This is a genomic window from Actinokineospora spheciospongiae, from assembly GCF_003182415.1.
Classification (GTDB): domain Bacteria; phylum Actinomycetota; class Actinomycetes; order Mycobacteriales; family Pseudonocardiaceae; genus Actinokineospora; species Actinokineospora spheciospongiae.
Map to the genome: position 1 here is coordinate 112,723 of NZ_QHCP01000011.1, position 57,671 is coordinate 170,393.

The window sequence follows — 57,671 nt, forward strand, 5'->3', positions numbered from 1 at the left end:
GGTGGTGGTCGGCGTGACGGTGATCGCGGGACCGTCGATGTGGTTGAGCTGGGCGGTTTTCGCGGTGACCCTCTTGGTCGTCGTCCTCGTCGCCCGCTTCTCCCGCCGAGCCGCGGTCGCCACCCCCGCCGCCGACGACACCACCCCCGCACTCCACGAAACCACCAGGGAGAAGACATGAGCCGCACCCCGCCGCGCTACGCCCTGTTCCCCGGGGCGGGTTCCTTCGGCGGCGAGTTCGCCCCCCTCACCGACACGCTGGGCCGCCGGGAAACCCGCCTGATCAAGTACCCGGGCCGCTTCGGCAGCAGCTTCGGCGAACACCCCGACACCCTCGACGAGGTGATCGAGTCCGCCACCGACCAGGCCGCGGCGCTGCCCGCCCCGGTCCTGGTCGCCCACAGCTACGGCGCCTACGTCGCCCACGCCGTCGCCTGCAACCTCACCGAGCGGGGAACACCGCCCGCCACGCTGATCGTCACCGGCGCCTCGGCCCCCGAGCTCCTGTCGGTGCCCCCCGTCGCCAGTCCGGCGGAGGTGGCCACCTACCTCGACGACACCGACCCGACCGCGCTGGCCACCGCGCCCTCACCGGATTGGCGGGAGGTGGTCATCGAGACGACGGCCAACGACCTGCGCCTCCTGCGCGGGCTCACGCCGCCCGCGACCGCGCTGACGTGCCCCGTCTCGGCGATCCGGGGCAGCCGGGACGGGTTGACCACCGACGAGTCCATCGCGTTGTGGTCGAACGCCACGAACGGCTCGTTCACCACGCACACGGTGCCCGGCGGGCACTCGGCTCCGTTGCGCTCCACCGAGTTCCCGCCGTGGGTGACCGCCCGCTGCGCCTGAGCGGGAACCCGGCCGTCGCGGGCGGAGATCGCCGCGTCGCCGCCGAGCGGCGGATCGTCGGGCGGGGCCGTCGCTGGTGGCGTCTTTTCGCACCGGGAGGACCTGGTGTTCACCTGCGCTTCGGCGGGAAGATCGACCGCGCGGGTATCACTGGGCACATGACCGTGATGGAGAACGCCCTGGCGACCGCCGTGTTGGTGGTCGACGACGCCGGGTTGGTGCTGATGGTGGACCGCGGCGGGCGGCTGGAGCTGCCGACCGGGGCCGCGCGGACCGGGGAGACCGTCGTCGCGGCGGCGGCGCGGGCGGTGCTGGCGCAGACCGGGGTGGTGGTGGCGGGGGCGTCGCTGGTGGGGTTGGACAGCGCGGGTGAGTTCGCGGTGGTGCTGCGGGCGCGGCCGGTGGACGGGGACCTCGCCGCCGGGGCCGAGTGGGTGGAGCCGGAGCGGCTCGGGGAACTCGCGCTGGCGCCGGGCGTGCGGGAGCGGGTGGAGCGCGGGCTCGACGAAGCCGGACTGCCGTACCTGCGGTAGCGGCGGACGCCACCCCGCTCGCAGGGACGGTTCAACCCGGGCCCGCCTGGAGCGTCACCGGGCGTCAGCGCGGGGGTGTGGCCGCTACGATGCGCAGACCCGGCAGACCACCGAGGTCAACATGTCGGTGCAGTCGGCGTCGACCACCAGCACCGTCGGCTGGCCCACCAAGCGCGGTTTCCTGGACGAGCCCCAGGACACCAGCACTCTGCTCAGCGACTTGCCACAGCCGAACATGGGTGTCTGTCACTGGGCTGCCTGCCGGGAGGTGCTGGACGAGTGACGGTTTTCGCGGACATGTCCGCATACGGTCATGCCGAGCTGACGAGGCCGTGGAAGGCGGCGGTCAACGTCGGCTGGCTCGGGCCCGACGCGGAGATCGGCGGGCCGGTGGACGCGGAGTTCGCCGCAGCCCTGCTGCGGGTGGTGTTCCACCACAAGGTCAACCTGACCCGAGGTCGACACCGCTGCCCGTTCTGCCGGGCGCGGAGCGTGGTCGCGGACCCCGTGCCCGGGTTGCCCGGCGAGCGGTTGCACATGGGCAGCGCCGAGGCGCACTTCGCCGGGCCGGACGGGACGGTGTACGCGGTACCCACTCTGATCGGGCACTACGTGGCCGAGCACGGGTACCGACCACCTCGACGATTCGTGGAGGCCGTCCACTGGGTGGACGCGCGGGACGGGTGATCCCCGAGTGGCCCCGGCCCACCGGCCGGGGCCACTCGGGGATTCGCTGAGAGGTCATCCGCGGTTGGGATTGGCGTTCGCCCATGCGGGTACTTCTGGGCCCATGACGATGATCGGGAGTGGACTCGTCGCGACCGTGCTGGTCGTGGACGGGGCCGGGTCGGTGTTGGTGGTCGCCCGGAACGGGTCGCTCGAACTGCCCTCCGGGGTGGTTCGGGTCGGGGAGGCCGTGGTCGAGGCTGCCGCCCGGGTGGTGGCCGAGCAGACCGGGGTCGCTGTCGGGGACGTGGAGGTGGAGGGGCTCGACGGGGAGGAGGAGTTCTCCGTGCTGTTGCGGGCCAGACCGGCTGGTGGGGATGTGGCCGGTGGGGGTCGCTGGGTCGCGGTCGGCGAACCTGGCGGCGAGGTGGCCGGGGTGCGGGTCCGGCGCTGGGGCGTCTGACTGGCAGTCACCGCAGTGCGCGAGTTCGCGGACGGGCGGCGCCGACGGCTGTCCGCGGCTGGTCAGGGATGCTTGCGTGGGCGGGCCTCGAACCATTCCGCGTGAAGGGCCGGGTGCCGGGCCGTCAGCGCGGGGGCGTGGCCGCGTACTCGAGTTGCAGGACCGGGCGGGTGTCGCCGAAGTCGTGCTCGCGGAAGAGACCGGTCTCGGCGAAGCCCTCCTTCGCGTAGAAGCGGCGGGCCCGGTTGGCGCCCGCCAGGGTCCACAGGCGGACGCGGCGGCAGTCGGCCACCGCGTCCCACACCCCGTCCATCAGGGCGCGGGAGACGCCGGTGCCCCACACGGACGGGTGGGCGTAGCAGGCGCGCAGTTCGGCGTCGGCGGGCTTGTCCGGGTAGGGGCCGAACCAGGCGAAGGCCACGACGCTGTCGCCGCGCTCGGCGACGAGGAGGGTGTCGGCGGCGAACTCGGGGGTGGCCATCCTGGTCGACCAGCGGACCCGGCGCTCGGCGACGAACCTGGCCAGCCACTCCGGTTCGAACAGGTCCCGGTAGGCCTGGTGCCACGCCTCGGCGTGCACCTCGCCCACGGCGGCGGCGTCCTCGGCGGTGGCCTCGCGGACCAGCACCGGCGGGGCCATGTTCACCCGAGGGGTCCCGGCGACCGTCGCTGCATCCGCGAACCCTATCGGTCGGCGGTCCGCCGCGGAACGGATTGGTCCGAGAACGGCTGGTCCCGGGAACCCTGGGCGCGCCGGTGCGTTGTCCAGTGCGAGGGGTTTTCCCGGCACGGGGAGGAAACATGGGCACCGTCCTGCTGGTCATCGTGGTCCTGGCGGTCGTGGCCATCGGCGCGGTGGCCATGCGCAACAGCGGTGCGGCCAAGCAGCGCAGGCTCGACGACGCGAAGGCGGAGGCACGCCGCTGGGTGGAGCGGTTGGGTGGGCAGGTGGTCAACCTGACCGGCACCGACGAGGCGTCCCGGCAGGCGCTCGCCGACGCGTCCGAGCGCTACACCGCGGCCGGGTCGCAGATGGAGCAGGCGACCACGGCCGAGCAGTGCCGACTGGTCACCAAGACGGCGATGGAGGGCCTGTACTACGTGCGGGCCGCGCGCACGGCCATGGGCATCGACCCCGGGCCGGAGCTGCCCGCCGACCCCGAGCAGCGGGCCGCGGGCCGGGTCGAGCAGGACCGGCGGGTGAGCGTGGAGGGCCACGACTACGAGGCCTCCCCGCAGCCGGGGCGCAACACCCCGCACTACTACCCGGGTGGCCGGGTGGCGGGCCGACCGGTGCCGCAGGGCTGGTACAGCGAACCGTGGTGGAAGCCCGCGCTGGTGGCGGGTGCCTGGGGCATGGGTTCGGTGCTGCTGTTCAGCGCCATGTTCTCCGGCATGGCGGGCATCCCCGACGCCCAGGCGTGGGAGTCCGGCTACGACGCGGGCCAGGCCGACGCGGCGGCCGCCGACCAGGGCGACGCGGGCGGCGAGGGCGACTGGGGCGGCAGCGACTCCGGTGGCGACTGGGGCGGCGGCGACATGGGCGGTTTCGACTTCTGAACCCGCGCGCGGCGGACCGGGCACCGATCGGGGGCCCGGTCCGCCCGCTGTCCGGGGTGGACTACTCGGGTTGGCAGGTGGGGCACCAGTAGTTGTTGCGACCCGCCAGCACTTCCCCGCGCACCTCGGTGCCGCAGACCAGGCACGGCAGGCCGGTGCGGCGGTAGACGTAGACCTCGCCGCCGTGGCGGTCCCGGCGGGGCGCCCGGCCCATGGCCCGGGGCAGGTGCTCGTCGCGGACGGTGTCGATGCGGCCGCGGCGGACACCGGTCCGCATCAGGACGACCAGGTCCGCCCACATGTCGTCCCAGCAGGCCCGGTCCAGGGACCTGCCGGGCAGCAGCGGGTGGACGCCGTGCCGGAAGAGGACCTCGGCGCGGTAGATGTTGCCCACACCCGCCAGGACCGACTGGTCCATCAGCAGGACGCCGATCGAGGTGCGCGAGCGCGAGACGCGCGACCACGCCGGGTCCGGGTCGGCGTCGCGGCGCAGCGGGTCGGGACCCAGGCGGGCGTGCAGCGCCTCGACCCCGGCGGCGGTGAGGACCTCGCACCGGGTGGGACCGCGCAGGTCGGTCCAGTGCGTCGGGCCGACCAGCCGCATCCTGACCTGGCCCACGGGCGCGGTCGTGGGGAGTTCGTGCTCGGCGAACGACCCGTAGAGCCCGAGGTGCACGTGCACGACCAGGTCGGTTTCGTACACGTGCAACAGGTGCTTGCCGTGCGCCTCGGCCCGGCGGAGCACCCGGCCGTCCACAAGGGACGCGTCGGCGGCGAACCGGCCCTGCGGGCTGGACACGGCCACCGGGTGCCCGGCGTAGCGCCGCTGGTGCAGCCGGGCGAGGCGGTGGAGCGCGTGCCCCTCCGGCATCAGGCGGGCAGGGCGGGCGGCGTGCCGGTGCGCTCGTACTCGGCCAGCAGCCCGATGCGGCGGGCGTGCCGCTCGTCGGCGGAGAACGGGGTGGCCAGGAACGCCTCGACGATCGCGGTGGCGTCCTCGGTGCTGTGCATCCGCGCGCCGACGCCGATGACCTGGGCGTCGTTGTGCTCGCGGCACAGCCGCGCGGTCTCGGTGCTCCAGGCCAGGGCGGCGCGGCAGCCGGGGACCTTGTTGGCCGCGATCTGCTCGCCGTTGCCGGACCCGCCGATCACCACACCGAGGCTGCCCCCGTCACCGACGACCCGGCGGGCGGTCTCCACGCAGAACGGCGGGTAGTCGTCCTGGGCGTCGTAGGCGTGCGGACCGACGTCGACGACGTCGTGGCCCGCCGCGGCGAGGTGGTTGACGAGGTGGGCCTTGAGTTCGAAGCCCGCGTGGTCCGATCCGAGGTAGACGCGCACGTCGGCGAGTCTGCCATCCCGTCGGGCAACACCGGACAGGAGGGTTGCGGCGGGAGAGTGGGCGCAGTGATGCGGCCGGACCGGTCGGTGGTGCGGCGTGCCGCCGACGATGCGGCGAAGGTGTGATCGCGGCGCTGGGCGGCGAGCCGGACCCGGCAACCGGGCGGCCGACGCGGATCGTGGTGTAGACCGGTGCGGTGACCTGGCTGGAACTCGCCGACGGGGTGTTCGCCCGCCGCCACGCCGACCTCGACCTGACCCTGGGCCTGGTCCTGGGCACCGAGCGCTGCCTGCTGGTCGACACCGGGACCGACGCCGGGCACGGCGCCGAGTTCGCCGAGGCCGTGCGGGAGCTGACCGCGCTGCCGTGGTCGGCGGTGATCACCCACGGGCACTGGGACCACCACCTGGGCACGTCCGCGTTCGGCCCGCTGCCGGTGTGGGCGCACCCGGCGGCCGCGGCGGAGATCGCGCACGGCACGGCCGCGCAGGTGGCCGAGTGGTCGGCGCGGGAGCCGTTCCGGGCGGAGCGGCTGGCCCGGTCACCGGTGGTCGTGCCGGACCGCGAGGTGCTCGACCGGGTGGGGTTGGACCTGGGTGGCCGGGTGGTCGAGCTGCGGCACCTCGGTCCCGGGCACACCCCGGGCGACGTGGTGGTGCGGGTGCCGGACGCGGGGGTGCTGTTCGCCGGTGACCTGGTCGAGCAGGGCGCTCCCCCGGCGGTGGGCCCGGACGCGGACGTGGCGTCCTGGGTGGGGGTGCTGGGCCGCCTCGGAGCCGCCGACGTCGTGGTCCCCGGGCACGGGAACCCGGTCGACCGGGCCTTCGTCGAGGCCCAGCGCGCCGAGCTGGCCGCCCGGCGCTGACCCCGGGCAGCGGGAGGCCCCCGGCGGACCGGGGGCCTCCCTCGGACCTCAGCGCTGGATGGACTTGACCTCGGTGAACTCCTCCAGCCCGAACTTGCCCAGCTCGCGGCCGTTGCCCGACTGCCGGTAGCCGCCGAACGGGGCGGCCGGGTTGTAGGCGCCGCCGTTGATGTCGACCTGGCCGGTGCGCAGCCTGCGGGCCACCCGCAGGGCGCGGTCGTCGTCCCCGGCGAACACGGCGCCCGCGAGGCCGTAGATGGTGGAGTTGGCGATCTCGACCGCCTCGTCCTCGTCGGCGTAGGGCAGGATCGACAGGACCGGGCCGAAGATCTCCTCCTGGGCGATCTTCATGTCCGAGCGCACCCCGGCGAACACCGTCGGCGGGACGAACGCGCCGGTGCCGGGCAGGCCGTCGGTGGTGCCGCCGTGGGCGAGGGTCGCGCCCTCGGCCACCCCGTCGGCGATGTAGCCCAGGACCCGGTCGCGCTGGGCGAGGGAGGCCATCGGGCCGATGCGGGTGGCGGCCTCGGTGGGGTCGCCGACGGTGTACTTGGCCGCGTTGGCGACGGCGAGTTCGACGACCTGGTCGTGCAGGGCGGCCGGGACGACCCACCGGGTCCAGGCCGAGCAGGTCTGGCCGCCGTTGATGAAGGTGTTGCCCAGGCCGATCTTCACGGCCCGCTCCAGGTCGGCGTCGTCGAGGATCACGTTGGCGGACTTGCCGCCCAGCTCCAGCGCGACCCGCTTGACCGTGCCCGCGGCGTTGACCGACACCAGCTTGCCCGCGGCGGTGGACCCGGTGAACGACACCATGTCCACGTCCGGGTGCCCGGAGATGGCGTCGCCGACGACCGGACCGGTGCCGTGCACCAGGTTGACCACGCCGTCGGGGATGCCCGCCTCGGCCAGGACCTCCAGGAAGACGTTGGCGTTGAGCGGGGCGACCTCGCTGGGCTTGAGCACCACCGTGTTGCCCGCGACCAGCGCCGGGGCCACCTTCGCCACGATCTGGTGCAGCGGGTAGTTCCACGGGGTGATGGCGCCGACGACACCGACCGGCTCGCGCACGACCAGCGAGTTGCCGACCTCCTCGGTGAAGTCGTAGCCGCCGTCGAGGACCAGCTTCGCCACCGCGGACGACGTCGCCGCGGGCAGGCTCGCCTGCACCTTCGCCGCGAAGGAGATCGGTGCGCCCATCTCGGCGGTGATGGTCGCGGCCAGCTCGTCGCGGCGGGCCGCGATGCCCTGGGCGACCCGCAGCACGGCCGCGGCGCGCTCCTTCGGGTCGCGCACCGACCAGCCCGCGAACGCGGCGCGGGCGGCGCGCACGGCGGCGTCCACGTCGGCCGGGGTGCCCGCCGGGACCGAGGCGATGACCTCCTCGGTGGCCGGGTTCACCACGTCGATGCGGTCACCGGCCCCCTCGACCAGCGAACCACCGATGACGTGGCCGGTGCGCGCGGTGACCGGAGCAGCCATTGATCCATCCTCCAAGAGTGGTGGGAGCCGTGCCCCAACGATGGCACAGCGGAAACGACCCGACCACGGCATCCCGGGTCACACCCGGTGCGGACGCCGTGGTCGGTCAGCGATCGGTCAACGAACGCGCACGCGGGTGACAGCCACCCGGCGAAAGCGCTCAGTCGAAGTTGAGCCCACCGGTGCGGGTGCGCTTGAGCTCGAAGAAGTCCGGGTAGCCCGCCAGCAGCCGGGCGCCGTCGAAGACCTTGGCGGCCTCTTCCCCGCGCGGGATCGACGACAGGACCGGGCCGAAGAACGCCACGCCGTCGATGTGGATCGTCGGGGTGCCGACGTCCTCGCCGACCGGGTCCATGCCCTCGTGGTGCATCTTGCGCAGGGCCTCGTCGTACTCGTCGGTGTGCGCGGCCGCGGCCAGTTCGGCGGGCAGGCCCACCTCGGCCAGCGCCTCGGCGATGACCGCGTCGGTGTCCTTGTTGCCCTGGTTGTGGATGCGGGTGCCCAGGGCGGTGTAGAGGTCGCGCAGGACCCCCTCGCCGTGCGCCTGGGCCGCGGCCACCGCGACCCGGACCGGCCCCCACGCCTTGTCCAGCATCTCGCGGTACTGCTCCGGCAGGTCCCGACCCTCGTTGAGCACGGACAGGCTCATCACCCGGAAGTTCAGGTCGAGGTCGCGGTGCTGCTCCACCTCCAAGATCCACCGGGACGTGATCCAGGCGAACGGGCAGGCGGGGTCGAAGTAGAAGTCGACCTTGGTCCTGGTCACGGGCGCCTCGGGGGACTGCGCAGCGGTCATCGGCGTGCTCTCCGTACTCGGTTCGGCGTGCGGGACTCGGGGGCGCGACCGCCCCCCGGGCGGTGCAACGCGCGGCGGACCCGAATCCTTCCCGGCCACGGGGAGGGCCCGAGGCGTGATTGGATGCGATTGTCAGTTCCGAGATCGACGAGTCCGCCGAGGTGTATTGAGTGGCCGCGCCCAACCTGACCAGAGACCAAGCACAACGGCGTGCCGCCCTGCTTGAGGTCGAGTCCTACGTCATCGAGCTGGACCTGACCGACGGGATCGGTCAGCCGGGCGAGACGACGTTCTCCTCGCGCAGCACGGTGCGGTTCCGCAGCGGCGATCCGAGCGCGGACACCTTCATCGACCTGATCGCGGCGTCGGTGGAGTCAGCCGAGCTGAACGGCACCGCGCTGCCGGTCGACGACTACCGCGAGGAGGACGGCCTGGTGCTGACCGGTCTCGCCGAGACCAACGAGCTGACCGTGTCGGCCACCTGCTCCTACACCAACACCGGTGAGGGCCTGCACCGGTTCGTCGACCCGGTCGACAAGGGCGTGTACCTGTACACGCAGTTCGAGACGGCCGATGCCAAGCGCATGTTCGCCTGCTTCGACCAGCCCGACCTCAAGGCCACCTACACCGTGCGGGTCATCGCCCCGCGCGGCTGGAAGGTGATCTCCAACGCCGCGACGGCCACCACCACCGACGTCGAGGGCGGCGTGGAGGGGGCGGTCCGGCACGAGTTCGAGACCACCGACCGGATCTCCACCTACCTGGTGGCGCTGGTCGCGGGCCCGTACGCCGAGTGGCGCGACGAGTTCACCGACGCGCACGGCACCATCCCGCTGGGCATCTACTGCCGCGCGTCGCTGGCCGAGCACATGGACGCCGACCGGCTGTTCACCGAGACCAAGCAGGGCTTCGGGTTCTTCCACGAGAACTTCGGCGTGGCGTACCCGTTCGGCAAGTACGACCAGTGCTTCGTGCCGGAGTTCAACGCGGGCGCGATGGAGAACGCGGGCTGCGTGACCTTCCTGGAGGACTACGTCTTCCGCAGCCGGGTCACCCGCTACGCCTACGAGCGGCGCTGCGAGACGGTGCTGCACGAGATGGCGCACATGTGGTTCGGCGACCTGGTCACCATGCGCTGGTGGGACGACCTGTGGCTCAACGAGTCCTTCGCCACCTGGGCCTCGGTGCTGGCGCAGGCCAACGCCACCGAGTACGAGCACGCCTGGACCAGCTTCGCCAACATCGAGAAGTCCTGGGCCTACCGGCAGGACCAGTTGCCCTCGACGCACCCGGTCGCGGCCGACATCCCGGACGTGCAGGCGGTCGAGGTCAACTTCGACGGCATCACCTACGCCAAGGGCGCGAGCGTGCTCAAGCAGCTCGTGGCGTACGTGGGGCTGGAGAACTTCCTGTCCGGGCTCAAGGTGTACTTCGCCAAGCACGCCTGGGCCAACGCGACCCTGTCGGACCTGCTGGGGGCGCTGGAGGAGGCGTCGGGCCGCGACCTGTCGTGGTGGAGCGCCCAGTGGTTGCAGACCACCGGCCTCAACTCGCTGCGCGCCCGGTTCGAGGTGGACGCCGACGGGAAGTTCACCGAGTTCGCCGTGCTCCAGGGCGGGGCCAAGCCGGGCAAGGGCGAGCTGCGCACGCACCGGGTCGCGATCGGCGTCTACGACGACGACGCCGACGGCAACCTGGTCCGCACCCACCGGGTGGAGGTCGACGTCGACGGCGAGCGCACCGAGGTGCCCGCGCTGCTCGGGGTCGGCCGGGGCAAGCTGCTGCTGGTCAACGACGACGACCTGACCTACTGCACGATGCGCCTGGACCCGGTGTCGCTGACCACCCTGATCGACCGCATCGGCGACATCACCGAACCGCTGCCGCGCACCCTGTGCTGGTCGGCGGCCTGGGAGATGACCCGCGAGGCGGAGCTCAAGGCCCGCGACTTCGTCACCCTGGTGGCGCACGGCCTGGCCGCGGAGACCGAGGTCGGCGTGGTGCAGCGGCTGCTGATGCAGGCGCAGACCGCGCTCGGCTCCTACGCCGACCCGGCCTGGGCGCCCACCGGTTGGCAGACCTTCACCGACCGCATCCTGGAGCTGGCGCGGTCCGCGGCCCCGGGTTCGGACCACCAGCTCGCCTTCGCCAACTCGCTGGCCGGGTCGGTCCTGGACGAGGCGAAGCTGACCGTGCTGCGCGGCTGGCTCGACGGCTCCGCGCCACTGGAGGGCCTGGTCGTCGACACCGACCTGCGCTGGCGGCTGCTGCACGCCCTGGTCGCGCACGGCGCGGCGGGCGAGGCGGAGATCGAGGCGGAGCTGCGCCGCGACTCCACCGCCGCGGGCCACCGCCAGGCCGAACGGGCCACCTCGCTGCGCCCCACCGCCGAGGCCAAGGCCGAGGCGTGGCGCCGCGCCACCCGCGACGACGAGCTGCCCAACGCGGTGAACGAGGCCATCATCACCGGCTTCTCCCACCCCGCCCAGCGCGAACTGCTCGCCGGGTACGCCCCGTCCTACTTCGCCGACGTGGCCGACGTGTGGGCGCGGCGCTCCAGCGAGCGCGCCCAGTCGGTGGCCCTGGGCCTGTTCCCGGCGTGGGCGGTCGTGCCGAGCACGGTCGAGGCGGCGGACGAGTGGCTGGCCGGGGAGCACCCGCCCGCGCTGCGCAGGCTGGTGACCGAGGGCCGGGCGGGCATCGTCCGCGCCCTGGCGGCCCGCGAGTTCGACGGCAGCTGACCCCCTGACGGCAGAAGGCCCGGACCCCCACGGGGTCCGGGCCTTCTGCGTGTCGGTGTCGGTGCGCTTCGTGCTCGGTGCCGGTTCGTGCTCGGTGCCGGTTCGTGCTCGGTGCCGGGTCGGGCTCAGTGCCGGGGGGCGTGGCCCGCCTGGTCGGCCAGCATCCGCAGGGCGCTGACCAGGCCGCCGGTGAGGTCGCCCTCCTTGAAGGAGGCCACCATGCTCATGACGGCGAGGTTGCAGCCGCGGTCGGGCAGCCTGCGGGCCGCCTCGGTGCCGGTCACGATCTCCACCTTGCGCTGCCCCGGCGACACCGCGATCAGCGCCGAGTCGGCGGACGCGGCACCGATGCCCGCGTGCAGCTCCTCGGCCTTGTCGCGCGGGTCGGCCCCGAGGTCGCCCAGGTAGACGCTGAAGCCGATGCCGGTCGCCCGCGACGCCAGGGTCAGCGCCTCGTCGAGCCGGGAGAGCTGCACGGCGTTGAACGGCAGGCCGGGGGCGGCGGGCACCTTCTCGCGGGCGACCGAGAGCCGCCCGCTGGCGGTCCTGGCCACCCCGATGCCGTGCTCGGGGTCCTCGACGACCTGGTTGTCGGCGTGGTTCGCGTGGACGAGCTCACCAGCTGCCACGGGCACCTCCCTTGGCCGTGCGCACGAGCGCGGAGTCGGCGCGTTCGGCCGAGTGGACGTCAGCGGAATGGGCACCGGTGGAGTGAGCACCGGAATGGCCACCGGAGTGGCCATCGGCGGACAGGACCGGGTGCCCCGCGCCGAGCCCATCGGGGTTGGCCGTCCACCACACGGGCGGGTGCTCCCACTCCTGGCCGGGGCGGTAGCGGGGCGACCTGGCGAACTTCTCGCGCAGCGTCAGCAGGGCGATCACGCCGTAGATGGCCAGCGGGATCACCGCGAGGACGAGAACGGTCTCGACGGGTGTCACGAGCGCTACCGTAACGGACGAGGTCGGACGGGGTGCGACGACTCCCGCCTGCCCCTGCGCGCGCGTCCGGGCACACGGTCTCCGATTGGTGCTCTCCTGGTAAGGCCGATCGGCCGAGTGACGCCCGTAGAGGTAGCTCTTTGGGCGTATCGCCAAGGGGCGAACGGCCCCAACTGCGCATGTGCGCCATCAAGACGCGCCACAACGTCTTGTCGGTGACCGCCCGGGGTCATAGCTTTTCACCTGTACGGCCCTTGCGAAAGAGTCATCTGACAATTAGAAGCGCTCCAATCCCCCAGGAGGCCACTCCATGTACACCCCCACCCGCTCCAACCCGGCCGCCGCTATCACCCGTTCGGGTGAGGGAGCGCACCACACCGGCCTTCACCTCGCCGCCACCACCCCCTCCGCCGGAACCCGGGTGACCCGCGGAACCCGAGTGACCCGAGGCACCCGGGTGACCAGGGGGACCCGGGTCACCGCCCTCGAACTCGGAACCCGCGTGACCAGGGGAACCCGCGTCACGGCGGTGGAACCGGGAACCCGGGTGACCGCGCAGGCGGGCACCCGCGTCACGGCGGTACTGGAGGCCGGAACGCGCGTCACCAGGGGAACCCGCGTCACAGCACAGGAAGCGGGCACCAGGGTCACCCGAAGCACCTCGGTGGAGCGCGGAACCCGGGTCACCGCACTCGAAGCGGGCACCCGCGTGACCAGGGGCACCCGGGTCACCGCACTGGAGCCGGGCACCCGAGTCACCGCACTGGAAGCAGGCACCAGGGTCACCAGGGGCACGCGAGTCACCGCGCTGGAGCCCGGAACCCGAGTCACCGCACTGGAAGCAGGCACCCGGGTCACCGCGCTCGAAGCGGGCACCAGGGTCACCCGAGGCACCCGCGTCACCAGGGGCACCCGGGTCACCGCGCTGGAGCCCGGAACCCGAGTCACCGCGTTCCGGATCGTGTGGACCGCACCGGAGAGCTGCGGCACCCGCGTCACGGCGGGCACGCGGGTCACCAGGGGAACCCGCGTCACCCGAGGCACCCGCGTAACCTGCGGAACGCGCGTCACCCGCGGCACCAGGGTCACTTCGCTGCTGGTCATGGGCATCAGGGTGACGGCCGTCGAGCGCGGCACCCGGGTCACCCGAGGCACCCGGGTCACCGCCTTCGCGCCCGGCACCCACGTTCCCTTCAGCGGCCTCGGCACCCGCGTCACCCGGGGCACCCGCGTGACCGCCACCGAGCGCGGCACCCGCGTCACCGCAGGCACCAGGGTCACCCGGGGCACCGCCACCCACCGGGGCACCCGCGTCACCGCCACCCGCACCACTCCCGGCACCCGGGTCACCGCCAACCACCCCGGCACCCGGGTCACCGCCACCGAGCGCGGCACCACCACTCCCGGCACCCGAGTCACCTCCGCCCACTGCGGCACCCGAGTCACCTTCGCCGACCGCGGCACCCGGGTCACCTCCGCCCACCCCGGTACCCGCGTCACCGCCACCGAGCGCGGCACCACCACTCCCGGCACCCGAGTCACCTCCGCCCACCGCGGCACCCGTGTCACCTCGCTGCACCTGGGCACGCGGGTGACCCGGGGCACGCGTGTCACCGCGGGCACCCGGGTCACCTCTGCCTGAGCACTTCCCGCCCACCCGGCCGAACTTCAGGCGGCCTCACCGAGGTAGGGCAGCCAGAGCGGGTCGGCGTCCGTGACGCCTGCCAGGAGCCGCCAGTGCGGGCCGCGCGGCGCGGTGGGGACCACCCGCAGCCGCCAGCCCAGGTCAGCCAGCAGCTTGTCCGCCTTGCGGTGGTTGCACTTGGCGCAGCACGCGACGCAGTTCTGCCACGTGTGCTGCCCCCCGCGGCTGCGCGGGATCACGTGGTCTATCGTCTCCGCTCGACCACCGCAGTAGGCACAGCGGTAGCGGTCGCGGTGCATCAACCCCGCCCTGGTCAGCGGTACCCGCCCCCGGTAGGGCACGCGGACGTAGCTGCTGAGCCGGATGACTGACGGGACCTGCACGCTGGCCGTCGCCGAGTGCACGATCATGCCGGTCGGATCACCGTGGACGACCTCCGCCTTGCCGCAGACCACGAGCACCACCGCGCGCCGCAGCGGCAGCGCGGTGAGGGGCTCGAAAGTGGTGTTGAGCAGCAGGACGCGACGCCTGCCCCAGGTGGGTGCGGGCGGCGGCAGCGCCATCGCCACGGGCGTGGGTAGCGGGGTCAGGGCCGCCGGGGCGGCGCGTGCGGACTCGACGGCAGTGCCCTGCGGCGGGCACAGCGTCGGCCGCGGCGCGAGCCCTGGGGGCGCGCCGCGGCGGGTCGGTTGTCGCTCTGGCACTCGACCACCTCCACCGGTGCTGCCTAAGTCGACCACACACCGGCCCCTTCGCGCACGTGTGTTCTCCCACGTGTCCGGCGATCATCCCCCGGAAGGCGCACACCACCGGCTTCGACGTCACCCGGAGTCGTCGCTATCGTCGGCGCCGATGAACGCCACGACCCTGACCCAGTTCCTGGACATGGAAGCCCCCACCTGCACCACCGAGGAAGGCACCTGGTGCGCCGAGGTGTGGCGGTTGACCCACAACGAGTGGTTGGCGGCCTCGGCGAGCTGGCTGGTGGCGAAGCCGCTGAAGATCCTGCTGATCGTGGCCGTGGCCGTCGTGATCCGGCTGCTGCTGCGGCGGCTGATCGAGCGCATCACCGCGGGCGACGGCAAGGTGCCCACCGTCCTGAAACCGCTCAAGGAACGGGCGCCCGGCGCCTTCGGGAGCCTGATCTCCGAACGCCGCGCGCAGCGGGCCAGGACGATCGGTTCGGTGCTCAAGTCGCTGGTCACGTTCATCGTCTACGGGTTGGCGTTCATCCTGGCGCTCGGCGAGCTGGGGCTGAACCTGGGACCGATCATCGCCTCGGCCGGGATCGTCGGGGTGGCGCTGGGCTTCGGCGCGCAGAACCTGGTGAAGGACTTCCTGTCCGGGATCTTCATGATGCTGGAGGACCAGTACGGCGTCGGTGACGTCGTGGACGTCGGCGAGGCCAGCGGCACCATCGAGGCGGTCGGCCTGCGGGTGACCACGCTGCGCGACGTCAACGGGACGGTCTGGTACGTGCGCAACGGCGAGATCCTGCGGGTGGGCAACTCCAGCCAGGGCTTCGCGGTGGCGGTGGTGGACCTGCCGGTCGGCTACAGCGCCGACGTGGCCCAGGTGACCGAGCTGCTGGAGCGGGTCGCGGGCGAGGTCGTCGGCGAGGAGGGCGTGTCCGAGGACGTCATCGAGCCGCCGGTCGTGCTCGGGGTGGAGAAGGTGACCCCGGAGAGCCTGATCGTGCGGATGACGGTGAAGGTGCGCCCGGGCAGGCAGTGGGCGGTGCAGCGGGCGCTGCGGGCCCGGGCGCTGCGCGAGCTGGAGGCCGCCGACATCGCCCCGCCGATGGGCAGGCTGTTCCCCAACCAGACGCCCTGAGCGCCGGTGAGCGAGGATTGACCCCGTGGGCACACCCGAGAGCTTCTACGACGCCGTCGGCGGCGAGGCGACCTTCACCAGGATCGTGGCCCGGTTCTACGCCGAGGTCGAACGCGACGAGGTGCTGCGGCCGATGTACCCGGAACCGGAGCTGGCGGCGGCCGAGGAGCGGCTGCGGCTGTTCCTGATCCAGTACTGGGGCGGGCCGCACACCTACTCCGACCAGCGCGGGCACCCCCGGCTGCGGATGCGGCACAACCCGTTCACCATCGGCCCGATCGAGCGCGACGCCTGGCTGCGCTGCATGCGGATCGCGGTGGACGAGGAGCGGCTGCCCGAGCAGCAGCGGACCCAGCTTTGGCAGTACCTGGAAATGGCCGCCAACAGCATGATGAACAGCTGGGTCTGATCCGCTCACCGAGTGCGGCAAATCACCCCGGGCGCAACCGCAGTGATCGGTTTCCCCGGTGCGCCGGGCCGAGGACTGGCAGGATGGTCGACCGTGGGAGCAACCGCCGACGACGCCGCGGCGCCGCCGTGGTGGCGCGACGCGGTCTTCTACCAGGTCTACGTCCGCTCGTTCGCCGACTCCGACGGCGACGGGGTGGGAGACCTGGAGGGCATCCGGTCCCGCCTCGGTTACCTGGAGTTGCTCGGCGTCGACGCGCTGTGGCTGACCCCGTTCTTCACCTCACCGATGGCCGACCACGGCTACGACGTGGCGGACCCGCGCGACGTGGACCCGCTCTTCGGCGACCTCGAAGCGTTCGACCGGCTGGTGTCCGACGCGCACGACCACGGCATCCGGGTCACCATCGACCTGGTCCCGAACCACACCAGCGACCAGCACCCGTGGTTCCGGGCGGCGCTGCGCGGCGGCCCCGAGCGCGACCGCTACCACTTCCGCGACGGCCAGGGCCCCGACGGCTCCCAACCGCCGAACAACTGGACCAGCGTCTTCGGCGGCCCGGCGTGGACGCGCACCCCGGACGGCCAGTGGTACCTGCACCTGTTCGCCCCGGAGCAGCCCGACCTGAACTGGGACAACTCCGACGTGCGCGCGGACCTGGTGCGGACGCTGCGGTTCTGGCTCGACCGCGGCGTCGACGGCTTCCGCATCGACGTGGCGCACGGCATGGCGAAGGCGGCGGGCCTGCCCGACCTGGACCCGGCGGTGGTCCCGGTCCGGACCGGCGCGCACGCCCACCCGGAGGCCGACCCCCGGTTCGACAACGAGGACGTGCACGACATCCACCGGATGATCCGCCAGGTCGTCGACCGCTACCCGGACACGGTGACGGTCGGGGAGATCTGGGTGGAGACCGACGAGCGCTTCGCCCGCTACGTGCGCCCCGACGAGTTGCACCTGGGCTTCAACTTCAAGCTGGCGCTGACCGGGTTCGACGCCGACTCGGTGCGCCACACGGTGGAGAACTCCCTGGCCGCGGTGGCCGACTCGGGGGCGCCCCCGACCTGGACGCTGTCCAACCACGACGTCGAACGCCACGTCACCCGCTACGGCGGCGGCGCGGCGGGCACCCGCCGGGCCCGGGCGATGGCCCTGGTGCAGTTGGCCCTGCCGGGCGTGACGTTCCTCTACAACGGCGAGGAACTGGGCCTGCCCAACGCCGACCTGCCGGACTGGGCTCTGCAGGACCCGATCTGGGAGCGCAGCGGCCGCACGGTCCGGGGCCGCGACGGCTGCCGCGTCCCGCTGCCCTGGGAGGGCGAGCCGCCCACGTTCGGCTTCTCCACCGGTGACCGCTCGTGGCTGCCGGTGCCCGCGGAGTGGGCGGGGTACACGGTGGAGTCGCAGTTGGAGGACCCGGCGTCGATGCTGTCGCTGTACCGGCACGCGCTGGAGGTCCGCAAGACCACGGAGGCGTTCGCGGGCACGGAGCTGGAGTGGTACGGGGCGCCGCCGGGGTGCTTCGCGTTCCGCCGCAAGGGCGGCGGTCTGATCTGCGCGCTGAACACCTCGGACGCCCCGGTGCCGCTGCCGCCCGGGCAGATCCTGCTGGCCAGCGGTCCGATGGCGGGCGAGGAACTCCCACCGGAGACCGCGGTCTGGCTCGTCTAGCCGGTTGCCGGCCTGGCTCGTCCAACCGGTTGCCGGCCTGGCTCGTCCAACCGGTCGCCGGCCTGGCTTGTCCGACCGGTCACCGGGCGCCGCTCACTCGCCGAAACCCTCCGTGGCGACCGCCGCGAACAGGAGCGCGGGAACGCTGAGGTGGGCGACCTGCGCCGCGACTTCCCTGGCGCGCTCGGCTCGGGAGCGCTCGATCCGGATCTCCGGTTCCGGCTCACCGGGTGGCCGGTCACGGCGCCACTCCGCGCTGTCGGCGCCGGGCGTCGTCTCGTGCAGCCACTCCGCGGTGGGGTCGTCGCTCATACCGGTAAGACGCCCAAGGCGGTGTCGGGGATTCCGCTCACGCCGATCCGTAAGGATTCGGTCAGGAGAACTCAGACCAGCAGCGGCAGGAGGGCGTGCCTGCGCCGCACGACCGCGCCGTAGCGGGCGTCGAGGCGCAGCCACGAGTCGGTGGCGGTGACCCGGATGGTCTCGTCCTCACCGTCGGTCAGGAACCCCATGCCGGAGAGCGCGAACAGGCAGCGCAGCGGCACCTTGATCTCCAGGCCGTCGCCGCTGACCGTCAGCACCGTCTGGTCGAGCAGCGAGGCGGGCGGCGTGCCCTGCGGCCCCACGTTCTCCCTGGCCACGGCGATGCCCTTGTCGGCGAGGTCGTTGACCAGCCTGGCGGGCAGGTGGTCGACCTGCTGCCAGTGCCGGGTGGGCGGCAGCGCCGAGCGCCACAGCATGTCCTGCGAGAGCCCCGGGTCCAGCCGGTCACCGCGCACGACGGCCAGGGTGGCCAGCAGCTCGTTGCCGGACACGGTCATGTCGCCGGGTTCCAGCGTCGCCCGCGCCGACCGGGTCGCCAGCACGTCGAACGGCGTGGAGGTCCACGCGTCGACCAGCCCGCCCTCGCGCGCCTTGAGCCGCACGACGGCCTGCTGGTCCAGCCGCACCGCCCTGGCCACGAAGGCACCCAGGTCGGACCGCTCGTCGGGGTCGGCGAAAACCAGCTCAGGCACTGTTGTTCCCGTCCTCGGGCACGGTGTTGTGCCAGGTGCTGAGGAACTCGCGCTCCCCCTGGCTGATCCGCCGCGGCTTCTGCGCCACGAAGTCGAACGGCGCCAGCGTCGTCGAGGCGGTCACCGCCACCGGGTCGTCCTCGGTGGGACCACTGCGCACCCGGTAGTCGAGCACGAAGTACGCCGACCGGATCTCCCGCACCGAGATCTCCACCCGCAGCGTGGTGCCGAAGGCGAACAGCGGGGCCTTGTACTGCACGTCCAGCCGCGCGACGACCAGCCCCTTGGCCAGGTCCTCGGTCCCGTAGGCGGCAGCCTCCCTGAACAGCATGTCGCCGCGGGCCTCTTCGAGGAGCGTGACGGTCCGGGCGTGGTTCACGTGCCCGTACATGTCCATGTCCGACCACCGCGGCCGCACCTCAGCCACAAACGCACCCACCCGCGACCTCCCGCACGTCACCCAAACCCCCCGAACCCTAGCGGCGCGGACCGCCCCCGTGGGCAACCGGGGGAAGGCGCGGGGGTCCAGCGGTGTGGCGGCAGAAGCGGTGCGGAACCAGGTCTTGGTCAGCGGTGACCAGGAGGCGTTCGCGGATCAGGTAATCCGGGAGCTCGTGGCGGTGCCCCACGGGCTCACCCCAGATCTCGGTGACCACCTCGTTCAGGGCGCGCTCCAGCGCCGTGTGGGAGGTGAGGCCCATGCAGAGGCGAGTCTGCTTGCGCTCCAACGGTTTCGGCGACTCGACACCGGGGGTGAAGTACTCGCGGTAGTGGGCGGCGAGGACGGCCCGGTGGCGGGGTTTGCGGCCGAAGAGGAGTTGGACGCGCACGGCGGCGCCCGACAGGCCGATGCTGGTCTCGGGCCCGGTGATCGCCTCAGGGACCTCCGCGGACGCCGTCGGCGGAGTGGAGACGAGAACGCGGACCCGGTGGCCTCCGACGGTGACCTCGGACTCCCCATCCGGCAGCGGGAAGGCGCAGCGCTCGCCGACGGTGAAGCGGCGACCCTCCGTCGTGGCGTAGACGACCACCGGAGCGGCGTTGTCCTGGCCGTTGACCAACCACCACTGTCCACCCATATGGCGCAGCGCAGGAGCACTCGGGGTGCGGGAAAGGCGTTCATCGGCTCCGCCACTGAGGAAGTCGCGGTCGAGCGAGAGGCGATCGGCGGCGGTCAGGGTGCGCTCGGGGCGGGCGTGGAAGTCCACGGTCAGCTCCGCCGCGGAATCTCCGGTCGGGCCCGACGCCGACCCGCTGATCGAGTCCACCATCGGGGCGCCAACCGGATCTGCCATCAGATCGGCAGCCGAATCCGCCATCCGGCCGTCCATCCGTCCCGCCGTTTGGTCGCCAACCGCGCCCGCCATCTGGCGGCAGGCCCGAACGGCCATCTGGTCGCCAGCCGAAGCCACCACCCGCCCCCCTGTTGGATCTGCCGTCGACCTGCCGGTCGGTTCCACCGTGGACTCGCCGGTCGAGTCCGCCGTCGACTCGCCGTTCGAGTCTGCCGCGGGGTGCTCGGTGGTCAACCCTGCCACGGGGTGACCTCGGCGACGACGACGGTGACGTTGTCGCGGGCACCCGCGGCGCAGGCGGATTCGACGAGCATCCGGGCGACGTCCGCCGGCGGGGAGGGGCGGAGGGAGTCGAGCAGGGTGACGACGGCCTCCATGCCCAGGGCGTCGAAGAGACCGTCGCTGCTGAGCAGGTAGCGGGTGCCCGGCGCGGCGGGGTGGGACCACAGCTCCGGTTCGACGGTGGGCCCCATGCCGACGGCGCGCATGAGGGCGGAGCGGTTGGGGTGGCGGGCACCCTCCTCCGGGGTGATGTGGCCGCCCGCCACCAGCTCCTCGGCGAGGGTGTGCGCGCGACCCAGGCGGGTGACCCGGTCGGTCTGCACGAGGGTGAAGCTGTCGCCGACGTGGGCGCCGCGCACCTCCCACCCAGCCGGTCCGGGCACCAGGGCGGCGATGTCGACGGTGGTGGCCATGCCCGCGGTGGCCGGGTCGGCCTCGGCGTGCGCGACGACGGCCGAGTTGGCCCGTTCGGCCAGCAGGGCCGGGTCAGTGTCCGGTCCGGCCTCGACCACGGCCCGCACGGCGACGGCCGAGGCGACCTCGCCCGCCGGGGCTCCGCCGACGCCGTCGGCGACGACCAGGAGGCGGGGATCGGCGTGCGCGGAGTCCTGGTTGGTTTCCCGCCCACCCAGCGCGGTGAAGGCGGCCGCCATGAAACGCATCTGCATGGGTCCACCGTGCCGGCGCGGCGGTGTGCCCGACAGGGGGAGGGCTCTCCCCGAGACCGTTTGCCCATCCGACCCGACCCCCTTGATCAACCGGCTTGATCAACCGGACGAGGTCCGCCGTGCCGAACCTCGCCTCGAAGCGCTGAACGCCTCGTACAACCAAGCTATCGGCGCACAGTGCGCCGCGCAACGCACGAAAGGGTGAATGCGCCGCGCACTGTTCGGCTATACCGTGGAGGCATGCCGTCAGACACGACCCGCCGCAAGCGCCAGCTCGGGCGCTTCATGGAGTCGATCCGCAAGCGCCACGAGCCCGCCATGCTCCCGGAGGCCCTGGCCGACGCGGTGGAGACCTCCCGGGCGACCATCTCCCGGATGGAGAACGGGTTGCAGGTGCCGAACAAGCACCTGTTCATCGCGATCCTGGGCGCCCTCGGAGCCAACACGGAGGAGCGCTTCGAGGCCCTGCTGCTGTGGACGCACGCCAAGCAGAGCACCGTGCGCATCGAGCACGCCACCGACTTCCCACCGGAGTACGTGGCGTTCCGCCGCGACGAGACGCAGGCGCTGGCCGAACTGACGATCGACTACACCACCCTGCCCGGCCTGCTCCAGACCGCCGACTACGCCAGGGCGGTCGCCGAGGCCTCCCGGCTGCTCGGCGGGCACGACAGCGCGTGGAGTGAGCGCGCGGGCGAGGAACGCGCGGCTCGGCAACGGCTCCTGCTCAGGGAAGACCCGCTCCGACTGCACGCGCTCGTCAGCGAAGCCGCGCTGCACCTCCGGGTGGGCGGCCCGGAGGTGATGGCGGAGCAGTTCGAGCACCTGCTGGCGATGGTGGAACTGGAGAACGTGACCTTCCAGGTCGTCCCGTTCCGCGCGGGCGCGTTCGGCCCGATGAACGGTCCACTGGTCATCCTGGAGTTCGACAACGACGCGGAGAGCCCGTACTCGGTCTACCTGGAGTACCCGACGGGCGGCAAGACCGTGGAGCGCGAGCCGGACGTCTCGTCGTTCACCACCCTGTTCGGCGCTGTGCGCGAACTCGCCGTCTCGGAAGAAGAAACGGTCCGCCTCGTGCGCGCCGAACTCGAGAAGACCGGGAGCTGACGGTGGACGAGCGCGGGAACGGCCTCGGTGACGGGAACGCCCGGGCGGAATCGCGGACCACGCTCGGGGAGACCGGTGTCGGAACTCTGAGAGCCCGACGACCGGCCGCCTCCGCTTCGGCAGGACCGCGGTCGCCGCGCGCCCGGTGGGCGCCGAGGGCCCACCCGCTGGGCGGGCTCCCGGACACGGCGCCCGGGAGCCCGTCCGGCTCAGCGGACCATGCTGCGCAACTGCCGGGCCGCCACCGACAGGGTGGCGAGGTCGAGCCTGCCCGACGCCCGGATCTCCTCCAGGGCCACCCGGGACCGGGCCAGCCGCGAGGCGTTGGCCTGTTCCCACACGGTGATCTTCTCCGCCGCGGGCACCCCCGGGTCGGCTTGGGCGAGCACGTCCAGCGTGATCGCCCGCAGCGACCCGTACAGGTCGTCGCGCAGTGCCAACCGGGCCAGCGCGTGCCAGCGGTTCCCGCGCTCCAGCGCGCTGATCGATGTCAGCAGCACGTCGAAGTCGAGGTGGTCCGACAGCGCGTAGTACAACTCCGCCGTCTCCAGCCCACTGCGCTCCGCGTCCACCCCACCGTCCTGTTCGGACAGCTCGGCGGCTTCCGTCACGTCCAGCAGGGCGTAGGCGTCGAGCAGCGTCGCCACCCGGCGGGCCAGGTCGGCGGGGACACCGGCGGCGACCATGCGCTGGGCATCGGCCTCGGCTTCCACGCGCGCCTGGCCCCGCAGCAGCCCCGGGACCTCGGCGAGCAGCGACTGCACGGACTCGCGGAAGCGGGTGATCTCCGCCCCCACCGCCAGTGGCTGCGGGCGGTTCGACAGCAGCCACCGGGCCGCGCGGTCGAGCACCCGGCGGGTCTCCAGCACCATGCCGTCGGCGACGTCGGTCGGGACCACGTTGTCCAGCGCGTCGATCTCGCGCCAGATGGCCGGGAGGTCGAAGATCCTGGTCACCGCCGCGAATGCGCGCACCACGTCGGTGGCGCTGGCGTTGAGCTCCTCGGCCAGGCGGAACGCGTAGGTCACGCCCGCGCCGTCGACGACCTCGTTGACCAGCAGCGTCGTGATGATCTGCCGGTGCAGCGGGTGCGCTCCGATGGCCGGGCCGAACCGCTCGCGCAGCTGCGACGGGAAGTAGTCCGGCAGCCTGCGGGCGAACACGTCCTGCTCGGGCAGGTCCGAGGTGAGCACCTGCTCCTTGAGCGCCAGCTTCACGTGCGCCATCAGGGTGGCCAGCTCGGGCGAGGTCAGCCCCTCCCCAGCCTTGTCCATGGCCCGGAACCGCTCGCGGGTCGGCAGCGCCTCCAGGCGGCGGTCGAGGCCCGTGTCGCGCTCCAGGGCGTCCACCAGCCGCGCGTGCACCGGCACCATCGCGGCGGCGTGCGCCCGGCCCGCGCCGAGCACGGCGTTCTGCCGGTAGTTGTCGGCGAGGACGAGCTGGCCGACCTCGTCGGTCATCTCGGCGAGCAACGCATCGCGCTGCTCGCGGCCCAGGGCGCCGTCGCGGACCAGGTGGTCGAGCAGGATCTTGATGTTGACCTCGTGGTCGGAGCAATCCACCCCCGCGGAGTTGTCCAGCGCGTCGGTGTTGATCTTCCCGCCGCGGGCGGCGAACTCGATCCGGCCGCGCTGGGTCAGGCCCAGGTTGCCGCCCTCGCCGACCACCTTGACCCGCAGCGCGGCCCCATCGACGCGCAGCGCGTCGTTGGCCTTGTCGCCCACGTCGGTGTGCGACTCCGTGCTGGCCTTGACGTAGGTGCCGATGCCGCCGTTCCACAGCAGGTCGACCTCGGCCAGCAGCACGGCCTTCATCAGTTCCTGCGGCGAGAGCTTGCCGACGTCCTCGGGCAGGCCCAGCGCCCTGGCCGCCCGCGGGCTGACCGGGATCGACTTGAGCGACCGCGGCCAGACACCGCCGCCCTCGCTGATCAGCGCCCGGTCGTAGTCGTCCCAGGACGACCGCGGCAGCTCGAACAAGCGCTTGCGCTCGGCGAAGGCCTCGGCCGTGCTCGGCTCGGGGTCGATGAAGATGTGCCGGTGGTCGAAGGCCGCGACCAGGCGGATGTGCTCCGAGAGCAGCATCCCGTTGCCGAAGACGTCACCGGACATGTCGCCCACGCCGACCACGGTGAACGGCTCGCTCTGGGTGTTGATCCCCAGCTCGCGGAAGTGGCGCTTGACCGCCTCCCACGCGCCCTTGGCGGTGATGCCCATGGCCTTGTGGTCGTAGCCGACGGAACCGCCGCTGGCGAACGCGTCGCCCAGCCAGAAGCCGTAGGACGCCGCGACCTCGTTGGCGATGTCGGAGAAGGTCGCGGTGCCCTTGTCGGCGGCGACCACCAGGTAGGTGTCGTCGCTGTCGTAGCGGACCACGTCCGGCGCCGGGATCGTCTCGCCCTGGTGCAGGTTGTCGGTCAGGTCGAGCAGGCCGGAGATGAACATCCGGTAGCAGGCGATGCCCTCGGCCATGAAGGACTCGCGGTCCAGGCTCGGGTCACCGGTGGGGGTGATCGGGCGCTTGACGACGAACCCGCCCTTCGCGCCGACCGGCACGATGACCGCGTTCTTCACCGCCTGCGCCTTGACCAGGCCGAGCACCTCCGTACGGAAGTCCTCCCGGCGGTCCGACCAGCGCAGTCCGCCGCGCGCGACCGCGCCGAAGCGCAGGTGCACGCCCTCGACGCGGGGCGAGCAGACGAAGATCTCGAACCGCGGCCGCGGTTCCGGCAGCTCCGGGATCGCCCGCGGCTCGAGCTTGACCGCCAGGTACGGGCGGGGATCGCCGTTCTCGTCGCGCACGTGGTAGTTGGTGCGCAGGGTCGCCCGGATGACCGTGAGCAGGCTGCGCAGGATGCGGTCCTCGTCGAGGCTGGTGACCTCGTCGATCATCGCGGTGATCTCGGTGGCCTGGGTGGCGGCGCTGCCGAGGCGGGACTGCTCGGACAGCGCCGGGTCGAACGAGGTCTCGAACAGCCGCACCAGCGCGGTCGCCACGTTGGTGTGGGCGAGGACGGCGTCGGCGATGTAGGTCTGGCTGTGCGGGGTGCCCGCCTGGCGCAGGTAGCGCGAGTAGGCGCGCAGCACCGAGGCCTGCCGCCAGGTCAGACCGGCGCGCAGCACCAGGGCGTTGAACTTGTCGGCCTCGGCGTCACCGCGCCACATGGCGGCGAAGGCGTTCTGGAAGTCGTCCTTGAGCTGGTCGATGTCCTCTTCGCCGCGCGCCTCGAGCACCACCGGGTCGATGCGCAGGCCGAAGTCGTAGATCCACCACGGGCTTCCGCCGTCGTTGCGCAGCTCGTACGGGCGTTCGTCGACGACGGTGACCCCCATGCGCTGCAACATGGGCAGCACGTGGGAGAGGGTGACGCCCTTGCCGGAGAGGTAGAGCTTGAACCGCCGCTCCCCCGGCTCCGGGTTCTCCGGGACGTAGAAGGACATCCGCAGGTCGGTGTCGGACTTGAGGTCCTGCAGCTCGCGGAGGTCGGCGAGGGCGACAGCGGCGCTGAAGTCCTCCTTGTAGGCCTCCGGGAAGATCGCGGCGTAGCGCTGGCCCTGTTCGGTGGCCGATTCGGCGCCGACCGCCCCGCCGCTGTCGACCCGGCTGCGCTGCTCACCGAGCAGCGCCTCGACCATGAGGTCGTCCCAGCCGCGGACGGCCTCGGTCAGCCGCTCCTGGATGCGGGTGACGTCGGGTTCCACCGCGCGACCGGGGTCGGTGTGGACGATGAAGTACACCTGCGCCAGCGGGGTCTCGCCGACGCGGGTGCTGAACTCCAGGTTCGTGCCTGCCAACTCGTCGAGCAGGACCTCCTGCATGGCGATGCGCGAGGTGGTCGTGTAGCGGTCGCGCGGCAGGAACACCAGGCAGGAGAAGAACCGGTTGTAGGCGTCGCGGCGCAGGAACAGGCGCAGCCTGCGGCGGTCGGCCAGCGCGATGACACCGGTGGCGGTGGCGTAGAGGGCGTCGGTGCTGGTGGAGAACAGCTCGGCGCGCGGCCAGTTCTGGATGACCTCCAGCATGCGCTGCCCGGAGTAGGACTCCATCGGGAAGCCCGCCTGGTGGATCACGTTGCGCACCCGGCGCGCCACCACGGGGATGTCGAGGACGTCCTCGTGCAGGGCGGTCGTGGTGAACACACCGAGGAAGCGGTGCTCGCCGGTGACCTCGCCCCGCTCGTTGAAGATCTTGACGCCGACGTAGTACGGGTAGGTCGACCGGTGCACTGTGGACGGTGCGCTGGCCTCGGTGAGCACCAGCAGCTTCGGCGCCAGCGCGTGCGCCACGGCGTCCGGGCCCGCGGTGAGGCTGCGCGCGGCGAGGCTGTCCTGGCGGAGCACGCCGAGACCGCTGGCCAGCACGGCGCGCAGGGCGGGCTCCCCCTCGCCGTCGGGGTGCACCAGGTCGTTGCGGCGGTAGCCGAGGAAGGTGAAGTGGCCGTCGGCCAACCAGCGCAGCAGCGCGGCGCCGTCGGCGATCTCCTCGCTGTCCTCCAGCGGCGGCGGGGTGTTCTCCAGCTCGTCGGCCAGCGCCCGGGCGGTCCCGGCCATCCGGTCGGTGTCCTCGACGACCTCGCGGACGTCGTTGAGCACGGTCAGCAGGCCGTTCTCGATCTCCCGCGCCCGGCCGCCGTCGGTCACCAGGTCGATGACCTCGATGTACATCCAACTCTCGGCGAAGGCGTCGTCCGGCGGCTGGATCGGGTCGGCGGTGGGCAGCACCTCGCGCAGCGCCCCCGCCACATCGCGGCGGACCACGACGATCGGGTGCACGACCCGCTGCACCTGCACACCGCAGCGCACCAGTTCCGCGGACACGGACTCGACGAGGTAGGGCATGTCGTCGGTCACCAACTGCACGACGGTGCCGTTCGAGGTCCACCCGTCGGCACCGGAGTTGGGGTTGAGCAGCCGCACGGAGGGCCGCCCGGGAACCCGGCGCTCGGCCAGGTCCGCGTGCGATCGCACGGCACCGACGAGGTCCACCGGGTCGTCCCCGACGACCTCCTCCGGTGGGATGTAGCGGTAGTAGAGGCGGATCAGGTCGGCGATGTCGGGTGCCTGCCCTGCCGCGCGCTCGATGAGGTCGTCGCGGTTCTGCTCGGGGCTGCTGGTGGTGACCGGTCGCCCCGTCGACTCCGGGCCGTCAGCGCTGACGGCTCTGTCGAGGCGGGTCGAGTAACCAGTCGAGGTCATGGTTTTTCAGCTCCACATCGGTGGTGGCACGCCGGTGTGCCACCTACGGCTCGCGCGTGATGTTACGCCTGATGCCCCGATCTTCCGGCGAATCACCGGAGTCGCGGGGTTGTCGAGCGGGTTTCCGTTGCAGGTCGCCTGCATGCGGCGGATTTCGGTCATCCGCTGTCGAAGTCGGCCGGAGCCCACTCCGAGGAGCGGTGCCTGCCGTGATCACCACCGGCATCGGCCTTTCGGCCGGTACCGGCGTCGGTGTCGGCGCTCCGGCCGACTCCACGGCCGGTGTCGCGCTCGGGTCGGGCGGGTTCGGCCGGGGTCGGGTCGGTGTGCTCGGGATCGGCGGCCCGGGCGTCATCCGCCCAGGCGGACCTGTTGCGGTCACCCTCGGGCCGGGTGGCCTGGAAGGCGACCATCGCCTCGGCGAGGAGGTCGGCGAGGCCGCTGGAGGCGGTGCGCTCGCGCCTGCCGCCCCGGCGGGGCGGCAGGTCCGGGGGGCGGACCTCGGGGCCGTGCAGGGGCCCGAGGGAATCGGCGGGGGTGGCCTCGGCGGGACGCGGGAAACCGCGAAGCCGGGCGGAGAAGTCGATGGCACGGCGGTCAGCGAGGCTGGCGACGTTGTCGGGGATCGCCGGGGACTCCGGATCGGCCTGCGGTTCGAGGGCGGCCGGGGATTCGAGAGTGGGCTGTGCACCTGCCGTCGAACCGGCCGAGGAGCCCGCCACGGCGTCAACGCCGGGGTCGCGCTCGGCTTCGGTGCCCGGAGCAGCCTGGGAGGTGGTCGCGCGATTGGTTCCAGTGGTGGCGTGCGCGGCGGAGAGTGGGTCCAAGCCGGGAACGACCGGGGAGGCGGACGCACGATTGGAGTCAGGCACGTTCCGGGAGGTGGACGCGGCATCGGAGCCGAGAGGAGTCGGGGCAGCCGGTGTGGAATCCGAGCCGGAGGTTGCCCGGAAGGCCGGTGCGGCATCCGATCCAGGGATGGTCCGGAAACCTGACTCGACGCCCGAACCGGAGGTGGTCTGGAAACCTAACCCGGCGCCCGGTTCGAGGCTGGGCCGGAAACCTGACCCGGTGTCCGATTCGGGGCTGGGCCGGAAACCTGTTCCAGCGCCCGAACCGGAGTTGGACTGAGAAGTTGGCCCGATGTCCGAACCGGAGTCGGACCCAGCAGTTGATCCGGTGTCCGATCCGGGGGTGTTGCGGGAGGTGGCATCCGGGTCCGCGCCGGGGTCGGTGCGGGGGTCGCCGATGGGTTCGTCGTGGCCCGGGGGCGGTTCGACCTCGGGTGCGGCGGGACGCGGGTCCGGGGAGGGGATCTCGTCAGGTTCGGGCGGGCTGGGGATGGTGGCCTCGGGCGGGGCGGCGGGTGCTTCGTCCTGTGCCCGGCGACGGCTGCGGCGGGCGGGGATCACGCCGAAGCGGTTGAGTACCAAACGGGCGGCGCTGGGCTCGTCGGATTGGGCAGCGCTGGACTGGGCAGCGCTGGATCTGTCCGGTGCGGTGGCGGAGATGCCTGCCTCGGTGTCCGGGGTTGGGGAGTCCCCGTGCTTGGTGAGGGCGTCGGCGCCTGCTGGTGGGGGGATGGCTGCTTCGGCGGCACCGGTGTCGATGTCGGCGGCACTCGCGTGGCGGGTGCCGCCGAAGCGAACCTCCCCGACGGGGAAGTCACGCAGCAACGACTGGACGTCAACCGGCCCCATCGGTGTGGTGTGCGGCGCAGGAGCCGCTGACTCAGCGGGAGACTGCGTGGCCACCGAGCCTGCCGGGATGCCGTCTGGTGGAGGAACAGCCAACTCAGCGGGGGATTCCGGAGCGATGGGGCCTGTCGGAGTGGTGCCCGACGCAGGGTTGATCGGCGTGGGAGGGAGATAAGCAGTGGTGGGACCTGTCGGAGTGGTACCCGATGCGGGGGTGGTCGATCCGGCAGGGGACCGCACGTTGGCGGGGCCTGCGGAGGTGCCGTCGGCGGCAAGAAGGTCGGGGTTCGCCGCGAACTCGGCGGCGGGGGTGGTGGTGCCTGCGGCGAACTCAGTGGCGGCGGGGGTAGTGGGGCCCGCGAACTCAGTGGCGGCGGGGGTGGTGAGGCCCGTGGCGAACTCGGTGGCGGCGGTGCCCGCGGCGGACTCGGTGGCGGTGGGGGTGGTGGGGCTCGCGACGGACTCGGTGGTGTGGGTGTCGGGTTCGGGAGCACCCGCGCGGCGGGTGCCGCCGAGGCGGACCTCTCCGCTGTCGAACTTGCGGAGCACGGACTGGACGTCGAGGGGACCGCCGACCGCCGGATCGCTGTTCGGGCTGGCGACGGCGTCCTGGCCGCGGCGGCGGACGCCCGCGGTGTCGGCGCGGCGGGTCTGGGGATCGACCTTGCCGCTGACCTGCTGCACCCGGCGGCGGAGTTCGGCGGTGTCGAACCGGCGCAGGGCGGAGCGGGCGTCGACGGTCTCCCCGGAGGCGGCTTGGGCGCGACGTCGGAGGCGGTCGGTGTCGTTGGTACCACCGTCGGTGCCGGTGCGGTCGGCGGCGCGGCGGGCGCCCCCACCGCTCTCCGCGCGGCGGCGGAGTCCACCGGTGTCGGCCCGGGAACCACGCCCCGCGACCCGCCGGATCTCGGCAGTGTCGAAACGGCGGAGGATGGCCTGCGCGTCCGTGCCATCGGCGGCACCGGCCTCGTGCCGGGCCCCGACAGCGTCGGCAGCGGCACCATCGCGCGCCGCGGCACCGTGCTGGGCGGCACCGCCAGCGTGCTCGGCACCGGCGCCGGGCTGGGCGATACCCGCCCCGTGTCGAGCGCCGCCGGCATCAGCGCCAGCAGCGCCGTACTGGGCGGCAACACCCTGCTGGGCGATACCCGCCTCGTGCCGGGCGCCTGCGGGGTCGGGTGGGGTGGGGTCGGCGCCGTGGCGTGGGGTGGTGCTGGTTTCGTGGCGGTCGGTGGTGGGTCGGTGGTGGGTCGTGGCGGCGTTGTGGCGGGAGGGAGTTGGGTTGGGGGTGGGGATTTCCGGTGGGAGGGCAGTCGGGTCCTCGCCGCCGAAGGGGAGGTCTTCGGCTCGGCGCCTGCCGCCGCTGGGGGGGTTGCCGGTGAGGCCGGAGCGCGACAGCACGGCGGCGACGTCGGAGCCGATGCTAGGGGCGGCCAGATCGGCGGGTGAGGGCCTGCGGATCTCCTGGCTCGCCCGGCGGGAGGCTCGTCTGCCGAGTGTGCCGGGGGGCGGGATGCGGTGCACGGACCAATCGGGCGGGTGTCCCTGCACCGCAAAGGGATCGGCGGTGTGACCGCCAGTGGCGCCGCTCCCATGGGTTGCCTCGCCTCGACCGGACCGCTCGGCCTCGGCAGGCCCGGTCGAAGCAGAACCTGGGGCAGCAAGACCTGGTGCGCTGGGAGTCGGCGCAGTGGGCTCTGGCGCAGGCGAACCGGCACCGGACCACGATGCGGCGAAGTCTCCGGGCTCGGCGCCGCCCGGCCGAACGGTGGTCGAACCCGATGGCGAATCACCTACACCGGACCACGACGCGGGTGGAACTGCGGACTCGGTGGCGCCCGGTCGAGCAGCGGTCGGACCGGATGTCGAATCCTCGACACCGGACCACAGGGCGGGCGGGGCCTCGGGCTCGGTGGCGCTGGATCGGGCGGTGGTGGAGGCGGGCGCGGGTCCGGTGGTGCTGGACCACGAGACTGCGGAGTCACCGAAGTCTGTGGTGGTGGGTTGCGCGGCAACGGACCCCGGGGGCGGGCCGGTGGCGGGGTCGAGGTTGTCTGGTCCGAAGTGGACGTTTTCGGCGGGGGTGGGGGTGCCGGGCGCGGTGGTGCGGGCATTGCCGGGGGTGGGCTTGGGGCGGCGGAGGGCGTCGGCGCGGCGGGGGGTGGTCGTGGGGGTGGTGGTCAGGGCGGTGAGGGCGTCGCGGGCGGCGAGGAGGAGGTCTTCGATGCCGTCGCGCGGGCCTTCGGGGGTGCCGGGGCGGGTGGCGACGCCGGTGGTGATGCCGATGCCGTGGTTGGGGTGGCCGGGCAGCCAGTCGCCGTCGGTGGTGGCGCGGATGGTGGCGGCCAGGCGTTCGGCTTTGTCCTGGGGGGTGTTGGGGAGGAGGACGGCGAACTCGCCCTGGTCGGAGCGGATGAACTCGGCGTCGTCGGGGGCGAGGGCCCGGACATGGCCCGCCAGGGCGTTCAGCAGGGCCTCACCGCCGATCGGCAGGGCGTCCTCGGGTGGGTCGACCGGGTCGACGAAACCCCGGGGGGCGACGCGGACCAGGGTGGCGGAGTAGTCGCTCTCGTCCGGAGGCGGGGGTGACGAGTCGGTGGCGGGCCGATTCGCCGCAGCGGCCGGGTGGGCAGCGGCGGACGGCGGCGCGGGCGGCGAGGTGGACGGCGAACCCGGCGCGGTGATCAGCAGATCCGGTGCACCCGACTGTGATTCCGACACCGTCGACCGGGAATCCGGCGCGGCTGGGTGTGGAACCGGTGCTGGGAAGGCCGGTCCGGGTGCGATGGGGTGCGAAACCGGGGCCGAGGAGGCGGTTCCGGGCGCGATCGGGTGCGAAACCGGCGCGACCGGATATGCGTCCGACGTGGCTGGATGCGGCCCCTGCACGACTGAGTGGAAATCCGGTGCGGCTGGGTGTGGAGCCGCTGTGGCCGAAGGCGTGGCGGTGGCCGGGGGCTGTGCGGATGGTCGCGGTTTCGCGGTGGCGGTGGAGCGGTGTGCCCGGTTCGGGTGGGGGTCCGGGGCGGTGCCGGGCAGGTCCGAGGCGGGAGGGGACGCTGTCCTCGTGTCCGGCGGGGTGTGGCTCGGCGGGCGGACCACCGCGTCGTGGAGGAGGGAGGTGGCGCGGGTGGGGTCGGGGGTGGCGGTGCCGACCTCGGTGGCGAGGAGGGTGCGGGCGGATTCGGCCGTGGTGAGGTGACGGTACTCCGCGGCGCGGGCGGAGCGCAGGGCGTGCAGGGCCTCCGTGGGGTGGGCGGCCTCCTCCTCGGCGTTGGCGAGGAGGGTCCAGGCGTCGCCGAGCAGGGAGTCGAGGTGGTGGCGTTCGGCGGTGCGGACGACCTCGAACAGCAGGGCTCGGCCGGTTCTGGCGCGGCCCGCGGGGAGGTGGACGCGGGTGGCCAGGGCGAGGCGGAGCCTGCCCAGGGCCGGGGCGGAGGTGGCGCGGAGCGGCTCGGCCAGGGCGGGTGCGGCAGCGTCCACCGCCTCGTCCGCGCCGCCGTCGTCGAGGAGGGCGCAGACCAGTTCCAGGGTGAGCCTGGCGCGGGCGCGGCCGCCCTCGATCTGCTTGTCCACCATGCGGTTCAGCAGGGAGAGGCCGTCGCGGGCGGACTCGGCCGCCGCCTCGGTGTCGCCGTGGCGGCGGTGGTAGGCCGCTGCCTCGGCGGCCAGTAAGGCGCGGTCCAGGCGGCGGCCGTCCTGGCTGAGCCCGTCGTCGGCGGCCAGCAGCCGGTCGGCCTCGGCGAGCACGTCCTCGAGGTCGTCGCGGCCGCCGACGTGGGTGGTGCAGGCGACCAGCTCGCCGAGCGCCAGGGCTCGGGTCGCCTGGCGCACCGACGTCGCGGCGAGCACGGGCCGGAGCAGTTCGGCGCCCACCAGCGGGTCGCCGAGGGCCCTGGCCGCGGCGGCCAGGGCGGTGCGCACCGCGGCGGCCCGTTCGACCAGGCCGCCGCCGGTGAGCGCGCGCAGCGCCGCCAGGCCCGGTTCGACCGCCTCGGCCGGGCGGCCGAGGTGGACGAACGCGGTGCCCAGCAGGGCCTGCGCCCGGGTGCGGGTGGCGGCGTCGGCGGACCCGGCGAGCGCGCGCGCCGCGAACTGGACCGCCAGTTCGGGTGCGCTCCACCGCAGGCGGTCGGCCACGTCCACGAGTGCCGCGCACTCGGCCGCGCCGACCGTCGCGGTCAACTCGTTCCAGGCCGCCACGTCGCCGGTCCCCACCTAGTCGCGGGTCAGCTTGCGGTAGGTGACCCGATGCGGTCGGGCCGCGTCGGCACCCATCCGCTCGATCTTGTTCTTCTCGTAGCCCTCGAAGTTGCCCTCGAACCAGAACCACTTCGACGGGTTCTCCTCCGTGCCCTCCCACGCCAGGATGTGGGTGCAGGTCCGGTCGAGGAACCACCGGTCGTGGGAGATGACCACCGCGCAGCCGGGGAACTGCTCCAGCGCGTTCTCCAGCGAACCCAGGGTCTCCACGTCGAGGTCGTTCGTGGGCTCGTCGAGCAGGATCAGGTTCCCGCCCTGCTTGAGGGTCAGCGCCAGGTTCAGCCGGTTGCGCTCGCCACCGGAGAGCACGCCCGCGGGTTTCTGCTGGTCCGGGCCCTTGAAGCCGAACGCGCTGACGTAGGCGCGGGAGGGCATCTCGACGAGGCCGACCTTGATGTAGTCGAGGCCGCCGGAGACGGTCTCGAACACGGTCTTCTTCGGGTCGATGTTCGCCCGGTTCTGGTCGACGTAGGACAGCAGGACCGTCTCGCCGACCTTCACCGTGCCGTCGTCCGGCTTCTCCAGGCCGACGATCGTCTTGAACAGGGTGGTCTTGCCGACGCCGTTGGGGCCGATGACGCCGATGATGCCGTTGCGCGGCAGGTCGAAGGACAGGCCGTCGATCAGCACGCGGCCGTCGAAGCCCTTCTTCAGCTTCTCGACATCGACCACGATGCTGCCCAGGCGGGGGCCCGGGGGGATCTGGATCTCCTCGAAATCGAGCTTCCTCGTCTTCTCGGCCTCCGCCGCCATCTCCTCGTAGCGCTCCAGGCGGGAGCGGGACTTGGTCTGGCGCGCCTTGGCGTTCGAGCGGACCCAGGCCAGCTCGTCCTTGAGGCGCTTCTGCAGCTTCTGGTCCTTCTTGCCCTGGACCGCGAGCCGCTCGGCCTTCTTCTCCAGGTAGGTGGAGTAGTTGCCCTCGTAGGGGTAGGTGCGGCCGCGGTCGATCTCGAGAATCCACTCGGCCAGGTTGTCGAGGAAGTACCGGTCGTGGGTGACCGCCAGGACGGCGCCCTGGTACTGGGAGAGGTGCTGTTCGAGCCAGAGCACGCTCTCGGCGTCGAGGTGGTTGGTGGGCTCGTCGAGCAGCAGCAGGTCGGGCTTGGAGAGCAGCAGCTTGCACAGCGCGACTCGGCGGCGCTCACCACCGGAGAGGTGGGTGACCTCGGCGTCCGGCGGGGGGCAGCGCAGGGCGTCCATGGCCTGCTCCAACTGCGAGTCGAGGTCCCACGCGTCGGCGTGGTCCAACTCCTCCTGCAGCGAGCCCATCTCCTCCATGAGTTCGTCGGAGTAGTCGGTGGCCATCAGCTCGGCGATCTCGTTGTACCGGTCGAGCTTGGCCTTGACCTCGCCGACCGCCTCCTGGACGTTGCCCAGGACCGTCTTCTCCTCGTTCAGCGGGGGCTCCTGCTGCAGGATGCCGACGGTGTAGCCGGGCGAGAGGAACGCCTCGCCGTTGTTGGGCTGGTCCAGTCCCGCCATGATCTTCAGCACGCTGGACTTGCCCGCGCCGTTGGGGCCCACCACCCCGATCTTCGCGCCCGGGAGGAACTGGATGGTGACGTCATCAAGGATGACCTTATCCCCGTGCGCCTTGCGCACCTTCTTCATGGTGTAGATGAACTCGGCCATGGCAGCGATCGTAGAGTGGTCGGCCGGGCGGCTCGACCGCGACCGGGGGGATTTCCCGGCCGCGGCCGAATGCGAACTTCCCTCAGTGGTCGCGCAGTGCCTTGACCAGTTCGTCCTTGGCCATCGACGAGCGGCCGTCGATCCCGATCTCGGCCGCGCGGTGGCGCAGGTCGTCGACGGTCCAGTCCTCGTACGAACCGGATTTGCCGCCCTTCGCCGACACCGAGCCCTTGCCTCGGGCGGCGGAGGCGTTGGCGATCCTGGCCGCCTTCTCCTTGGACTCGCCCTTGTCGCGGAGTGCCTCGTAGGTCTTCTCGTCCTTGATGCTGGGATTCGGCACCGGTCTCCTCCGTTCATCGGGTGCCGTTGGGGTGCCCGGCTCGCCATCAGCACAAACACCCCCCTCAGGCGGCGAGGGGCAGCGGCACGTCGGGTCGGACGGCGAAGCGCAGGTTGCGCCCCACGGCCGTCGCCCGGACCTCCAGTGCGACGCGCTGGACGCCCTCGTACTCGAACTCGCGGCAGCGCAGCCTGCCGTGGACGAGCACCGGGTCGCCGCGCTTGAGGTCCGCGGCCACGTTCTCGCCGAAGCGGTCCCAGCACTGCACGTCGACGAAGATGCTGTGCCCGTCGACCCAGTCCTTGGTCTCCGGGTCGTAGCGGCGTTCCTGGCTCACCATGCGGAAGCGGGTCACCTGCGAGTCGCCCTCGAAGCGCCGCTGGGTGATCTCCCCCGCCACCCAGCCGGTCATGGTCACCATCGTCTCGTTCACCTTCGGCCTCCGTTCCGGTCGTGTGGGACCAACGGTGCCGGGCGGGCGAGGGGGAATCCAGGCCGGTTCCGGACCTGTGGATGGTTCAGGGGGTTGTGGACAACTACTGACGCTTGTCCGCCATTTGGCGGAGCATGGCGTTGTAGGCGTCGAGTTCGTCGGAGTCGCCGTCGTCGACCCGGCGGTCGGACCGGCGCGCTTCCCGGTCGTCGGACCGGGACCACTGCACGAGGAGGGCGATGAGGACCAACAGCAGCGGGATCTCCCCGGAGGCCCAAGCGATGCCGCCGCCGAGCCGCTGGTCGGCGGCGAGGTCGGTGTTCCAGGGGAGGCCGAGTGACTGGTAGAAGCGCTGGCCCACCACGGTCTGCGTGCTCATCAGGATCACGCCGAAGAAGGCGTGGAAGGGCATGGAGGCGAAGACCAGGCCCAGCCTGCCCAGGTGCGGGAGCCTGCGCGGGGCCGGGTCGACGCCGATGACCGGCCAGTAGAAGACGTAGCCGACGACGAGGAAGTGGGCGTTCATGACCAGGTGCGCCCAGTGCTCCTCCACAGCCGAGTCGAACAGACCGGAGAGGTAGAGGCCGTAGAAGGAACCCACGAACAGCACCAGGGCCACGACGGGGTTGGTCAGCAGGCGCGACACCGGGGAGTGCACGGCGGCGAGCAGCCACTCCCGGGGGCCGGGCGGGTTGTCCCGGCCCGCGGGCGGCAGCGCGCGCATCGCCAGGGTGACCGGCGCGCCCAGCACGAGCAGCACCGGTGCCAGCATGGAGAGCATCATGTGCGTCTCCATGTGCACGCTGAACATGGCCGGGGAGTAGCGCCCGAAGCCCGAGGACGTGGCGAACAGGATGACGAAGCAGCCTGCCAGCCAGGCCACCAGCCTGCCCGCGGGCCAGGTGATGCCGCGCTTGCGCAGCCGCAGGAAGCCGCGCAGGTAGAGGGCGGCCATGACCAGCGCGGCGGTGCCGAAGACCAGGTCGAAGCGCCAGTCGAAGACGAGCCGCAGCGCGGTCGGGGGCTCGTCCAGCGGGTAGCCGAGTTGGAGTTCGGTGCGACCGGGCTGCACGGAGGCGCCCTCGGGGGGCGGGGTCCGGGCGAGGGCAGCGGCGACCCCGATGGTCACCAGCATGACCAGCACCTCGACCCCGGCGAGGCGGACCAGCGCGCCCCGGCTCCCGTGCTCGACGACGGCCCGGACGCCGCGCTCGCGCTGGAAGTACCCGAACACGCCGAGAGCGAGGAGGAGGACCAGCTTGGCCAGCACCAGCAGCCCGTAGCCGGAGGTGAGCAGATCACCCAGCGGCAACCGGACCAGGGCGTTGACCACCCCGGACAGCGCCATTACGACCCAGCAGACCAGGGCGACCCTGGAGAACCGGGAGGCGGCGAGCCCCAGGTGCTCGGCGCGGCGGCGGCCGTGCGCGAGCAGGGCGATCAGCCCGCCCACCCAGACCGCGGCCGCGACCAGGTGGAACAGCAGGCTGTTGGTGGCGACGTCGTGCTGGCCGCCGCTGGAGGAGTGCCCGGTGACCGCGACCGGCGCGATCCCGACGACGGCGATGGCGAACAGGACGGCGGTCCACCCCCAGCTCAGCGCGATCCGGGTGCCGACCAGCACGACCAGGGCGAACCCGGCGGTGAACAGCCAGGCCTTGGCCTGCTCCAGGGTGCCGACCAGGTTGAGCAGCACGTCGGAGCGCAGCACGTCGAACACGCTGGTCCCGACGGCGTCGGCGGCGGTCAGCGGGGTCGACAGCAGCGCGCCCAGGAACCACACGGCCGCGCCCCAGCCCGCCATCCGCAACGCCCCGTAACCCCCGACGTCCAGCGTCCCGGACTTCTGCGGCGGCACGAGGAAGGCGGCGAACAGCAGCCCGCCGACGGTGACCACGGACCCGGTCTCGGTGATCACCCGGACGATCGTGAGCGCGTACTCGGTGAACGGGTCCGGCTTCGGCAGCCCCGGCAACTCGGTGGTGGTCCCACCGGTCAGCGTGAGCAGCACCACGGCGATGACCGCCGCGAGCAACCCCCCGACGAGGAGCAGCGCCAGCACGCTCCCGGTGCCACGCACCGGAGCGGGCGCCTCACGTCCAGTCACACCGTCGACAGCCACGATCCGAGCCTAATCGCCATGTCACGACCCACCGGAGGCACGGCCACCGGACGACAACGCCGATTGCTGCAACCGCGCCGCACCAGCCCCGCGATCGGCTGCTCGCGGCGTACGCCGAACGCCGGCGCCCCACCCGATGCGGCCGAACCCGAAACGCGAGGACCGTCTCCGGCGATCACACAGGGGGAACGGACTACTGTGCTCCCTCGGCAGTCCGCCCCCCGCGCCCCTGTAGCTCAGCGGATAGAGCAGGAGCCTTCTAAGCTCTTGGCCGCAGGTTCGAGTCCTGCCAGGGGCACTCGTGCGCGGCTCAGGGGGAGATTCACCCGATCAGGTAGTGATCTCCCCCTCGCCACGCCCCCGGTCCGCGCATCCGCCCGAGCCGCGGAGCGCTTCCCGACCGCTGTGCGCGGGCGACCTCCAGCTTGGTCGAGGTCGAGGCGGCGCTGAGTGGTCGTGGGCACCGAGCGGTGTGTCGGCGACGGCCGCGAGGACCCGCCGTCCGCTGTGGTCGGTGGGGTGGCGCCCGGTCAGCGCTGCTCGTCTTCACCCGGTCGGGGGGACCGAGGCCGGTTCCGGGTGGGCGGTACGGTTCGGGCACCGCCGACCACCGAGGACGAGGAGGGTCCGTGCGCCCCGACGTCGACCCCGACCTGGGCACGCTGTACCTGGTGCCGACCCCGATCGGTGACCCGGACGACATCACCGCTCGGGCGGTGGCCGTGCTCACCTCGGTCGCGGCGGTGGCCTGCGAGGACACCCGCAACACGCTGAGCCTGATCCGGCCGCTGGGGGTCACCGCCCGGCTGCTGAGCTACCACGAGCACAACGAGGAGTCCCGCGGCAGGCAGCTGCTGGAGATGCTGCTCGCCGGTGACGACGTGGCGGTGGTGTCCGACGCGGGGACGCCGCTGGTCAACGACCCCGGGTACCGGCTGGTGGCCGCCGCGATCGACGCGGGGGTGCGGGTGCGGCCGCTGCCGGGGGCGAGCGCGCCGGTGACCGCGCTGATCGGGTCCGGGCTGCCGGTGCACCGGTTCCAGTACGTCGGGTTCCTGCCGCGCAAGGCCGCCGCCCGCCGGGCCGCGCTGGCCGACCTGGCCGACACCGCGGCGACGCTGATCTTCTTCGAGGCCCCGCACCGGATGCTGGAGACCCTCCGCGATATGGCGGACACCCTGGGTGACCGCCAGGTCGCGGCGGCGCGGAACCTGACCAAGGCCGACGAGGAGTTCCTGCGCGGTCCCCTGTCCGGGGTCGTCGCCGCGCTGGCGGCGGAGGACCCCGTCCGCGGGCAGTTCACCGTGGTCCTGGCGGGCAGGGACGAGGGCGACGACGACAGTGCGAAGGAACTGGCGGGCAAGCTGGCCACGGCCATGATCGGCCACGGCGCCACCTCCCGCTTCGCCAGCGACGTCATCCGCGAGGTCACCGGCCTGCCGCGGAACTGGGTCTACGACCGGGTGCAGTCCGTTGAGCGCACCCGGGGCTGAGCTGCTGCGGCTGCGGTGCCGCGGCCACGCGGAGATCCGGGCGACGCACGACCGGACCCTGGAGTTCGCCGTCGACACCGACATCACCGGCCGGGCGACGTGCGTGCTGGGGGTGGCGGCGACCGTCGTCGGGCCGGTGCCGCCCGCCGTCGCCGGGCCGGTGCGGATCACCGTCAGCGCGGGCGGGCACCGGGTCACCGTGCGGGCGCTGGCGAACTCGGCCTGGCGCCCCGGCGACTCGGCGGTGGTCCGCCGCAGCGGCGCCCGCCTGCCCACCACCCTGGCCACCGACGCGGACCTGACCGCCCGCGACCTGCCCCGCGACCTGGCCCTGGCCCTGACGGACCCGGGGGTCGAGGTGGACGTGGTGGTCGAGCGCGACGTGGCCGAGGTGGGCCGGTTGGTCCGGTTCCGCGCGGGCGACCCGGCGCGGCTGGCCGCCGAGCGGGCGGCGGCGGACGCGGTGGTCGCGGAGGACGACGGCGCGCGGGCCCTGCTGTCCGGCCTGTCCCGGGCGGCGGACGCGGCGGAGGTTTTGCGGGACAACGGCCGCGTGCTCGCCGTGTCCACTTCGGAGGGTCCGCACCCGTTCGCCGCGGAGGTGCTGTCGTGGGCGGAGCGGCCGGTGGTGGAGGTGTTGGGGCTGCCGCCGGAGCTGGCCGTCGCGGCGGTGTCGCCGCGGTGGGCGCCGGTGTTGGTGGTGGGGGCGCCGGGCAGGCGCGAGGTGGTGCGGTCGGCGGGGGCGCACCGGGCGTCGGCGGTGGTGTTCCGGACACCGGGGGCGGGGTTGGCGCGCGTGCTCGACGACGTGGTCAAGGCGGTGGGGACGCGGACGGCGGCGGTGGTGGGCGCCGACGCGGGCTCGGAGTCGGCCGAGCGGCCGGTGTGGGGGCCGGTGGAGCGGGTGCGCGAGCTGGTGGTGCGCGGGGACGTGCTGTGCGCGCTGGACCCGGTGGCCGACGAGGTGGTCTCCGACGGCCCGGCGGTCTCCGAGGGCCTGGTCACGGCACTGCTGGCGCAGTCGGTGTCGCCGACGACGATCGTGAAGGCGCTGGCGAGCCAGCCGGGCTGGTCGCGCAAGCAGGCCTACGACCTGGTGCTGCGCCTCAACCAGGACCGGGGTTGACCACACCAGGCAGCGCCAGAACCTCCAGCCGGTCGGGAAGAGTTGAGCCTGCGGGTCCACGAGATGGCAAGGGCGGCCATCTCAGCGGCGCTGGCCACGCAAGCAGGCCCACGACCCGGTACTGCACCTCGACCAAGACCGGGGTTGACAACACCAGGAAGCGCCAGAACCTCCAGCCGGTCGGGAAGAGTTGAGCCTGCGGGTCCACGAGATGGCAAGGGCGGCCATCTCAGCGGCGCTGATCGCGCAAGCAGGCCCACGACTTGGTGCTGCGCCTCAAGCGAAACCGAGGTTGACCACACCAGGCAGCGCCAGGACCTCCAGCCGATCGTGGGAAGAGTTGAACCTACGAGTCCACAAGGTGGCGAACGGCGATCTCAACGGCACTGGTCACACAAGCAGGCCCACGACCCGGTGCCGCGCCTCAACCAAGACCGGGATTGACCACACCGGTCAACGCCAGAGCCTCCAGCCGATCGCGGGAGGAATTGAGCCTACGGCCCACGAGGTGGCGAGGGCGGCGATCTCAGCGGCGCTGGCCACGCAAGCAGGCCCACGACCTGGTGCCGCGCCTCAAGCAGGACCGGGATTGACCACACCGGTCAACGCCAGGACCTCCAGCCGGTCGCGGGAGGAGTTGAGCCTGCGGGTCCACGAGGTGGCGAGGGCGGCGATCTCGGCGGCGTCGAGGTAGGCGGCGGTGTCCAGGCGCCAGCCCGCGGCGGCCAGGGCGGGGCCCAGGTCCTCCACGGCCGACTCCGGGGTGGGCTCGGGGTGTTCCCCCACCTCCGGCACCGGTGGCTGCCAGGCGTGCAGGTTGAGGGTGACCAGGAACTCCGCGCCGGGCTCGCAGGCCGCGGCGAGGCCGCGCAGCATCGTCGGGTCGGAGCCGAGGACCCCGCGCAGCAGGCTGCCCCAGGGCATGAGGACGTGCAGCTCGGTGAAGCCGGTCAGGCCCTCGGGCAGGTGCTCGGCAGCGGACCAGACGTAGAGCAGGTTCGGCAGGCCGCCGCGGGCCGGTTTGGCCGCGGCCCTGGTGGCGGCCTTGCGCATGTTGTCCTTGGCCGCGTCCAGGCCGACGACGAGGGTGTCGGGGCGTTCCCTGGCCAGGTGCTGGGGGTGCTTGCCGTCGCCGGTGCCGACGTCGAGGACGGCCCGGGGGTACCGGGCGCGGTGGGCGGCGAAGCCCGCCGCGTCCAGGTCGACCACCTGTTTTCCGGTGACGCGGCGCATGGCGCAGAGGATAGTGCCGCCACGGACCCCGGCGCCCCGGTGGGCGCCGGGGTCCGTCGTCACCGGGCCGTGCGGCGGCGGCGGGTTTCCCCGGCCCGGTGACCGAGCCGCCTGCCGGGCAGGGCGGGCAGCGGCGGAGGCGGCGATCCCACCGGCGCCTGCGGGCCGGTGGGGGGAACAGCTCGGATCGGCGTCGGGGTGCGGTGGTGCGGCCCTCGGGCCGATCGGTGGACAGGAGAGCGGGCGCGGTGGTGCGGCCCCCGGGTCGATCGGTGGACAGGAGAGCGGGCGCGGTGGTGCGGTCCCCGGGTCGATCGGTGGTCGGGAGAGCGGGTGCGGTGGTGGCGGGTCGGGGGCGGGCAGTCGCGCGGTTCGCGATCGTCGACGGGTTCGGGGCGATCGACCGCGTGTGGTGGCGGTTCATCTGCGGTCCTCCGAGGATCGAGCGGATCGGCCCCTGCTCCACCAACGGCTACCAGCGGGGACGGCGGGCGACCACTGGATCACTTCGCCGCACCGGCGGTGCGGGTCGCGCAGGGCCACCGGCTCGCCGGATCGGGGAACCGCCGCCCGTGGGCCACCGGGTGGTGCCTCCGGGCGGGCGTCACCCGGGGCAGGACCCGTACCGATGAGGTGGGGATGGCGTGGCTCCATCGCCCGATCGGGGGATTCGCGATGCGGTGATGCACCCGGCGCCGGTCGATGCACGGTGGGGCGCATCATGCGGTGCGCCAGCGGGATCGGCGCTCGCGCTACCAGGGGGAGCGGGTTTCGCTCTGCAATGCGGACGGGAGGTCGCGGTAGACCGCGACGACGTCCCGCACGCCGGTGAGCTGCAACGTGTGCAGGGCGGGCCCGGGTGGGACGGCGACGCGGAGCAGCCTGCCGCGGTGCAGGCAGTGGTAGTGCGCGCGCAGGAACAGCGGGGCCGAACCGACGCTGAGGAAGGTGACGCCGGTGAGGTCGACCACGACGAACCGCTTGACGGTGTCCTCTTCGCAGGCGTCGAGGACCTGCTCCCGCAGCGGGGCCTCGCTGATCAGGTCGACCCGCCCGACGGCGGCGACGACCACCGCGGACCTGGTGGTCCGAGTGGTGACCTCGAGTGGCGCGCCCGGACGCACGGCGGTCTCCTGTGGGGTCATCCCACCGGGCGGCGGCCTGCCGACCGGATTCGACGGACTATAACCGCCCGCGCGCCGGGCGCCGGGGCGTCGACACAGGCGCGGTGGCGGATGCCACTGAAATGGGTCTGTTCCGGTGACACCCGCGGTCGGTCGGAGTCCGTTTTCCGCGCGAGCGCACCGGGTGGGCGGGTTCCCGGCCCGCCGCACAGCGGCACCGCGATCGGCCCGGAATTGTCGGGGGTCGTTGTTAGCGTCGTCGACATGGGGAATCGCAGCACAGCAAGGAGTTCACACACGTCGGGTTCGCACGCGGCGGGGGGATCGGGCGCGTCGGCGGCACCGGGGGCGGGGGTCCGCGGTGGTGTCGGGCGGGGCGGCCCGGCCGACCGGGAATGGGGGTGCTCAGCCTGCTAGGCGGGGCGGGAAGCCACCGGTGGCGATGGGGCCCCAGCGGGTGATGGTGACCCGGATGAGGCACTTGCCCTGGCGGGTCATCGCGGCGCGGTACTCGTCCCAGTCGGGGTGTTCACCGGAGATGGACCGGAAGTAGTCGACCAGCGGTTCCAGCGCCTCGGGGAGGTCGAGGACCTCGGCGGTGCCGTCGACCTGCACGTAGGGGCCGTCCCAGCCGTCGGAGAGGGCGCAGAGGGAGGCGGTGGGGGCGCGGCGGGCGTTGCGGGCCTTGACGCGTTCCGGGTAGGTCGAGACCACGATGCGCCCCTCGGCGTCGACGCCGTAGGTCACCGGGGAGAGCTGGGGTCTGCCGTCGGCGCGGGTGGTGGCGAGGACGCACTTGGTGCGCCTGCGCAGGAAGTCGATCAGTTCCGATCGGTCGGGCTTGTGCGCGCTGGCGGTCCTGGGCATGGTCCGATGCTAACCAGTGGGCGTTCTCAGCGCCGTTCCGCGGATTCGGGCCGGGTGGGGCCACCCGGGGTGACCGTCACCCCGGGTGGCCCGGACCCCGGCGCGGTCGGGCGACCCCGCCGGGGTCCGACTGTCACTTCGGAACGGTGAAGGCGGCGACGGCGGGTTCCTGGAGGCTGCCCAGCCACACCGTGCCGCCGCTCTCCCGGACGCCGGTGGCCATGTGGAAGTCCGGTGGGCTGCCGTGGAAGTCGTGCACGGTGGCGCCGGTGGCCGGGTCGAGCGCGCGGACCCACACCGTGCGCTGCGGGGCGGGTTGCAGCTTCTGCGGCAGGCGCCACAGGAGCTGCCGGAACACGGGCGGCTTGCCCAGCAGCGCGTCCAGCACCGGGTCGCGGGGGCTGGCGAAGGCGAGCCACAGCAGGCCGTCGGTGCCCAGGGAGAGGTTGTCGGCGAAGCCGGGGAGGTCGTCGACGAACACCGTGGTGTCGGAGGCGGCGGCGGTGGGGCCGGTCACCGGGACCTTGTGCAGCCGGTAGGCGGCCATGTCGGAGACGATCACCGCGGACCGGTCCGGGGTGAGGGCCACGCCGTTGGCGAAGCTCAGGCCGGTGAGCAGCACGTCGAGCGCGCCGTCGGGGGTGCGGCGCAGGAGCCTGCCGGTGCTGGAGTGCTCGATGAGGTCGGCGCGGTAGTGCTCCAGGTCGAAGCGGCTGGTGGAGTCGGTGAAGTACACCGTGCCGTCCTCGGCCACCGCGGCGTTGTTGCACAGGTTGAGGTCCGGTCCGCGCGGCACGAGGACCGCCACGTCGGAGCCGGTGACCAGCAGCAGGCCGCGGTGCGCGTCGCACACCAGCAGGCCGTCGGGGTGGTGCTCCAGCCCGAGCGGGCGGCCACCGGTCGCGGCGACCACCTCGATCCGGCTGCCGTCCGCCGCCAGCCGCACGATCCGGCCGTCGGACAGTCCGGTGAGGACAGTCCCGTCGGAGTCGAGGAGCACGTCCTCCGCGCCGAACCCGTTGACCGGGTGCACGGTCAGCGGCGGCAGCGCGGTGGGTGACGGTTTCGGTCCGGGCGCGGGTGCCCGCCACACGACCGGTTCGATCTTCGGACGACCCATGCCGGACTCCTCAGCGATACGTCAGCAACTCCCGGTTCGGGCCCTCGAAGTGCCCGTGTTCGTTGAACGACACCAGCGACGCCCCCGCGCGCCCGTGCACGACCTTGGTGACCGCCGCGTTGACCACGACCCGGTTCAGCGCGACCAGCGCGGCCCCCGGCAGCCCGAGCAGCCGCGAGCACAGCGTGGCGATCACCCCGCCCGAGGTGAACACCACCGCCGTGCCGCCGGACCCGAGACCCGCCGCCAGCTCGGTCAGCGCGGCCGCGGCGGCGGCGTCGAAGTCCGCGTAGGTCCCGGCGGGCCCGGCTGACTCGCCATCGGTGATCCAGCCGTGCAACGCCCGGTCCAGCACGGCCTGGAACTCGCGCGGCGAGGCGGGCGCGCCCACGTTCTCCCGCGCCAGCAGGTGCTGCACCAGCCCCAGGTGGTCGTACTCGTTCCACCTCGGGTCCTCCCGCACCGGCAGGTCGAGGCCCGCCGCGGCCAGCGCGATGGACGCGGTGGCGCGCTGCCGCGACAGGGTGCCGGACCACGCCTGGACGGGGGTGATGCCGCGCGTGCGCAGCTCCTCCCCCAGCACCTTGGCCTGCAACTCCCCCTGCGGCGACAGGACGTCGTAGTCCGCCGCGCCGAAGGACGCCTGGCCGTGGCGCAGCAGGTAGACGACGCTCATGCCGACCTCACGCCCCACCGATGACTTCGCGGCAGCGCCACTCCAGGTACCCGACGAACATCCAGAAGTCCTTGAAGCGCGGGTTGGTGGTCTGCCCGTGGTGGAACCGGTAGTAGATCTGCTGCATGATCACGGCCAGCCGGAACAGCCCGAACGCCTCGTAGAACGCCCAGTTCGCGGTGCTCAGGCCCATCCGCGCGCAGTAGTGGTCGACCAGTTCGGCGCGGGTGAGCATCCCGGGCAGGTGCGTGGGCTGGCGCCGGGCCTGCTGGTACACCACGTCGTCGTCGGCCTGAATCCAGTAGGCGACCGCGCCGCCGAGGTCCATCAGCGGGTCGCCGAGGGTGGACATCTCCCAGTCGAGCACCCCGACGACGTCGAGGGAGTCGTCCAGCACGACGTTGTCGAAGCGCCAGTCGTTGTGGATGACCACGGTGGCGACGTCGTCGGGCTGGTGCGCCGCGAGCCAGTCCATGACGGCGGCGAAGTCCGGCACGTTCTCCGTGCGCGCGGCCGTGTAGCGCTTGGACCAGCCGCCGACCTGGCGGGCGACGTACCCGCTGCCCTTGCCCAGGTCGGTGAGCCCGGCGGCCTCCGGGTCGACGCGGTGCAGGTCGACCAGCCGGTCGACCAGCGCGGTCGACAGCTCCCGCGCCTGCCCGGCGCCCAGTTCCATGCCCTCGGGCAGGTTGTTGCGCAGGATCGTGCCCTCGATCCGCTCCATGACGTAGAAGTCGGACCCGAGGACCGACTCGTCCTGGCACAGCCCGAGCACCGTCGGCACGTACGGGTAGACCGGCTTGAGCCCCTTCTGCACCCGGTACTCGCGCCGCATGTCGTGCGCGGACGCGGCCTTCTTGCCCACCGGCGGGCGGCGCAGGATCAGCTCCCGGTCGGGGTAGGTGAGCAGGTAGGTCAGGTTCGAGGCGCCGCCGGGGAACTGGCGCACGACCGGTTCTGCGTCCAGGCCGTCCACGACGGTCCGGAGCCAGGCGTGCACGGCGGCGGTGTCGAAGCTGTCCTCAGCCCGGACCTCGGACGCCTCGTCACGGGGTGCGCTCATGACATCTTCGCGACGATCGGCAGCGGCAGGTTGCGCATGGCGAAGCCGAGCAGGGTCCACGGCCACGACGGGGCGCACGCCTCGGCCACCTCGCGCTCGATGGCCTTCACCATCGCCCGCACCCCGGGCACGGTGTCGACCATCAGCGGGGTCTTCTTGACCTTGTCGTTCATCTCCGAGCGGATGTAGCCCGGGTAGATCGTGCTGACCTTGATCGGCGTCTTGAGCGTGTCGACGCGGATGCCCTCGGCCAGCGCGGCGATCCCGGCCTTGGTGGCGGCGTAGGTGGACAGGTTGCCGCGCATCCCGCGCATCGCGCTCATCGAGGAGATGACGACCAGGTGGCCGGAGTCCTGCTCGCGGAACGCCTCCATCGCGGCCTCGCACTGGGCGAGCGCGGCGACGAAGTTGGTCTCCGCGGTCTGCTTGTTGGCGTAGAAGTAGCCGGTGCCGATCGGCTGCCCCTTGCCCAGGCCCGCGTTGACGACCACGCGGTCGAGGGAACCCAGTTCCTCGCGGAACTCGCCGAACACCTTGAACACGGCGTCGTGGTCGTTGACGTCGAGCGCCCGGACGGCGACGGTGATGCCCGGGTAGGTCGCGGTCAGCTCCGCGCGCAGCTCGTCGAGCCGGTCGGTGCGGCGCGCGGCCAACGCCAGGTTTCGGCCCAGCGCGGCGAACTGCCTGGCCATCTCCTCGCCCAGGCCGGAGCTGGCCCCGGTGATGAGGATGTTCTTGCGGCTCACGGGTTCTCCCCTTCGATCTTCGACCGCATCCGGTCCCAGAACGAGACGACCTGCGCCTCGTAGGCCTCGGGTTGCAGGCGCTTGAACTCGTGCGACTGCCTGCCGTCCTCGTGGGTCAGCACCAGGAACCGGTTCTCGGCCACGCCCTGCACGACCTGCTCGGCGACGTCGTCGGCGGTGACGGTGGCCCGCTCCATCAGCTTGCGGGTGACGTTGACCCCGGGGTGGTCGGCGTTGCGCGCGGCGTCGGGCAGGTTGGTCTTGAAGAAGCCGGGGCAGACCACGGTGGTGCCGATGCCGTAGGGCGCCAGTTCGAACCGCAGCGTCTCCGACAGCGACAGCACCCCGGCCTTGACCACGTTGTACGGGGCCATGGCGGGCAGGTTCATGATCGCGGCCATCGAGGCGACGTTGACGATGTGGCCGCTGCCCTGCGCCTTGAACAGGGGCGTGAAGGTCCGGCAACCGCGCACCGGACCCTTGAGGTTGATGTCGATGATCCAGTCCCAGTCGGCCATCGGGACGACCTCGATCCGCCCGCCCGCGCCGACGCCCGCGTTGTTGACCAGCACGTCGAGGCCGTCCCACTCGGTGGCGCACCACTGCCGGGCCGCCTCCCAGGACTCCTCGGAGGTGACGTCGAGGGCGAGGGACCGGGTGTCCAGCTCCGCGGCCACCGCCTCCGCCGCTGCCGGGTCCACGTCGGTGACCAGCACCCGCGCTCCGGACCGCGCCCACCTGGTGGCGAGCGCCTTGCCGAGACCGGACCCCGCTCCGGTGACCAGGACGCGGGGGCTCACGGGAGGTACTTCTTCAGCTCGATGCGGGACACGACGCCCTGGTGGACCTCGTCCGGGCCGTCGGCCAGGCGCAGCGCGCGGGCCCCGGCGTAGGCCGCGGCCAGCGGGAAGTCGTCGGTCATCCCGGCGCCGCCGTGCAACTGGATGGCCATGTCGATGACGCCCAGTGCCATGTTCGGGACCACCATCTTGATCTGGGAGACCTCGGACAGCGCACCGCGCAGCCCGTGCGTGTCCAGCTTCCACGCCGTGCTCAGCACCAGCAACCTGGCCTGGTCGATGGCGATGCGCGCGTTGGCGATGCGCTCGCGGTTGCCGCCCAGGTTGGCCAGCGGCTTGCCGAAGGCGACCCGGTCGGTGGCGCGGCGGCAGGCCAGCTCCAGGGCCTTCTCGGCCAGGCCGATCAGCCGCATGCAGTGGTGGATGCGGCCGGGGCCGAGGCGGCCCTGGGCGATCTCGAAGCCGCGGCCGGGTCCGGCGATGACCGCCTCCAGCGGCAGCCGCACGTCGGTGAAGGTGACCTCGCCGTGCCCGGAGGGGGCGTCGAGGCGGCCGAAGACCGGCAGCATCCGCCCCACGGTGACCCCGGGGGTGTCCAGCGGGACCAGGACCATCGAGTGCCGGGCGTACTTGTGCGCGTCCGGGTCGGTCAGGCCCATGAAGATCGCGACCTTGCAATTCGGGTGCCCGATGCCCGTGGAGAACCACTTCGTGCCGTTGAGCACGATCTCGTCGCCGTCGACGACCGCGGTGGCGGCCATGTTCGTCGCGTCGGAGGAGGCGACGTCCGGTTCGGTCATGCAGAACGCCGAGCGGATCTCCCCGGCGAGCAGCGGGGTCAGCCAGCGGTCCTTCTGCTCCTGGGACCCGAACATGTGCAGGACTTCCATGTTCCCGGTGTCCGGGGCGTTGCAGTTGAAGACCTCGGGGGCGATGGCCGAGCGGCCCATCAGCTCCGCGAGCGGCGCGTACTCGACGTTCTTGAGCCCGGCGCCGTGCTCGGTGTCGGGCAGGAAGAGGTTCCACAGGCCCTTGGCCTTGGCCTTCGCCTTCAGCTCCTCGATGACCGGGAGGACGACCCACGGGTCGTCCAGGGCGGCCAGCTCGCGGTGGTGGTCCGGCTCGACCGGGTCGATCTCGGTGGCGATGAACTCACCGACCCGATCCAGGTACTCGGTCGCACGGGCGCTGTGCGCGAAGTCCACGGGGAAACCTCCGGATTGCGGATGAGCACTGGTTACTAAGCTACCGCTTAGTAGTGGCCGGTTCAACAGGCTCGCCCCGATCGGCGGCGCCGTGACCGGGGCCCGCGGTGCCCGGCTCACCCCTGCCCGGAACAGGAGCTGCCCCCGCCACGAGGGTGGCGGGGGCAGCTCCGGCGCGGTTCTCAGCCCACGTTGAGCAGCAGGTTGGGGGTGCCCGCCGTGGCATTGGTGATCTTGTCCGGGGTGGCCGCGCCGGTGAGGCCGTCGGCCACCTCCGCCGGGCTCGAACCCGGGTTCTGCGCCAGGTAGAGCGCCGCCGCGCCGGTCACGTGCGGGGTGGCCATCGAGGTGCCGCTGATGGTGTTCGTGGCGGTGGAGCCGCCGATCCAAGACGAGGTGATGTCCACGCCCGGGGCGTAGATGTCCACCACGTCGCCGTGGTTGGAGAAGTCCGCCTGGGCGTCGTCGATGTCCGAGGCGGCCACGGTGATGGCCTCGCCGACCCGGGCGGGCGAGTAGGACGCCGCGTCGTCGCCGGAGTTGCCCGCCGCGACGGCGAACACGACACCGGAGGAGATCGCGCCGCGCACGGCGCTGTCGAGGGCCTCGTCGACGCCGCCGCCGAGGCTCATGTTGGCCACCGACGGGCCGGAGTGGTTCTCGGTCACCCAGTCGATGCCCGCGACCACGCCCTCGGTGGTGCCGGAGCCGTCGGCGTCGAGGACGCGGACGCCGACGAGGTCGACCCCCGGGGCCACGCCGTACTCGGCGCCGCCGACGGTGCCCGCCACGTGCGTGCCGTGGCCGTTCTCGTCGTCGGGGTCGGAGTCGTCGTCCACGGCGTCGAAGCCGCTCTTGACCCGGTCGCCGAAGGCCTCGTGCGCGGCGTTGATGCCGGTGTCGACGATGTAGGCGGTGACGCCCGCGCCGTCGGAGGGGGCGCGGTAGGTGTCGTCCAGCGGCAGGTCCGCCTGGTCGATCCGGTCCAGGCCCCAGGACGCGGTGGCGTCCACGTGGAACCGCTGGTTCGCCTGCACGTAGGCGACCGAGCTGTCCGCGGCGAGCTTCTTGGCCTGCGCCTCGCCCATGTGGACGGAGAACCCGTCCAACGCCGAGTCGTAGGTCTTGCCCACCTGACCGCCGAAGCGGCTTGCGAGCGTGCTCGCCCGGGTGCTGACCTCAGCGGCCCGCAGCGAGTCCTTGAGGACCACGATGTAGCTGTCGGCCACCGCGTTCGCCGTGCCCGCCAACCGGATCTGACCCTCGGCCGCCTGGGCGGGGGTGGCCAGTGCGGCCACCGCGGCCGCCGCGCCGACGAGACCGAAGCCGACTGCGAATCGGCCCCGACGACCTTCGCGCCTCGTGTTCATGGGATTGCCTTCCGTTTGCCCCGACAAGAACCGCTCCGACGCTGGAGGGGTTCACCGTGGTCACTCTCCGCGTCGTTGCTTGATGGTTATGCAACGCGGAAAGCGGACATCGGGGCAACGGTTCACACTTGCCACAACTGAGCCGTGCGGCGGAATGGAGATGCGCCGCACGGCCCAGCGGCGGACAAGCGCGACCATCGGGAGATGATCCTCGAGGTGACGTGGATTCAGTTGGTTTCAGCAGGTCAAAGCCCCGATATCGGAGAACTTCCCCGTTTCGCGGTGATTAACCACCAGAGTGCACCGATTGCGTGAAACTTGTTTGAACCGGGTCGGCAAATGGCCCAATCAGCGCCATTGTGGACCGGTATCCCCGACTCCCGGAGCTTGTGCCGGTTCAACGCAGCGTGATAATGCCGCTCAGCCGAATTCGGGCAGCCGCTTGCGCATCAGCTTCCCGGTGGCGTTGCGCGGCAGCTCGTCGAGGAACACCACGTCGCGCGGGACCTTGAACCGGGCGAGGTTGCTCTTCACGTGCTCGCGCAGGTCGTCCTCGGCCACCGAGGCGCCCTCCTCGACCACGACGTAGGCCTTGAGCCGCTGGCCGAACTTCTCGTCCTCGACGCCGAGCACCGCCGCCTCGACCACGCCGGGGAACTCCACCAGCAGGTTCTCGATCTCGGCCGGGAACACGTTCTCCCCACCGGAGACGATCATGTCGTCGTCGCGGCCGTCGATGAACAGCCTGCCCTCGGCGTCGAAGTGGCCCAGGTCGCCGGTGGACAGCAGCCCGTCGATGACCTCCTTGTTGCGGCCGTCGGTGTAGCCCTCGAAGGCCAGGCCGCTGCCCGCGAAGATGCGGCCGGTGACGCCGGGCTCGGTGATCGCGGTGCCGCGGTCGTCGTAGAGCACGACCTTGCAGCCCACCGGCGGCTTGCCCACGGTGCCCGGCGCGGCGCGCCAGTCCGCCGGGGTCGCCACGGTCGCCACCGACACCTCGGTCGAGCCGTAGAGGTTGTGGATGACGTCGCCGAACACCTTGCTGGCGCGGTTGCCCAGCTCGGGCGACAGCGCGGAACCCGCGGTGAACACGACGCGCAGGCTGGACGTGTCGTACCTGCCCAGCACCTCCGGCCCCAGGTCCATGATCCGCTGGAGCATGGTCGGCACCAGCACCAGCGCGGTGGCCCTGTTCGCCTGGATCATCCGCAGCGTGGCCTCGGGGTCGAACCTGCGGCGCAGCACGACCGCGGAGTGCAGGGCGAAGCTGATGATGAACTGCGAGATGCCGGTCGCGTGGAACAGCGGCGCGGCCAGCACGGTCGCCTCCCCCGCGCGCAGCGGGATGCGGTCGAGGAACTGCGCGGCGGCCAGCGGCGAGCGCACCTGCCGCGGCGCGCCCTTGGGGGTGCCGGTGGTGCCGCTGGTCAGCAGCACCATCCCGCCGGGCCTGCTCGGCGCGGGCAGCGGCGCGTCGTCGGTGGCGGCGATCAACTGCTCCAGCGTGCGCTCCGCCGTCGGGGTGGTGTCGACCCACGCCAGGAACCGGGGCAGGGTGTCCGGCAGCGTGTCCACCAGCTCGGTGAACTCCTGGTCGTGCACGAACACCGTGACGCCCTCGCGCTTGGTGACGTCGATGAGCTGCGGCTTGGCGAAGCCGGTGTTCATCAGCAGCAGCCGGGCGCCCAGCTTGCCGGTGGCCAGCATGGTCTCGACGGCGCCGCGGTGGTCGCGGGCCAGCAGCGCCACCACGGAGTGCTCGGTCACGCCCTGCGCGGCGAGCGCCCTGGCCAGCGCGTTCGACCGGAGGTCGAGCTGGCTGAAGGTCAGCGATCCCAGCTCGTCGACGAGCCCGACGGCCTTGCTGTCCCTGGTCGCGGCCACGCGGGCGGCTCCGGCGATGGGCCCGTACTTGCGCACGGCCATCGCCGACTTGAGCACGTGGTCGGGCCTGCTCAGCGGGACCAGTCCCGCCTTGCGCATCACGTCCACGCTGCGCACCGCCGTGGGGACCATGGCCGCGAGATCACGCACACGGGTCAGGTACTCGGTCACCGATAGCCTCCTGGGGTTACCCTTCGGTAACACCGTGCCGTAGAACCTACTCGTGAGTCAACCAGTGGCCCTACCGCCGGTACGGAGCGCTCACTTCCCCCTGGCCACCAGCCGGAATTCTTGTCGTGCCCGCGCAAGCCGCGCGCTTTTTGTCGGTGCCGGACCGGACAATGCGGGTATGCGGGTCGTGGTCGTGCCGGGGGAGGACGGGGGTGGGCGGGCGGTCGTGTCCGGGGACGCCGCTCCCGGGGGTGGCGGGGGCGGCGAGGTCGGTGAAGTCGGTGAAGTCGGTGAAGTCACTGAGGTGGCCGACCTGGCCGGGTGGATGGGCGAGCTGGAGCGGCGGGTCGGGCCGCGGTGGGTGGTGCCGTCGCTGGCGGAGGTGTACCCGGCGCTGCTGCGGGCGGGGGTGCGGTTGGGGCGGTGCCACGACCTGGGGCTGGCGGAGGCGATCCTGCTGGCCTTCGAGGAGCGGGCGGGTCGGCCGCGGAACGTGGCCGCGGCGTGGGCGCGACCGCGCGGGCTGCCCGAGCCGGAGGACGCGAAGCCGCAGGCGCGCGGGGAGCAGCCCGCGCTGTTCGAGGCCGACCGGCGGACCACGCCCGCGGGCGCGGACCCGGTGGCGCAGGCGGTGGACGTGCTGGCCGACCAGGAGCGGCGGATCGCCGGGACCGCCCGGCCCGACCTGCTGCGGCTGCTGGTGGCGGCGGAGTCCGCGGGCGGGCTGGCCGCGGCGGAGATGACGCACTTCGGGCTGCCGTGGCGGGTCGACGTGCACCTGGACCTGCTGGTGTCGTCGCTGGGGCCACGACCGGCGCCGGGCGCCCGACCCGCCCGGCTCGCCGAACTGGCGGCGCGGATCTCGGCGGCGTTCTCCGGGCGGCCGATCAACCCCGACCACCCGCCGAGCATCGTCAAGGCGTTCGCCAGGGAGGGGATCGAGGTCGACTCGGCGCGGGCCTGGGTGCTCAAGGGCGTCGAGCACCCGGCGGTGGAGCCGCTGCTGGCCTACAAGGAACTGGCGCGGCTGTGGGCGGCGCACGGGTGGTCGTGGTTGGACAGTTGGGTCGAGGGCGGGCGGTTCCGGCCGGACTACGTGGTCGGCGGGGTGGTTTCCGGGCGGTGGGCGACCCGGGGCGGGGCCGCGTTGCAGTTGCCGAAGGTGCTGCGGACCGCGGTCCGGGCCGACCCGGGGTGGGCACTGGTGGTGGCCGACGCCGCGCAACTGGAGCCCCGGGTGCTGGGGGCGCTGTCCGGGGACCCGCGGTTCGCCGAGGTGGCCGCCGGGGACGACCTGTACGCGGGGGTGGCGGCGGACGCGTTCGACGGGGACCGGGACCGGGCGAAGACCGCGATGCTCTCGGCCATGTACGGCGGCACCTCCGGGCCCGCCGGGGCGCTGCTCGCCGTGCTGCGCAAGCGGTTCCCGGTGGCGGTGGAGTACGTGGAGCAGGCGGCCCGGGCCGGGGAGGCCGGGCGGGTGGTGCGGTCGCGGCTCGGGCGGACCTCACCGCCGCCGAGCGAGGCGTGGCAGGAGCGGGTCTCCGCGTCCGGGGACGAGGGGGTGGAGCGGCGGGCCCGGCTGGCGGCGCGGGACTGGGGGCGGTTCACCAGGAACTTCGTGGTGCAGGCCTCGGCGGCGGACTGGGCGCTGGCGATGCTGGCGTCGCTGCGGCGGCGGCTGCTGGGGGAAACCGCCGAGATCGTGTTCTTCCAGCACGACGAGGTGATCGTGCACTGCCCGGCCGAGGTCGCCCCGCTGGTGGCGGCCGAGGTCGAGGCGGCGGCGCTGGAGGCCTCCCGGCTGGTCTTCGCCGGGGCGGTCGTGCAGTTCCCGCTTGCCGCGTCCATTGTGGACTCGTATGCGGACGCCAAGTAGCGCAACGGGTTCCGTCGCGGCGGGGGGGGTATCCGGTGAGAGGTCGCCGAGGGTTCGGTTGCCGGTGAGGGCCATCGTGAGGGACGACACCGGTGCCCCTGGGCGGGGAAAGCCCTGCGGCGGCGAGATCGGAACGCTCTGCTGCGCGAAACCTCGCGGCGGCGACACCGGCATGCCCGGGCGGGTGGAGCCCTGCGGTGGGAACATCGGTGCGCCCGGACCGGTGTGGCCCTGCGGCACCGGGGCACCGGGCAAGCCGTGGCCCCGCGGCGGCACGGGAGTGCCCGGCTGGGCGAAGCCCTGCGCCACCGGCACACCAGCCTGCGCGTACCCCCACGGCTGGGCGATCGGCGCACCGGCCTGCGCGGAGCCCTGCGGTGGGGACAGCGGCGCACCGGCCGCCTGAGCGAAGCCCGGGACGGGCGCCTGGGGGAAGCCCTGCGGCGGGGACAGGGGGACGCCCGGCTGGTGGTGGCCCTGCGGCGGAGACAGGGGGACGCCCGGCAGGCCGTGGCCCGGCAGGCCGTGGCCCGGCTGGGTGGAGCCTCCGGGCGGCACCGGGCCGTCGGGGCCCGCCGCCGGGTGCGGCCGCGCGGGGGTGTCCTTGCCGAACATGCTCGTGAGCACCAGCAGCAGCGCGCCGAGTGCGCCGAGGATCAGGCCCGCGCTGGGTTGCCACGGGTTGCTCCAGCTCATCAGCGGGAACTGGATTCCGGTGAAGCCCAGCGCGGCCGAGCCGAAGCCGAACACGATCAGGACGGCGAAGAATCGGCGCGCGGTGATCCCCCGGCCCGCGAAAGGTCGAACGGGGTACTGACGCGGTCCGCCGACCCGCGATTCCCCCGTTCGAGTGATTGATCTGTCCGGGCGAACCGGGGGTTCGTCGCGGGAGGTCAGCGCATCCGCATCCGGGCCAGGCCCACCCAGCACACCGAGCCGGACAGCGCCGCCGCCACCAGCGCCGGGACCAGCGGCTGCGTCCCGGTCGCGCCGAAGGCCAGTGCGACGGTCCACACCGCCAGCGACGCCAGCCCCACCCCGAGCAGTCCGGCGCCGACGCAGAACAGCGGCACCCGGCTCCACAGTTGCGCGAGCGGCAGGCGGGCGGTCCGCGGCAGGCCCAGCAGCCCGTGCAGCCCCGTCCCGGCGACGGCGAGCAGCAGCGCCAGCGCGAACCACACCAGCAGGCGACTCGGCCGCGGCGACCCGGCGAGCAGCAGCAGGAACCCACCCAGCAGCAGCCAGCCCGCGCAGCGGCGCAGCAGCAGCCACAGCGCGATCCGCTGGGCGCGGCCGAACGGGACCTGCGGGCCGGGGTCGGCGCGGGCGGCGCGGACGTCGGCCAGCCTGCCCAGTGCGGCGCGGGTGTCGGTGTTGGCGGGGTCCAGGCGCAGCGCGTCGGTGAAGGCGCGCTTGGCCAGCGGGCGCTCGTCGGCCCAGAGGGCGGCGGCGCCGAGGACCTCGTGCGGGCGGGCCTCGTCCGGGGCGACCTCGACCGCGCGGCGGGCGGCGGCGAGGGCGTCCAGCGGGGAGCGCGGGCCGTGCGCCTCGGCCAGCGCCACGTGCGCGCGCCAGTCGTCGGGGTCGCGGCGGGCGGCCTCCCCGGCGGAGGTGGCGGCCTCCTCGAACCGGCCCAGCTCGCCGAGGGCGAGGCTGGCCAGCCGGTGCGCCCAGGACCGCTCACCGAGGGTGATCGCCCGCTTGGCGGCGGTGAGGCAGTGCTCGGGCTGCCCGGCGTCGAACAGGGCGGCGGCGAGCCTGCACCAGGCGGTCGGGTTGTCCGGGTGCACCACCAGCACCGGGCGCAGCAGGGAGATGGCGGCCTCGGGCTGCCCGGCCGCGGTGAGCTGGGCGGCCTCGGTCAGCACCGCGTCGATCGGCTCGGCCATGGCACCCTCCCGCCCCTCGGGCGCCCAGTGTGTCAAGCCGCCGATCAGGTCGGGGAACGACCCGCCCGGCCGGGGGTGACTGTCCGTGTCGACTCCCCTCCGAAGCGGGCTCGACCTGACGACCGCCAAACAGGTGATCAACCGTGCCCGGACCCCATCCTGACCCGAACGCGGGGCCGCTACCAGGGCATTACCCCAGGTGGCGCAGGCGACAGGGGCACCTCGCGGGTTCTTCCCTAGACTGATCGGGTGAATCCGGCGTCAAGGGCGCAGAAGCCCCGGCTCGCGCTCATCCTGGGCGGGTTGGCGGCGTTCGGGCCGCTGTCGATCGACATGTACCTGCCCGCGTTCCCGGAGCTGGCGCGCACCCTGGGCGCGGGCGAGTCGCAGGTCCAACTGACGCTGACCGCGTTCATGGTCGGCCTGGCCGCAGGGCAGGTGGTGGCCGGGCCGCTGTCGGACTCCCTCGGCAGGCGCAAACCGCTGCTGGTGGGGCTGGTGCTCTACACCGTCAGCTCGCTGGTGTGCGCGGTGGCGCCGACGGTGTACGCGCTGGTCGGGCTGCGGTTCGCCCAGGGCGTCAGCGCGGCGGCGGGGGTGGTGATCGCCCGCGCCGCGGTGCGCGACCTGTACTCCGGGACCGAGATGGCCCGGTTCTTCTCGATGCTGATGCTGGTCAACGGGCTGGCTCCGATGCTGGCCCCGGTCGTCGGCGGGCAGGTGCTGCGCTGGGTGTCGTGGCCGGGCATCTTCGTGGTGCTGGCCGGGTTCGGCGTGCTGCTGCTCCTCGCCTCCGCGGTCGGCCTGCCGGAGACGCTGCCGCCGCAGCGGCGCAAACCCCCGCACCTGCGCGCCACCGTGCGGTCCTACGTGCGCATCGGCACCGACCGCACGTTCATCGCCTACGCGCTCGCGGCCGGGTTCACCCTGGGCGCGATGTTCGCCTACATCTCCGGCTCCTCGTTCGTGCTCCAGGACCTGCACGGGCTGTCCCCGCAGCAGTTCAGCGTGGTCTTCGGGGTGAACGCGCTGGGCATCGTGCTGCTCTCGCAGCTCAACAACCTGCTGCTGCGCTGGTTCACCCCGCGCAGGCTGCTGACCGCCGGGCTGGTCAGCTCCACCGTCGGCGGGGCCGCGGTGCTGGCCGCCGTGCTCGGCGGGCTGGGCCTGCCGTTCCT

Annotated in this window: 47 protein-coding genes, 1 tRNA gene and 1 pseudogene (2 of these 49 only partly in view); 18 read left to right on the forward strand and 31 right to left on the reverse strand. The window is 72.8% G+C overall.

What is annotated here, in order from left to right:
* The 5 genes from DFQ13_RS25555 to DFQ13_RS25580 form a co-directional block, all read left to right on the forward strand.
* Window positions 1–181: the 3' end of an APC family permease gene (locus tag DFQ13_RS25555; protein ID WP_110081635.1), read on the forward strand. It extends 1,136 nt beyond the left edge of the window; 181 of the gene's 1,317 nt are visible here — the last part of the coding sequence; its start codon lies beyond the left edge, outside the window; the stop codon is at window positions 179–181.
* A complete protein-coding gene (locus DFQ13_RS25560) occupies window positions 178–852 on the forward strand; it encodes a thioesterase II family protein (RefSeq protein ID WP_110081636.1) in 675 nt (224 codons plus the stop codon). Before DFQ13_RS25555 ends, DFQ13_RS25560 begins: the two co-directional genes overlap by 4 nt.
* A 158-nt stretch (window positions 853–1,010) precedes the next feature.
* The gene (locus DFQ13_RS34105) at window positions 1,011–1,385 is read left to right on the forward strand and encodes an NUDIX hydrolase (protein WP_181400148.1); all 375 of its coding nucleotides are present in this window, start codon (window positions 1,011–1,013) and stop codon (window positions 1,383–1,385) included.
* 279 nt (window positions 1,386–1,664) lie between these two features.
* Window positions 1,665–2,072 carry a DUF7919 family protein gene (locus DFQ13_RS25575; protein WP_110081638.1) on the forward strand — a complete coding sequence of 136 codons (408 nt, stop codon included), beginning with the start codon at window positions 1,665–1,667 and terminating at the stop codon, window positions 2,070–2,072.
* Window positions 2,073–2,175: 103 nt separating this feature from the next.
* The gene (locus tag DFQ13_RS25580; protein WP_110081639.1) at window positions 2,176–2,514 is read left to right on the forward strand and encodes an NUDIX domain-containing protein; all 339 of its coding nucleotides are present in this window, start codon (window positions 2,176–2,178) and stop codon (window positions 2,512–2,514) included.
* Between the two features lie 124 nt (window positions 2,515–2,638).
* Here DFQ13_RS25580 and DFQ13_RS25585 read toward each other — a convergent pair whose 3' ends face one another.
* Window positions 2,639–3,154, reverse strand: a complete 516-nt coding sequence (locus DFQ13_RS25585) for a GNAT family N-acetyltransferase (protein WP_110081640.1) — start codon at window positions 3,152–3,154, stop codon at window positions 2,639–2,641.
* Between the two features lie 161 nt (window positions 3,155–3,315).
* Here DFQ13_RS25585 and DFQ13_RS25590 point away from each other — a divergent pair, with 161 nt between their 5' ends.
* A complete protein-coding gene (locus tag DFQ13_RS25590) occupies window positions 3,316–4,074 on the forward strand; it encodes a hypothetical protein (protein WP_110081641.1) in 759 nt (252 codons plus the stop codon).
* Between the two features lie 61 nt (window positions 4,075–4,135).
* Here the strand turns inward: DFQ13_RS25590 and DFQ13_RS25595 are convergent, their stop codons facing one another.
* Both DFQ13_RS25595 and DFQ13_RS25600 read right to left on the reverse strand, forming a co-directional pair.
* Window positions 4,136–4,945 (reverse strand): Fpg/Nei family DNA glycosylase, encoded by an 810-nt coding sequence (locus DFQ13_RS25595; RefSeq protein WP_110081642.1) that lies wholly within the window; start codon window positions 4,943–4,945, stop codon window positions 4,136–4,138.
* Window positions 4,945–5,415, reverse strand: coding sequence for a ribose-5-phosphate isomerase (locus DFQ13_RS25600; RefSeq protein WP_110081643.1), 471 nt, complete (start codon window positions 5,413–5,415; stop codon window positions 4,945–4,947). Before DFQ13_RS25600 ends, DFQ13_RS25595 begins: the two co-directional genes overlap by 1 nt.
* A 197-nt stretch (window positions 5,416–5,612) precedes the next feature.
* Here DFQ13_RS25600 and DFQ13_RS25605 point away from each other — a divergent pair, with 197 nt between their 5' ends.
* Window positions 5,613–6,281, forward strand: coding sequence for an MBL fold metallo-hydrolase (locus tag DFQ13_RS25605; protein ID WP_110081644.1), 669 nt, complete (start codon window positions 5,613–5,615; stop codon window positions 6,279–6,281).
* Window positions 6,282–6,329: 48 nt separating this feature from the next.
* On the opposite strand, the gene DFQ13_RS25610 is transcribed toward DFQ13_RS25605, so the two are convergent.
* Window positions 6,330–7,760 (reverse strand): aldehyde dehydrogenase family protein, encoded by a 1,431-nt coding sequence (locus tag DFQ13_RS25610; RefSeq protein WP_035282467.1) that lies wholly within the window; start codon window positions 7,758–7,760, stop codon window positions 6,330–6,332.
* Between the two features lie 160 nt (window positions 7,761–7,920).
* Window positions 7,921–8,556 carry a mycothiol-dependent nitroreductase Rv2466c family protein gene (locus tag DFQ13_RS25615; RefSeq protein WP_035282469.1) on the reverse strand — a complete coding sequence of 212 codons (636 nt, stop codon included), beginning with the start codon at window positions 8,554–8,556 and terminating at the stop codon, window positions 7,921–7,923.
* A 170-nt stretch (window positions 8,557–8,726) separates the two neighbouring features.
* Between DFQ13_RS25615 and pepN the strand changes: the two genes are divergently transcribed.
* Window positions 8,727–11,297, forward strand: coding sequence for an aminopeptidase N (gene pepN, locus DFQ13_RS25620; RefSeq protein WP_035282471.1), 2,571 nt, complete (start codon window positions 8,727–8,729; stop codon window positions 11,295–11,297).
* 125 nt (window positions 11,298–11,422) lie between these two features.
* Here the strand turns inward: pepN and DFQ13_RS25625 are convergent, their stop codons facing one another.
* Both DFQ13_RS25625 and ctaJ read right to left on the reverse strand, forming a co-directional pair.
* On the reverse strand, window positions 11,423–11,926 hold the full coding sequence (locus DFQ13_RS25625; RefSeq protein WP_035282474.1) for a DUF5130 family protein: 504 nt from the start codon (window positions 11,924–11,926) through the stop codon (window positions 11,423–11,425).
* The gene (gene ctaJ, locus DFQ13_RS35285) at window positions 11,913–12,236 is read right to left on the reverse strand and encodes an aa3-type cytochrome oxidase subunit CtaJ (RefSeq protein ID WP_035282477.1); all 324 of its coding nucleotides are present in this window, start codon (window positions 12,234–12,236) and stop codon (window positions 11,913–11,915) included. The genes DFQ13_RS25625 and ctaJ overlap by 14 nt, the downstream gene beginning before the upstream one ends.
* Before the next feature lie 457 nt (window positions 12,237–12,693).
* Here ctaJ and DFQ13_RS36015 point away from each other — a divergent pair, with 457 nt between their 5' ends.
* Window positions 12,694–13,878, forward strand: a complete 1,185-nt coding sequence (locus tag DFQ13_RS36015) for a hypothetical protein (protein WP_407643208.1) — start codon at window positions 12,694–12,696, stop codon at window positions 13,876–13,878.
* 26 nt (window positions 13,879–13,904) lie between these two features.
* Here the strand turns inward: DFQ13_RS36015 and DFQ13_RS25635 are convergent, their stop codons facing one another.
* On the reverse strand, window positions 13,905–14,471 hold the full coding sequence (locus tag DFQ13_RS25635; protein WP_374201882.1) for an HNH endonuclease: 567 nt from the start codon (window positions 14,469–14,471) through the stop codon (window positions 13,905–13,907).
* Between the two features lie 262 nt (window positions 14,472–14,733).
* Between DFQ13_RS25635 and DFQ13_RS25640 the strand changes: the two genes are divergently transcribed.
* The 3 genes from DFQ13_RS25640 to DFQ13_RS25650 all read left to right on the forward strand — a co-directional run bounded on the left by DFQ13_RS25640 (window position 14,734) and on the right by DFQ13_RS25650 (window position 17,794).
* Complete coding sequence (locus DFQ13_RS25640; protein ID WP_181400150.1) at window positions 14,734–15,714, forward strand: mechanosensitive ion channel family protein; 981 nt, start codon at window positions 14,734–14,736, stop codon at window positions 15,712–15,714.
* A 25-nt stretch (window positions 15,715–15,739) separates the two neighbouring features.
* Window positions 15,740–16,123, forward strand: a complete 384-nt coding sequence (locus DFQ13_RS25645) for a globin (RefSeq protein ID WP_035277914.1) — start codon at window positions 15,740–15,742, stop codon at window positions 16,121–16,123.
* 93 nt (window positions 16,124–16,216) lie between these two features.
* Window positions 16,217–17,794, forward strand: coding sequence for a glycoside hydrolase family 13 protein (locus DFQ13_RS25650; protein WP_110081645.1), 1,578 nt, complete (start codon window positions 16,217–16,219; stop codon window positions 17,792–17,794).
* 93 nt (window positions 17,795–17,887) lie between these two features.
* Here the strand turns inward: DFQ13_RS25650 and DFQ13_RS25655 are convergent, their stop codons facing one another.
* The 5 genes from DFQ13_RS25655 to DFQ13_RS25675 all read right to left on the reverse strand — a co-directional run bounded on the left by DFQ13_RS25655 (window position 17,888) and on the right by DFQ13_RS25675 (window position 21,055).
* Entirely contained in the window at window positions 17,888–18,106 is a 219-nt protein-coding gene (locus DFQ13_RS25655) for a hypothetical protein (RefSeq protein ID WP_110081646.1), read from the reverse strand.
* Between the two features lie 71 nt (window positions 18,107–18,177).
* Window positions 18,178–18,810 carry a hypothetical protein gene (locus DFQ13_RS25660; RefSeq protein WP_035277917.1) on the reverse strand — a complete coding sequence of 211 codons (633 nt, stop codon included), beginning with the start codon at window positions 18,808–18,810 and terminating at the stop codon, window positions 18,178–18,180.
* Entirely contained in the window at window positions 18,803–19,207 is a 405-nt protein-coding gene (locus DFQ13_RS25665; protein ID WP_052020417.1) for an acyl-CoA thioesterase, read from the reverse strand. Before DFQ13_RS25665 ends, DFQ13_RS25660 begins: the two co-directional genes overlap by 8 nt.
* A gap of 79 nt (window positions 19,208–19,286) precedes the next feature.
* The gene (locus tag DFQ13_RS25670; protein WP_146241359.1) at window positions 19,287–20,105 is read right to left on the reverse strand and encodes a hypothetical protein; all 819 of its coding nucleotides are present in this window, start codon (window positions 20,103–20,105) and stop codon (window positions 19,287–19,289) included.
* A 230-nt stretch (window positions 20,106–20,335) separates the two neighbouring features.
* Window positions 20,336–21,055 carry a PP2C family protein-serine/threonine phosphatase gene (locus DFQ13_RS25675; protein WP_110081648.1) on the reverse strand — a complete coding sequence of 240 codons (720 nt, stop codon included), beginning with the start codon at window positions 21,053–21,055 and terminating at the stop codon, window positions 20,336–20,338.
* A gap of 240 nt (window positions 21,056–21,295) precedes the next feature.
* Here DFQ13_RS25675 and DFQ13_RS25680 point away from each other — a divergent pair, with 240 nt between their 5' ends.
* The gene (locus DFQ13_RS25680; protein WP_110081649.1) at window positions 21,296–22,165 is read left to right on the forward strand and encodes a helix-turn-helix domain-containing protein; all 870 of its coding nucleotides are present in this window, start codon (window positions 21,296–21,298) and stop codon (window positions 22,163–22,165) included.
* Between the two features lie 209 nt (window positions 22,166–22,374).
* Here the strand turns inward: DFQ13_RS25680 and DFQ13_RS25685 are convergent, their stop codons facing one another.
* The 6 genes from DFQ13_RS25685 to DFQ13_RS25710 all read right to left on the reverse strand — a co-directional run bounded on the left by DFQ13_RS25685 (window position 22,375) and on the right by DFQ13_RS25710 (window position 37,832).
* Window positions 22,375–27,360, reverse strand: a complete 4,986-nt coding sequence (locus DFQ13_RS25685) for an NAD-glutamate dehydrogenase (protein ID WP_110081650.1) — start codon at window positions 27,358–27,360, stop codon at window positions 22,375–22,377.
* Between the two features lie 158 nt (window positions 27,361–27,518).
* Entirely contained in the window at window positions 27,519–33,260 is a 5,742-nt protein-coding gene (locus tag DFQ13_RS34115; protein WP_181400151.1) for a hypothetical protein, read from the reverse strand.
* Window positions 33,261–33,275: 15 nt separating this feature from the next.
* Entirely contained in the window at window positions 33,276–34,952 is a 1,677-nt protein-coding gene (ettA, locus tag DFQ13_RS25695) for an energy-dependent translational throttle protein EttA (RefSeq protein ID WP_110081652.1), read from the reverse strand.
* An 82-nt stretch (window positions 34,953–35,034) separates the two neighbouring features.
* Window positions 35,035–35,292: a DUF7218 family protein gene (locus DFQ13_RS25700; RefSeq protein WP_110081653.1), complete on the reverse strand. Its 258-nt coding sequence runs from the start codon at window positions 35,290–35,292 to the stop codon at window positions 35,035–35,037.
* Window positions 35,293–35,356: 64 nt separating this feature from the next.
* Window positions 35,357–35,725 (reverse strand): single-stranded DNA-binding protein, encoded by a 369-nt coding sequence (locus tag DFQ13_RS25705; protein ID WP_110081654.1) that lies wholly within the window; start codon window positions 35,723–35,725, stop codon window positions 35,357–35,359.
* Between the two features lie 103 nt (window positions 35,726–35,828).
* A complete protein-coding gene (locus DFQ13_RS25710; RefSeq protein ID WP_407643211.1) occupies window positions 35,829–37,832 on the reverse strand; it encodes a cytochrome c oxidase assembly protein in 2,004 nt (667 codons plus the stop codon).
* Between the two features lie 240 nt (window positions 37,833–38,072).
* Between DFQ13_RS25710 and DFQ13_RS25715 the strand changes: the two genes are divergently transcribed.
* The 3 genes from DFQ13_RS25715 (at window position 38,073) to DFQ13_RS25725 (ending at window position 40,466) form a co-directional block, all read left to right on the forward strand.
* A tRNA-Arg gene (locus tag DFQ13_RS25715) sits at window positions 38,073–38,145 on the forward strand.
* A gap of 331 nt (window positions 38,146–38,476) precedes the next feature.
* On the forward strand, window positions 38,477–39,340 hold the full coding sequence (rsmI, locus tag DFQ13_RS25720; RefSeq protein ID WP_035286889.1) for a 16S rRNA (cytidine(1402)-2'-O)-methyltransferase: 864 nt from the start codon (window positions 38,477–38,479) through the stop codon (window positions 39,338–39,340).
* The gene (locus DFQ13_RS25725) at window positions 39,321–40,466 is read left to right on the forward strand and encodes a DUF371 domain-containing protein (protein WP_110081657.1); all 1,146 of its coding nucleotides are present in this window, start codon (window positions 39,321–39,323) and stop codon (window positions 40,464–40,466) included. The genes rsmI and DFQ13_RS25725 overlap by 20 nt, the downstream gene beginning before the upstream one ends.
* Before the next feature lie 573 nt (window positions 40,467–41,039).
* On the opposite strand, the gene kamB is transcribed toward DFQ13_RS25725, so the two are convergent.
* The 11 genes from kamB to DFQ13_RS25780 all read right to left on the reverse strand — a co-directional run bounded on the left by kamB (window position 41,040) and on the right by DFQ13_RS25780 (window position 52,686).
* Window positions 41,040–41,699 carry a 16S rRNA (adenine(1408)-N(1))-methyltransferase KamB gene (gene kamB, locus DFQ13_RS25730; protein ID WP_110081658.1) on the reverse strand — a complete coding sequence of 220 codons (660 nt, stop codon included), beginning with the start codon at window positions 41,697–41,699 and terminating at the stop codon, window positions 41,040–41,042.
* 752 nt (window positions 41,700–42,451) lie between these two features.
* Window positions 42,452–42,823: an STAS domain-containing protein gene (locus tag DFQ13_RS25735; RefSeq protein WP_052020670.1), complete on the reverse strand. Its 372-nt coding sequence runs from the start codon at window positions 42,821–42,823 to the stop codon at window positions 42,452–42,454.
* Window positions 42,824–43,228: 405 nt separating this feature from the next.
* The gene (locus DFQ13_RS25740; protein ID WP_110081659.1) at window positions 43,229–43,690 is read right to left on the reverse strand and encodes a PPOX class F420-dependent oxidoreductase; all 462 of its coding nucleotides are present in this window, start codon (window positions 43,688–43,690) and stop codon (window positions 43,229–43,231) included.
* A gap of 133 nt (window positions 43,691–43,823) precedes the next feature.
* On the reverse strand, window positions 43,824–44,810 hold the full coding sequence (locus tag DFQ13_RS25745; protein WP_110081660.1) for an SMP-30/gluconolactonase/LRE family protein: 987 nt from the start codon (window positions 44,808–44,810) through the stop codon (window positions 43,824–43,826).
* 10 nt (window positions 44,811–44,820) lie between these two features.
* Complete coding sequence (locus DFQ13_RS25750; RefSeq protein ID WP_035278960.1) at window positions 44,821–45,486, reverse strand: histidine phosphatase family protein; 666 nt, start codon at window positions 45,484–45,486, stop codon at window positions 44,821–44,823.
* A gap of 7 nt (window positions 45,487–45,493) precedes the next feature.
* Complete coding sequence (locus DFQ13_RS25755; RefSeq protein WP_110081661.1) at window positions 45,494–46,549, reverse strand: phosphotransferase family protein; 1,056 nt, start codon at window positions 46,547–46,549, stop codon at window positions 45,494–45,496.
* Window positions 46,546–47,295 (reverse strand): SDR family oxidoreductase, encoded by a 750-nt coding sequence (locus tag DFQ13_RS25760; RefSeq protein ID WP_110081662.1) that lies wholly within the window; start codon window positions 47,293–47,295, stop codon window positions 46,546–46,548. The genes DFQ13_RS25755 and DFQ13_RS25760 overlap by 4 nt, the downstream gene beginning before the upstream one ends.
* Window positions 47,292–48,095, reverse strand: a complete 804-nt coding sequence (locus DFQ13_RS25765; RefSeq protein ID WP_110081663.1) for an SDR family oxidoreductase — start codon at window positions 48,093–48,095, stop codon at window positions 47,292–47,294. Before DFQ13_RS25765 ends, DFQ13_RS25760 begins: the two co-directional genes overlap by 4 nt.
* On the reverse strand, window positions 48,092–49,300 hold the full coding sequence (locus tag DFQ13_RS25770) for an acyl-CoA dehydrogenase family protein (protein WP_110081664.1): 1,209 nt from the start codon (window positions 49,298–49,300) through the stop codon (window positions 48,092–48,094). The genes DFQ13_RS25765 and DFQ13_RS25770 overlap by 4 nt, the downstream gene beginning before the upstream one ends.
* Window positions 49,301–49,482: 182 nt before the next feature.
* Window positions 49,483–50,670, reverse strand: a complete 1,188-nt coding sequence (locus tag DFQ13_RS25775; RefSeq protein ID WP_110081665.1) for a S8 family peptidase — start codon at window positions 50,668–50,670, stop codon at window positions 49,483–49,485.
* A gap of 420 nt (window positions 50,671–51,090) precedes the next feature.
* Complete coding sequence (locus DFQ13_RS25780) at window positions 51,091–52,686, reverse strand: acyl-CoA synthetase (RefSeq protein WP_035278963.1); 1,596 nt, start codon at window positions 52,684–52,686, stop codon at window positions 51,091–51,093.
* A 217-nt stretch (window positions 52,687–52,903) separates the two neighbouring features.
* On the opposite strand from DFQ13_RS25780, the gene DFQ13_RS25785 reads away from it, so the two are divergent.
* Window positions 52,904–54,604 carry a bifunctional 3'-5' exonuclease/DNA polymerase gene (locus DFQ13_RS25785; protein WP_110081666.1) on the forward strand — a complete coding sequence of 567 codons (1,701 nt, stop codon included), beginning with the start codon at window positions 52,904–52,906 and terminating at the stop codon, window positions 54,602–54,604.
* Between the two features lie 893 nt (window positions 54,605–55,497).
* On the opposite strand, the gene DFQ13_RS25790 is transcribed toward DFQ13_RS25785, so the two are convergent.
* Window positions 55,498–56,493, reverse strand: a complete 996-nt coding sequence (locus DFQ13_RS25790) for a tetratricopeptide repeat protein (RefSeq protein ID WP_110081667.1) — start codon at window positions 56,491–56,493, stop codon at window positions 55,498–55,500.
* A 249-nt stretch (window positions 56,494–56,742) separates the two neighbouring features.
* Here DFQ13_RS25790 and DFQ13_RS25795 point away from each other — a divergent pair.
* Window positions 56,743–57,671: pseudogene (locus DFQ13_RS25795) on the forward strand (Bcr/CflA family multidrug efflux MFS transporter); its annotated part runs 226 nt beyond the window's last position; the annotation flags it as partial.

Coding starts and splice junctions, on each gene's coding strand:
- ettA (WP_110081652.1), bottom strand. CDS start 34,952: ATGGCCGAGTTCATCTACACCATGAAGAAGGTGCGCAAGGCGCACGGG.
- DFQ13_RS25790 (WP_110081667.1), bottom strand. CDS start 56,493: ATGGCCGAGCCGATCGACGCGGTGCTGACCGAGGCCGCCCAGCTCACC.
- DFQ13_RS25755 (WP_110081661.1), bottom strand. CDS start 46,549: ATGAGCGCACCCCGTGACGAGGCGTCCGAGGTCCGGGCTGAGGACAGC.
- DFQ13_RS25615 (WP_035282469.1), bottom strand. CDS start 8,556: ATGACCGCTGCGCAGTCCCCCGAGGCGCCCGTGACCAGGACCAAGGTC.
- DFQ13_RS25585 (WP_110081640.1), bottom strand. CDS start 3,154: ATGGCCCCGCCGGTGCTGGTCCGCGAGGCCACCGCCGAGGACGCCGCC.
- DFQ13_RS25745 (WP_110081660.1), bottom strand. CDS start 44,810: ATGGGTCGTCCGAAGATCGAACCGGTCGTGTGGCGGGCACCCGCGCCC.
- DFQ13_RS25775 (WP_110081665.1), bottom strand. CDS start 50,670: ATGAACACGAGGCGCGAAGGTCGTCGGGGCCGATTCGCAGTCGGCTTC.
- kamB (WP_110081658.1), bottom strand. CDS start 41,699: ATGCGCCGCGTCACCGGAAAACAGGTGGTCGACCTGGACGCGGCGGGC.
- DFQ13_RS25750 (WP_035278960.1), bottom strand. CDS start 45,486: ATGAGCGTCGTCTACCTGCTGCGCCACGGCCAGGCGTCCTTCGGCGCG.
- DFQ13_RS25560 (WP_110081636.1), top strand. CDS start 178: ATGAGCCGCACCCCGCCGCGCTACGCCCTGTTCCCCGGGGCGGGTTCC.
- DFQ13_RS34105 (WP_181400148.1), top strand. CDS start 1,011: ATGACCGTGATGGAGAACGCCCTGGCGACCGCCGTGTTGGTGGTCGAC.
- DFQ13_RS25675 (WP_110081648.1), bottom strand. CDS start 21,055: ATGCAGATGCGTTTCATGGCGGCCGCCTTCACCGCGCTGGGTGGGCGG.
- DFQ13_RS25780 (WP_035278963.1), bottom strand. CDS start 52,686: ATGGTCCCCACGGCGGTGCGCAGCGTGGACGTGATGCGCAAGGCGGGA.
- DFQ13_RS25595 (WP_110081642.1), bottom strand. CDS start 4,945: ATGCCGGAGGGGCACGCGCTCCACCGCCTCGCCCGGCTGCACCAGCGG.
- DFQ13_RS25655 (WP_110081646.1), bottom strand. CDS start 18,106: ATGAGCGACGACCCCACCGCGGAGTGGCTGCACGAGACGACGCCCGGC.
- DFQ13_RS25580 (WP_110081639.1), top strand. CDS start 2,176: ATGACGATGATCGGGAGTGGACTCGTCGCGACCGTGCTGGTCGTGGAC.
- DFQ13_RS25640 (WP_181400150.1), top strand. CDS start 14,734: ATGAACGCCACGACCCTGACCCAGTTCCTGGACATGGAAGCCCCCACC.
- DFQ13_RS25610 (WP_035282467.1), bottom strand. CDS start 7,760: ATGGCTGCTCCGGTCACCGCGCGCACCGGCCACGTCATCGGTGGTTCG.
- DFQ13_RS25670 (WP_146241359.1), bottom strand. CDS start 20,105: ATGGCAGATCCGGTTGGCGCCCCGATGGTGGACTCGATCAGCGGGTCG.
- DFQ13_RS25680 (WP_110081649.1), top strand. CDS start 21,296: ATGCCGTCAGACACGACCCGCCGCAAGCGCCAGCTCGGGCGCTTCATG.
- DFQ13_RS25785 (WP_110081666.1), top strand. CDS start 52,904: ATGCGGGTCGTGGTCGTGCCGGGGGAGGACGGGGGTGGGCGGGCGGTC.
- DFQ13_RS25685 (WP_110081650.1), bottom strand. CDS start 27,360: ATGACCTCGACTGGTTACTCGACCCGCCTCGACAGAGCCGTCAGCGCT.
- DFQ13_RS25740 (WP_110081659.1), bottom strand. CDS start 43,690: ATGCCCAGGACCGCCAGCGCGCACAAGCCCGACCGATCGGAACTGATC.
- DFQ13_RS25665 (WP_052020417.1), bottom strand. CDS start 19,207: ATGGACATGTACGGGCACGTGAACCACGCCCGGACCGTCACGCTCCTC.
- DFQ13_RS25590 (WP_110081641.1), top strand. CDS start 3,316: ATGGGCACCGTCCTGCTGGTCATCGTGGTCCTGGCGGTCGTGGCCATC.